At 63.3% G+C, this 56,984-nt stretch carries 54 protein-coding genes and 2 pseudogenes (1 of these 56 running past the window's edge); 17 read left to right on the plus strand and 39 right to left on the minus strand.

What is annotated here, in order from left to right; all coding sequences use genetic code 11:
* Positions 1–196 precede the first annotated feature (196 nt).
* The 11 genes and pseudogenes from ACNEOT_RS16250 to ACNEOT_RS16300 all read right to left on the minus strand — a co-directional run bounded on the left by ACNEOT_RS16250 (position 197) and on the right by ACNEOT_RS16300 (position 9,665).
* A complete protein-coding gene (locus tag ACNEOT_RS16250; protein WP_415975229.1) occupies positions 197–928 on the minus strand; it encodes an MspA family porin in 732 nt (243 codons plus the stop codon).
* A gap of 62 nt (positions 929–990) precedes the next feature.
* On the minus strand, positions 991–1,659 hold the full coding sequence (locus ACNEOT_RS16255; protein ID WP_415975231.1) for an MspA family porin: 669 nt from the start codon (positions 1,657–1,659) through the stop codon (positions 991–993).
* Between the two features lie 445 nt (positions 1,660–2,104).
* The gene (locus tag ACNEOT_RS16260) at positions 2,105–2,533 is read right to left on the minus strand and encodes a hypothetical protein (RefSeq protein ID WP_415975232.1); all 429 of its coding nucleotides are present in this window, start codon (positions 2,531–2,533) and stop codon (positions 2,105–2,107) included.
* A gap of 171 nt (positions 2,534–2,704) precedes the next feature.
* Positions 2,705–3,379: an MspA family porin gene (locus ACNEOT_RS16265; RefSeq protein WP_415975233.1), complete on the minus strand. Its 675-nt coding sequence runs from the start codon at positions 3,377–3,379 to the stop codon at positions 2,705–2,707.
* A 560-nt stretch (positions 3,380–3,939) separates the two neighbouring features.
* Positions 3,940–4,143: a hypothetical protein gene (locus ACNEOT_RS16270; protein WP_415975235.1), complete on the minus strand. Its 204-nt coding sequence runs from the start codon at positions 4,141–4,143 to the stop codon at positions 3,940–3,942.
* 8 nt (positions 4,144–4,151) lie between these two features.
* A complete protein-coding gene (locus ACNEOT_RS16275) occupies positions 4,152–4,649 on the minus strand; it encodes a molybdenum cofactor biosynthesis protein B (protein ID WP_042940087.1) in 498 nt (165 codons plus the stop codon).
* Between the two features lie 89 nt (positions 4,650–4,738).
* Positions 4,739–6,238: a trypsin-like peptidase domain-containing protein gene (locus ACNEOT_RS16280; protein WP_415975237.1), complete on the minus strand. Its 1,500-nt coding sequence runs from the start codon at positions 6,236–6,238 to the stop codon at positions 4,739–4,741.
* A 97-nt stretch (positions 6,239–6,335) separates the two neighbouring features.
* Complete coding sequence (locus tag ACNEOT_RS16285; RefSeq protein ID WP_415975239.1) at positions 6,336–7,787, minus strand: ATP-binding protein; 1,452 nt, start codon at positions 7,785–7,787, stop codon at positions 6,336–6,338.
* Positions 7,787–8,473: a response regulator transcription factor gene (locus tag ACNEOT_RS16290; protein WP_415976319.1), complete on the minus strand. Its 687-nt coding sequence runs from the start codon at positions 8,471–8,473 to the stop codon at positions 7,787–7,789. The genes ACNEOT_RS16285 and ACNEOT_RS16290 overlap by 1 nt, the downstream gene beginning before the upstream one ends.
* Positions 8,474–8,674: 201 nt before the next feature.
* Positions 8,675–9,151 (minus strand): annotated as a pseudogene (locus ACNEOT_RS16295) (trimeric intracellular cation channel family protein); the annotation flags it as partial.
* 85 nt (positions 9,152–9,236) lie between these two features.
* A complete protein-coding gene (locus ACNEOT_RS16300; RefSeq protein ID WP_415975241.1) occupies positions 9,237–9,665 on the minus strand; it encodes a VOC family protein in 429 nt (142 codons plus the stop codon).
* Between the two features lie 78 nt (positions 9,666–9,743).
* On the opposite strand from ACNEOT_RS16300, the gene corA reads away from it, so the two are divergent.
* Positions 9,744–10,760 carry a magnesium/cobalt transporter CorA gene (corA, locus tag ACNEOT_RS16305; RefSeq protein ID WP_415975243.1) on the plus strand — a complete coding sequence of 339 codons (1,017 nt, stop codon included), beginning with the start codon at positions 9,744–9,746 and terminating at the stop codon, positions 10,758–10,760.
* Positions 10,761–10,825: 65 nt separating this feature from the next.
* Here corA and ACNEOT_RS16310 read toward each other — a convergent pair whose 3' ends face one another.
* The 6 genes from ACNEOT_RS16310 to mrf all read right to left on the minus strand — a co-directional run bounded on the left by ACNEOT_RS16310 (position 10,826) and on the right by mrf (position 17,023).
* Positions 10,826–12,544 carry a metallophosphoesterase gene (locus ACNEOT_RS16310; protein WP_415975245.1) on the minus strand — a complete coding sequence of 573 codons (1,719 nt, stop codon included), beginning with the start codon at positions 12,542–12,544 and terminating at the stop codon, positions 10,826–10,828.
* Between the two features lie 162 nt (positions 12,545–12,706).
* A complete protein-coding gene (locus ACNEOT_RS16315; protein WP_415975246.1) occupies positions 12,707–13,888 on the minus strand; it encodes an RtcB family protein in 1,182 nt (393 codons plus the stop codon).
* A gap of 332 nt (positions 13,889–14,220) precedes the next feature.
* A complete protein-coding gene (locus tag ACNEOT_RS16320; RefSeq protein WP_415975248.1) occupies positions 14,221–15,285 on the minus strand; it encodes a VIT1/CCC1 transporter family protein in 1,065 nt (354 codons plus the stop codon).
* Between the two features lie 77 nt (positions 15,286–15,362).
* Positions 15,363–15,530 carry a 50S ribosomal protein L32 gene (gene rpmF / locus ACNEOT_RS16325; RefSeq protein ID WP_415975250.1) on the minus strand — a complete coding sequence of 56 codons (168 nt, stop codon included), beginning with the start codon at positions 15,528–15,530 and terminating at the stop codon, positions 15,363–15,365.
* Positions 15,531–15,533: 3 nt separating this feature from the next.
* Positions 15,534–15,794, minus strand: a complete 261-nt coding sequence (locus tag ACNEOT_RS16330) for a type B 50S ribosomal protein L31 (RefSeq protein ID WP_094680037.1) — start codon at positions 15,792–15,794, stop codon at positions 15,534–15,536.
* A complete protein-coding gene (gene mrf, locus ACNEOT_RS16335) occupies positions 15,791–17,023 on the minus strand; it encodes a ribosome hibernation factor-recruiting GTPase MRF (RefSeq protein ID WP_415976321.1) in 1,233 nt (410 codons plus the stop codon). Before mrf ends, ACNEOT_RS16330 begins: the two co-directional genes overlap by 4 nt.
* A 137-nt stretch (positions 17,024–17,160) precedes the next feature.
* On the opposite strand from mrf, the gene rpmB reads away from it, so the two are divergent.
* From rpmB to ACNEOT_RS16370, 7 genes are all read left to right on the plus strand, one after another.
* On the plus strand, positions 17,161–17,397 hold the full coding sequence (rpmB, locus tag ACNEOT_RS16340) for a 50S ribosomal protein L28 (protein ID WP_032365915.1): 237 nt from the start codon (positions 17,161–17,163) through the stop codon (positions 17,395–17,397).
* Positions 17,394–17,564: a 50S ribosomal protein L33 gene (rpmG, locus tag ACNEOT_RS16345; RefSeq protein WP_170944568.1), complete on the plus strand. Its 171-nt coding sequence runs from the start codon at positions 17,394–17,396 to the stop codon at positions 17,562–17,564. Before rpmB ends, rpmG begins: the two co-directional genes overlap by 4 nt.
* Positions 17,565–17,567: 3 nt before the next feature.
* Positions 17,568–17,873, plus strand: coding sequence for a 30S ribosomal protein S14 (rpsN, locus tag ACNEOT_RS16350; protein WP_415975252.1), 306 nt, complete (start codon positions 17,568–17,570; stop codon positions 17,871–17,873).
* Positions 17,874–17,887: 14 nt separating this feature from the next.
* Complete coding sequence (gene rpsR, locus ACNEOT_RS16355; protein WP_008719028.1) at positions 17,888–18,142, plus strand: 30S ribosomal protein S18; 255 nt, start codon at positions 17,888–17,890, stop codon at positions 18,140–18,142.
* A gap of 86 nt (positions 18,143–18,228) precedes the next feature.
* Positions 18,229–19,155, plus strand: a complete 927-nt coding sequence (locus ACNEOT_RS16360; RefSeq protein ID WP_415975253.1) for an AEC family transporter — start codon at positions 18,229–18,231, stop codon at positions 19,153–19,155.
* Between the two features lie 46 nt (positions 19,156–19,201).
* Positions 19,202–19,666, plus strand: coding sequence for a hypothetical protein (locus ACNEOT_RS16365; RefSeq protein ID WP_415975254.1), 465 nt, complete (start codon positions 19,202–19,204; stop codon positions 19,664–19,666).
* Positions 19,667–19,691: 25 nt separating this feature from the next.
* The gene (locus ACNEOT_RS16370) at positions 19,692–20,264 is read left to right on the plus strand and encodes a DUF1707 SHOCT-like domain-containing protein (RefSeq protein ID WP_415975255.1); all 573 of its coding nucleotides are present in this window, start codon (positions 19,692–19,694) and stop codon (positions 20,262–20,264) included.
* Between the two features lies 1 nt (position 20,265).
* Here the strand turns inward: ACNEOT_RS16370 and ACNEOT_RS16375 are convergent, their stop codons facing one another.
* From ACNEOT_RS16375 to ACNEOT_RS16415, 9 genes are all read right to left on the minus strand, one after another.
* Entirely contained in the window at positions 20,266–22,212 is a 1,947-nt protein-coding gene (locus ACNEOT_RS16375; RefSeq protein WP_415975257.1) for a hypothetical protein, read from the minus strand.
* The gene (locus tag ACNEOT_RS16380) at positions 22,212–23,597 is read right to left on the minus strand and encodes an ATP-binding protein (RefSeq protein WP_415975258.1); all 1,386 of its coding nucleotides are present in this window, start codon (positions 23,595–23,597) and stop codon (positions 22,212–22,214) included. The genes ACNEOT_RS16375 and ACNEOT_RS16380 overlap by 1 nt, the downstream gene beginning before the upstream one ends.
* A 115-nt stretch (positions 23,598–23,712) precedes the next feature.
* Positions 23,713–24,582 (minus strand): hypothetical protein, encoded by an 870-nt coding sequence (locus ACNEOT_RS16385; protein WP_415975260.1) that lies wholly within the window; start codon positions 24,580–24,582, stop codon positions 23,713–23,715.
* Between the two features lie 149 nt (positions 24,583–24,731).
* The gene (gene purH / locus ACNEOT_RS16390; protein ID WP_415975261.1) at positions 24,732–26,288 is read right to left on the minus strand and encodes a bifunctional phosphoribosylaminoimidazolecarboxamide formyltransferase/IMP cyclohydrolase; all 1,557 of its coding nucleotides are present in this window, start codon (positions 26,286–26,288) and stop codon (positions 24,732–24,734) included.
* Positions 26,285–26,899, minus strand: coding sequence for a phosphoribosylglycinamide formyltransferase (purN, locus tag ACNEOT_RS16395; RefSeq protein ID WP_415975263.1), 615 nt, complete (start codon positions 26,897–26,899; stop codon positions 26,285–26,287). Before purN ends, purH begins: the two co-directional genes overlap by 4 nt.
* A 79-nt stretch (positions 26,900–26,978) precedes the next feature.
* Positions 26,979–28,406 carry a DUF6350 family protein gene (locus ACNEOT_RS16400; protein WP_415975264.1) on the minus strand — a complete coding sequence of 476 codons (1,428 nt, stop codon included), beginning with the start codon at positions 28,404–28,406 and terminating at the stop codon, positions 26,979–26,981.
* A gap of 73 nt (positions 28,407–28,479) precedes the next feature.
* Complete coding sequence (locus ACNEOT_RS16405; RefSeq protein ID WP_415975266.1) at positions 28,480–29,700, minus strand: DUF5336 domain-containing protein; 1,221 nt, start codon at positions 29,698–29,700, stop codon at positions 28,480–28,482.
* A gap of 95 nt (positions 29,701–29,795) precedes the next feature.
* Entirely contained in the window at positions 29,796–30,920 is a 1,125-nt protein-coding gene (sfnG, locus tag ACNEOT_RS16410; protein WP_415975268.1) for a dimethylsulfone monooxygenase SfnG, read from the minus strand.
* Positions 30,921–30,943: 23 nt separating this feature from the next.
* Complete coding sequence (locus ACNEOT_RS16415) at positions 30,944–32,167, minus strand: acyl-CoA dehydrogenase family protein (protein ID WP_415975270.1); 1,224 nt, start codon at positions 32,165–32,167, stop codon at positions 30,944–30,946.
* A gap of 205 nt (positions 32,168–32,372) precedes the next feature.
* Between ACNEOT_RS16415 and ACNEOT_RS16420 the strand changes: the two genes are divergently transcribed.
* Positions 32,373–32,891 carry a hypothetical protein gene (locus ACNEOT_RS16420; protein ID WP_415975272.1) on the plus strand — a complete coding sequence of 173 codons (519 nt, stop codon included), beginning with the start codon at positions 32,373–32,375 and terminating at the stop codon, positions 32,889–32,891.
* Positions 32,892–32,898: 7 nt separating this feature from the next.
* A complete protein-coding gene (locus ACNEOT_RS16425) occupies positions 32,899–33,909 on the plus strand; it encodes a hypothetical protein (protein WP_415975274.1) in 1,011 nt (336 codons plus the stop codon).
* A 72-nt stretch (positions 33,910–33,981) separates the two neighbouring features.
* Here the strand turns inward: ACNEOT_RS16425 and ACNEOT_RS16430 are convergent, their stop codons facing one another.
* A complete protein-coding gene (locus ACNEOT_RS16430) occupies positions 33,982–34,335 on the minus strand; it encodes a hypothetical protein (RefSeq protein WP_415975275.1) in 354 nt (117 codons plus the stop codon).
* Positions 34,336–34,399: 64 nt separating this feature from the next.
* Between ACNEOT_RS16430 and ACNEOT_RS16435 the strand changes: the two genes are divergently transcribed.
* On the plus strand, positions 34,400–34,798 hold the full coding sequence (locus tag ACNEOT_RS16435) for a hypothetical protein (RefSeq protein ID WP_415975277.1): 399 nt from the start codon (positions 34,400–34,402) through the stop codon (positions 34,796–34,798).
* 7 nt (positions 34,799–34,805) lie between these two features.
* On the opposite strand, the gene ACNEOT_RS16440 is transcribed toward ACNEOT_RS16435, so the two are convergent.
* From ACNEOT_RS16440 to ACNEOT_RS16475, 8 genes and pseudogenes are all read right to left on the minus strand, one after another.
* Entirely contained in the window at positions 34,806–35,150 is a 345-nt protein-coding gene (locus ACNEOT_RS16440) for a DUF2200 domain-containing protein (protein WP_415976323.1), read from the minus strand.
* 81 nt (positions 35,151–35,231) lie between these two features.
* Positions 35,232–35,510, minus strand: a pseudogene (locus tag ACNEOT_RS16445) (succinate--CoA ligase subunit alpha); the annotation flags it as partial.
* 51 nt (positions 35,511–35,561) lie between these two features.
* On the minus strand, positions 35,562–36,542 hold the full coding sequence (locus tag ACNEOT_RS16450; protein ID WP_415975278.1) for an MAE_28990/MAE_18760 family HEPN-like nuclease: 981 nt from the start codon (positions 36,540–36,542) through the stop codon (positions 35,562–35,564).
* 1 nt (position 36,543) lies between these two features.
* Positions 36,544–37,743, minus strand: coding sequence for a DUF262 domain-containing protein (locus ACNEOT_RS16455; RefSeq protein ID WP_415975280.1), 1,200 nt, complete (start codon positions 37,741–37,743; stop codon positions 36,544–36,546).
* A 58-nt stretch (positions 37,744–37,801) separates the two neighbouring features.
* Positions 37,802–40,012: an SAM-dependent methyltransferase gene (locus ACNEOT_RS16460; protein ID WP_415975282.1), complete on the minus strand. Its 2,211-nt coding sequence runs from the start codon at positions 40,010–40,012 to the stop codon at positions 37,802–37,804.
* Positions 40,013–40,217: 205 nt separating this feature from the next.
* Positions 40,218–41,129 carry a succinate--CoA ligase subunit alpha gene (gene sucD, locus ACNEOT_RS16465; RefSeq protein ID WP_415975283.1) on the minus strand — a complete coding sequence of 304 codons (912 nt, stop codon included), beginning with the start codon at positions 41,127–41,129 and terminating at the stop codon, positions 40,218–40,220.
* Between the two features lie 8 nt (positions 41,130–41,137).
* Positions 41,138–42,301: an ADP-forming succinate--CoA ligase subunit beta gene (gene sucC, locus ACNEOT_RS16470; protein ID WP_415975284.1), complete on the minus strand. Its 1,164-nt coding sequence runs from the start codon at positions 42,299–42,301 to the stop codon at positions 41,138–41,140.
* 146 nt (positions 42,302–42,447) lie between these two features.
* The gene (locus tag ACNEOT_RS16475; RefSeq protein ID WP_415976383.1) at positions 42,448–44,325 is read right to left on the minus strand and encodes a hypothetical protein; all 1,878 of its coding nucleotides are present in this window, start codon (positions 44,323–44,325) and stop codon (positions 42,448–42,450) included.
* Between the two features lie 232 nt (positions 44,326–44,557).
* Here ACNEOT_RS16475 and ACNEOT_RS16480 point away from each other — a divergent pair, with 232 nt between their 5' ends.
* The gene (locus ACNEOT_RS16480; protein WP_415975285.1) at positions 44,558–45,565 is read left to right on the plus strand and encodes a M23 family metallopeptidase; all 1,008 of its coding nucleotides are present in this window, start codon (positions 44,558–44,560) and stop codon (positions 45,563–45,565) included.
* 69 nt (positions 45,566–45,634) lie between these two features.
* Here ACNEOT_RS16480 and ACNEOT_RS16485 read toward each other — a convergent pair whose 3' ends face one another.
* Entirely contained in the window at positions 45,635–48,130 is a 2,496-nt protein-coding gene (locus tag ACNEOT_RS16485; RefSeq protein ID WP_415975287.1) for a UvrD-helicase domain-containing protein, read from the minus strand.
* Positions 48,131–48,461: 331 nt separating this feature from the next.
* Between ACNEOT_RS16485 and ACNEOT_RS16490 the strand changes: the two genes are divergently transcribed.
* On the plus strand, positions 48,462–48,752 hold the full coding sequence (locus tag ACNEOT_RS16490; protein ID WP_032396247.1) for a chorismate mutase: 291 nt from the start codon (positions 48,462–48,464) through the stop codon (positions 48,750–48,752).
* Between the two features lie 42 nt (positions 48,753–48,794).
* Here the strand turns inward: ACNEOT_RS16490 and ACNEOT_RS16495 are convergent, their stop codons facing one another.
* Entirely contained in the window at positions 48,795–50,246 is a 1,452-nt protein-coding gene (locus ACNEOT_RS16495) for an NAD-dependent succinate-semialdehyde dehydrogenase (RefSeq protein ID WP_415976325.1), read from the minus strand.
* A gap of 82 nt (positions 50,247–50,328) precedes the next feature.
* Between ACNEOT_RS16495 and pgi the strand changes: the two genes are divergently transcribed.
* Together pgi and ACNEOT_RS16505 are read left to right on the plus strand one after the other, a co-directional pair.
* Positions 50,329–51,978, plus strand: a complete 1,650-nt coding sequence (gene pgi / locus ACNEOT_RS16500; RefSeq protein ID WP_415975288.1) for a glucose-6-phosphate isomerase — start codon at positions 50,329–50,331, stop codon at positions 51,976–51,978.
* A gap of 122 nt (positions 51,979–52,100) precedes the next feature.
* Positions 52,101–53,117: a hypothetical protein gene (locus tag ACNEOT_RS16505; protein ID WP_415975289.1), complete on the plus strand. Its 1,017-nt coding sequence runs from the start codon at positions 52,101–52,103 to the stop codon at positions 53,115–53,117.
* A 10-nt stretch (positions 53,118–53,127) separates the two neighbouring features.
* On the opposite strand, the gene ACNEOT_RS16510 is transcribed toward ACNEOT_RS16505, so the two are convergent.
* Together ACNEOT_RS16510 and ACNEOT_RS16515 are read right to left on the minus strand one after the other, a co-directional pair.
* Positions 53,128–54,744, minus strand: coding sequence for an acyl-CoA dehydrogenase family protein (locus ACNEOT_RS16510; protein ID WP_415975291.1), 1,617 nt, complete (start codon positions 54,742–54,744; stop codon positions 53,128–53,130).
* Positions 54,731–55,333 carry a TetR/AcrR family transcriptional regulator gene (locus ACNEOT_RS16515; protein WP_415975292.1) on the minus strand — a complete coding sequence of 201 codons (603 nt, stop codon included), beginning with the start codon at positions 55,331–55,333 and terminating at the stop codon, positions 54,731–54,733. Before ACNEOT_RS16515 ends, ACNEOT_RS16510 begins: the two co-directional genes overlap by 14 nt.
* Before the next feature lie 61 nt (positions 55,334–55,394).
* Here ACNEOT_RS16515 and ACNEOT_RS16520 point away from each other — a divergent pair, with 61 nt between their 5' ends.
* Together ACNEOT_RS16520 and ACNEOT_RS16525 are read left to right on the plus strand one after the other, a co-directional pair.
* A complete protein-coding gene (locus ACNEOT_RS16520; RefSeq protein ID WP_415975293.1) occupies positions 55,395–56,159 on the plus strand; it encodes a crotonase/enoyl-CoA hydratase family protein in 765 nt (254 codons plus the stop codon).
* Positions 56,156–56,984, plus strand: partial view of a hypothetical protein gene (locus tag ACNEOT_RS16525; protein WP_415975295.1) — the 5' portion only. It continues 416 nt past the right edge of the window; only the first 829 of its 1,245 coding nucleotides appear in the window; its start codon is at positions 56,156–56,158; its stop codon lies beyond the right edge, outside the window. Before ACNEOT_RS16520 ends, ACNEOT_RS16525 begins: the two co-directional genes overlap by 4 nt.

Raw genomic sequence — 56,984 nt, forward strand, 5'->3', positions numbered from 1 at the left:
GCGCCCGAATCTCGCATGGCATGGAACCTAGCGACTACCTCTGCTCGGTTCGGGATGACACGTCGAGACATCTGCTCCACATCTCCTCAGGTCAGGAGCTGTGTTGCAACCATCACTTGAAACTGCCCTGACAGTGTGAATGGCGCATTCATTCGATGTGGAGTGCCGAATCCTCATTGAGAACTCGGCTTGGGCATCAGCCGATGCTGAAGGGCTGTCCCCACAGTGTGGTGGAAGCCGTGACTGCATCGTTCTCGATGGTGACCTTCACGTAGGCGCGGGCCTCGGCGTACCCGGCACATCCGTCGACGCTCAGGGTTTCGTCGGCATATGTGTAGCCGCCGCCGCTGCCTTCGAATGCGAACTTGTTCGACACCTCGGTGGCTACGGTGACGCCGTCGATCTCGGCGGACTTCTCGTCGGCCACGAGCTTGACGTCGTTGAACTGACCGGGGGCCAGCTTCAGATCCACACCCGCACCGATGTCGTACGTGTTCGGCTGAGTGCGATTGATCGTCAACGAGCTCGGGTCGCCCGGATCCATCGCGATGGTGTTGCCCTGGCCGAAGGACGCATTTCCGTCGGCACCGATGGCAGCACTGAAATCGACCTGGCAGCCGACCAGGAAGCCCGGCTCGATGGATCCGCCACTGGCGTTGGAGGTCTCGACGGTGTAGCTGCCGGTGACCCACACGTTGCGCTGGGTTGGCGTGGCACCCATCGACGGCGAGATCAGTGCGCTCTGGCCGAATCCCTTGACGGTGACGGTGGTTCCGTCGATCAGGGTCTTGCTGATCTCGTTGTCCTGGAGCGGAACGAAGGTGTCGGCGTTGGCCGCTCCGGCCGAGAGGAATCCGAGTGCGACTGCGCCGACGGCTCCGGCTGCGGCCAGCTGGAATCCACGCCGCATGGTGGTGATGTTCTGCATAGCTACCCCTTTTGGGAAAGTGAAACGCGCTCTAGGCGAGGGTGAATGAAGTAATGGAATGCTCAGCCGAGGCTGAACGGCTGGCCGTAGAGCGTGCCCTTGTAGCGGTAGTTGCCGGTGAGTTCGAGCGTGGTGTACGAGCGGGCCTGGGCGTAGCCGCCGCAGTTCTCGACCGAGATACCGACATCCTGGTACTGGATTGCGGTGAGCGGGCCCTTGACGTCCTTGCTGCCCAGCTCGACCTGCGCCACTTCCTTGTCCTTGATGGGGACGTTGACTCCGACGCCACCCTCGAACTTGTTGGTGGTCTCGCCTTCGCCGCCGATGAGGAATGGGATGGGGAACAGCGTGATGATGTTGGTGTTGCCGCCTTCGATACCGAAGCCCGCATTCATGTCCAGGCTGAGTTCTTCCATGTCGAGCTGGCAGCCGACGAGGTAACCCGTCTTCAGGGTTCCGGTCACTCCCTCGGGAACGTTGGAGGTGGCGGTTCCGGTGACCCAGCCGTTTCGGTTAAGGGGATTGTTCGCGATCGCGGGCGAGATGACGGCCGATTCGTCGACGTGCGAAATCTTGTACGGCCCCGCGACCTTCTCTCCGTTGGGCAACGGAACGAAGGTATCGGCGTTGGCTGCACCGACGGAGAGCATTCCGATGGCAACGGCCGATGCCGCGCTCACTGCAGCGACTCGACTTACCTTGCGCAGCACGGAGTGACGAATATTGTTCATGATTCCCCTCATACGACCGGCCGACGCCCCATCCGATGGCGGACCATTCGGGAGACATCTTTTCTCGCAGAAGAATACTGCACAAATCGGCACGAAGCATCCACAACAGACACAATAGGGATGCGTGTTTCAGCAGCTCACAGATACTTTCCCTGCTTGCGCTACCTAAACAGCGCCCTCGCTCGCAACCCGGCATCCGGATTCGGATCGCTCGCCGAAAATTGTGTTGCCACAAAGCAAGAGGAGGCACTGCGAATTGCACAATGCGTGCAACAACACGCAATCCACTACGGGAATTCGCGGCGGCTGTAGGCGCTGACCGCGTCGAATTCACTGAGGACGACGGCAGGACCGGACCATTTGTCTTCGGAAAACCATTCGTTCGACTGACGCAGCGGTGCCCTGCAATGGTGGATTGCAGGGCACCGCAGACTATTTTCGCGAGCTAGAACTTCAGCAGCGGGAACTCGTCGAGCGAGATGGCAGTGCCATCTGCTTCACAGGCCGACGCAACGGCCTTCGAGTTGTCGACGAATTTCTGGCCGGATTCACTGTCCGGCTCGGAGAGCGCGAGCGAATCGGCAGGCAGGTCGGACACCAGGGTCGTCAGAGAATTCTTGACGTCGCCCGTTGCCTGCTCCGATTGGTTGGTGAATTCACTGAGCGAAGCGGCTTTGTCCGCGGTCCACTTGTCGACACCGGCCTGATCTGTTGGAACAGCTTTCACGGTGGCGACGAAATTGTTGTGTGACGTCGCGAAGGCCGCGCACGTATCGGCATTCTCCCCCGACGCTGCATCCGAGGAATCGCTACTGCAGCCGGCGAGAAAGAGAAATGTCGCGCACGTGGCGGCGACGAGAGCTGTCGTTTTCATTGTCGGTCCCCAGACCCTTTCCGTGCAGATCCGGCACCGAAGCGTCGACCTGCGGGTATCGATGTTCGTTCCTCGGGTACACAGCAATCAGGCCCGCCCGGGAAACCCGGGCGGGCCCAATCACTTTCGGCCGTTCAGCCGAGGGTATTGCTATGGATCAACCGATCGAGATCAGTTGAAGGTCCATGGGACACCGTAGGTGACAGCAACGTCACCGGTGGAGCTGGTGACCGAGACGTACGGACGAACGCGGACGTTACCGAGGATGCCGGTAGCGGTGCCGTGAGCGTTGGCGATCTGGATGGTGCCCGAAGCGCCTTCGGCGTCGCCGCTGGTGCCCTGGATCTCGCCCGAGGCAGCGGTGGCGTCGACGATGCCGGGTCCGGGAGCGATCTCGGTCTCGAAGCCAGCCTGCGGGAGGATGTTGTCGAGGGTTCCATCGAGCGTGCCGTCGGACGCGATGCCGACCTCGAGGCCCGGGGTGGTGTACGAGAACGTGATCTTGCCACCGAGGCTGGCCGGGTAGCCGACCTGGTAGCCGATGGCTACGGTGCCCTCGAAGTCTTCGGCGTCGGGACCGGTGACGGTCCAGCCTGCGGTGCCGTTGGCGAACCACTCACGGGTGAGCGGGTTGCCGTCGAGCGGCGAGACGCTGTTGATGAAGGTGTCGGACAGCGACACGGTGATGACGTTGCCGTTGGCATCGACGACCGTGTTGGTGCTGTCCACTGCAGCGGAAGCGGTTCCGGTACCGAGTACCAGGCCGACGACCGAAGCGCTGGCAGCAACTGCGACGCTCATGGACTTGAGTCCCCGGCTACGCCGCGACTTCTGGATCTCCGTCATTTATTCCTCATCATGTTCAGTCCCAGCGCGGTGTCGCACGGGGAAGCTTGTGGCTTTCACCCTCGAACTGAATCGCTTGCGACAATGCAGGCGAGCCCGAGCCGAATGCGACCGTCACGGTCACATCCTGTTGTTCAGTTCCGAGTTCTGAGCGCGGCACCGGTTGGTCCGCACCCTCGCTGTCGGAAGCTGAGGGGAACATTAGAGGAGATGCCTGATCGTGACAATCCCTATGATCGGCGTCGGAAAGTTGCTCTCCCGTGATGTGTTTCGGCGGCGTGAACAACTTTCACAGCCGTGTTAGCGATAACGCGCGTCACAGCATCTCCCGAGATGGCCGAATCGTTACACGCGGCCTGAGCAAGTAAAGGTGCCCTGATGTGGGAAGACGTGAAGTCCGGCACGTCCGGATGCGGGTGATAGTCCGTTTCCGCCGGCGTCCGAATCGCCCGGATCCGCGTTCACCGGCCGTCCTTACCGCCGAGTAGGTCGCTAACGGCAGGTAAACGAGCGACTAACAGACCTGTCATTCAGGGCTAAAAAATGTGTTGTGGATCACATCAGAAGTAATGGGGTGGTCGCTGCTGCTTCAACCATTCGTCTGCGGAAGACCCTCCGGATTCGGTACTCGAACCCTCGCCTCGCTCGTCTCCGGTCGTCTCCGGCAGTACCTCGCCGAAAATGCGAGCGAGCCGGGCCCGTTCTGCTCGGGCCCGGCTCGCGTCGTCTTCGGCCGATCGATCGTCGTTCGGCTTCTCGGTCATCGGTATCGCTACGCGTCCAACCCCGAGAGCTCGGCGATGACCTGACTGGCCAGCGGCGTCAGCGTCGCCATTCCGTCGCGAATAGCAGCCCGAGACGAAGCGAGATTGACCACCAGCGTGCTGCCGGACACCCCTACCAGCCCGCGGGAGAGTCCCGCGTCCAGCGAACCGGCTGCCAGTCCAGAGGATCGCAGCGCCTCGCTGATGCCCGGAATCTCTCGATCGAGTACTTCTGCGGTTACATCGGGGGTCACGTCACGTGGCGAGACGCCGGTGCCACCGATCGAGACCACCAGGTCGACACCACCGATCACCGCGGTGTTGAGAGCGTTTCGCACGTCCACCTCGTCTGCCGTCACGGCGACCACACCGTCGACGAGGAAACCGGCCTCGGTCAACAGTTCGGTGACGAGCGGGCCCGTCGAGTCCTTCTCGTTGCTGTGCGCTGTTCGGTCGTCCACGATGACGACCAACGCGCGCCCTGCCAGTGGTGCGTCGAGTTCCATACCGCTCACCGTAGTAGTAAGGCCTCTACCCGGCTCACGCTGTGCGTAAATCGTTGCAACCGTGCCGCGCCTGCCTGCTTCTCGCAACATCAGCGACCGCCCGGGAACGACGGGACCTGGAATGGGGATTGCTGTTCCTGCTGTGTTCGAGTCTGCGGCTGGGCGGCGGCGGGCTCGGCAGTACCGAGCGTCACCTTCGCTGTCTTCTCGCTGCCGCCCTCGGTATAGGTGACAGTGACCGAATCTCCAGGCGCATGTGAACGGACCGCCGCGATCAACGCGTCACCGCTCGAGACGATGCGATCGTCGATCTTGGTGATCACCGCGCCCTTCGGAATGCCCGCCGACGCTGCCGGGCCACCCTCGGTGACCTCGACGACGGTTGCGCCGTTGGCGTCGTCCTGCGACGGCACCTGCACCCCGATCATCGCCTGCGTGGCCTTACCCGTGGTGGTCAGCTCGTCGGCGATGCGCTTGGCCTGATCGACCGGGATCGCGAACCCGAGCCCGATGGAACCGCTCTGCGCGCCGGATCCCTCACTGCCGCCGATCGTGGCGATCGCCGTGTTGATACCGATCAGTTGACCGTCGGTGTTGACCAGCGCGCCACCGGAATTGCCCGGATTGATCGCAGCGTCGGTCTGGATGGCGTCGATCACCGAGTTCTGATTCCCGGACTCGCCCGATGTAGAGACCGGACGGTTGAGCGAGGACACGATGCCCGTGGTGACAGTGCCGGCCAGGCCCAACGGTGAGCCGATCGCGACAACCTGCTGTCCCACCTCGAGATTCGACGACGATCCGAGTTCGATGGGCGTCAGATTCGACTTACCCTCTGCTTTGATGACGGCCATGTCCGATACCGAGTCGGCCCCGACGATGGTGGCGTCGGCCACCGATCCGTCGGCGAAGGCGACCGTGAGTTTGCCGTTGGCGCCTGCCCCGGTGGCGACGTGGTTATTGGTCAGGATCAGGCCGTCACTGCTGAGGATGACGCCGGAGCCCTCACCTTCCTGCTGCGAGCCCTTCACCTGAATCTGCACGACGCTCGGCAACACCTTGTTCGCGACAGCCTGCACGGAGCCGTCGGGGAAATTGGCGGCGGGCTGCGCGGCGGTGATGCTGGAGTTCAGGGAGTTGGTGACGCCGGCGTTGTTTCCGTTGGCGTTGTTCGTCGCGATGGCACCGACAGCGCCGCCGATTCCGCCACCGACCAGAACGAGCGCGATGGCTCCGGCCACCAGTGCAGATCGGGCCGGGCGAGCCTTCACTGTGCCCGGAGCCGAATTCGACTGCGGTGCAACATGCTGCGGCTGTGCGTGCTGGTCGCCCTGCTGACCGTAGGGCCCGTAGCCGGGCTGATACGCACCCTGCCCGTAGCCGGCGTACTGCTGCGGGTAACCCTGCTGCGAACCGACCTGCTGGGGGTGGGTCTGCTGAGTCGGAAACTGCTGGGTCGGATGCGGCTGACCGGGATGCTGCTGGGTCGAGTAGTTCTGCTCGTCGCCGCGCGAAGCCCGGTCCGCCGGGTGCTGCTCGCCTCCGGCACCCCGTCCGGTCTGTTCGGATTCGTTACGGTCGTCGCTCATCTCGTTGCTGCTTCCTTCAGTAGGGACCCAGAGGTCCGCCCGCCTTCTTGCTACTCACTGTGCAGGGCGGTACTGAGAGCGCGCTGAGATCCGCCTATCAGTTTGCCGAGAGTGCTGTCAGATCAGGAGCGCCCTCGCCGGGGAGCACGATTCGGATGAGTGCACCGCCACGCTCGGACACTTCGACCCCGATGGTGCCGCCGTGCTTGACGACCACCTGTCGCACGATCGCAAGTCCCAGACCGGATCCGGGCATCGAACGCGACGCCGTCGAGCGGTAGAAGCGCTCGAACACCAGCTCACGATCTTCCTCGGGGATACCGGGGCCCGCGTCGTCCACCGTCAACTCGAGCAGGCCATCACCGATCTGCCGCATCATGATTCGCACTTCGCCGCCGCTCGGGCTCCATTTGGCTGCGTTGTCGAGTACGTTCAGCACGGCCCGCGACAGACCTGCCTGATCCCCGTAGACGAACCACGGCATCAACGTCGCGTCGAAGTCGATTTCGTTGCGGCGACGGCGTGCTCGCTCGAGGCTGCGTTCGACGGCATCGGCCAAGTCGACCCGCTCGAACACCGTCTCCGGCGCATCCTCGCGTGCCAGGTCGACCAAATCTCCCACCAGCGTGGACAGTTCCTGAATCTGCGCCACCACGTCGGTCCGCAACTCGGCCATGTCCTCGTCCGGAATGGACGGCGCTCCAGGGCGTCCGGCCGCGATCAGCAGCTCCATGTTGGTGCGCAGCGAGGTCAACGGGGTACGAAGCTCGTGACCTGCGTCGGCGACCAATCTGCTCTGCCTGCCCCGAGATTCGGCGAGCGCACGGAGCATCGTGTTGAAACTCTCCGTCAGACGCGCCAATTCGTCGTCGCCCGTCACCGGGATGGGCGTCAGGTCATCGGTGCGCGCCACCCGCTCGGCCGCGGCCGTCAACCGGGCGATCGGCCGTAAACCGGTTCTTCCCACCGCCATTCCGGCTCCGGCTGCCAACACCACGCCGCAGGCACCGACGATCAACAGGACCCACGCCAGACGATCGAGCACTTCTCCGGTGGGCAGCAATCTCTGCGCCACGATCAGGGTGCTGCCGTCCTTGGTGCGCAACGCGAGCACTCGTTGATCGTCGAGCGTGCGCAGCGACGAATCCTGATCTCCGCGCACCACAGCCAGTTCGGCGTCGCCGACCGGCACCTTCGGCCCGGGCGGGTTGTAGCTGGTCATGTCCGGATAGATGAGCGCCACACTCACATCGGTGCTGTACAACGTGGCTCCGGCAACGAAGCGCGGGTCGTACGACACCAAACTGGACTCCGCCAGAGCCGATGCGCGGGAACGCAATTGAGTGTCCACATCGCCGTACAGCGCTCGCGAGACCACCGTGTACGCGGCAATGGCCATGACCGCCACCGCAATTGCCACCACGGACGCCGCCAGCAGCGTCACTCGCCACCGCAACGACACCGATCGCGTCAGCGGCATCGGTGGCCGCATCGCCGTCGGCGAGGAGCCGACACCGTCGGCCGTCTTGCGTCCGAACGAAGCAACCATCACGGGGGCGTCTCGCGCAGGACGTACCCGACACCGCGAACGGTGTGAATCAGCCGCGACTCCCCCTCCGCCTCGGTCTTGCGCCGCAGATAACCGACGTACACCTCGAGCGCATTGCCCGACGTCGGAAAGTCGTAGCCCCACACTTCCTCGAGGATGCGACTGCGGGTCAGCACGCGGCGCGGATTGGTCATCAGCATTTCGAGCAACGAGAATTCGGTTCTGGTGAGGCTGATGGACCGATCTGCGCGCGAGACCTCACGGGTGACCGGGTCCAGAGACAGGTCCGCGAACGTCATGGTCTCGGAGTCGATGCCCGCTTCCATCGCAGTGCGCCGAAGCAGCGCTCGAAGACGGGCCAGCAGTTCCTCCAGCGCGAACGGCTTGGGTAGGTAATCGTCGGCACCGGCATCGAGGCCGGCGACGCGCTCGGACACCGAGTCCCGAGCCGTCAGCACCAGGATCGGCAGGTCGTCGCCGACACCGCGCAATCGACGACACACCTCGAGGCCGTCGAGCCGAGGCATCATCACGTCGAGTACCAGCGCATCGGGACGCGCCGCCGCAACCTGTTCGAGTGCGTCGAGACCGTCGACCGCCAGGTCGACGGTGTACCCGTTGAACGTCAGCGACCTGCGCAGCGACTCACGCACTGCCCGATCGTCGTCGACCACCAAAATCCGCATTCGTACAGTTTGTCCTGGTCGACTGAGATGGAGCTGAGAGGGGTGGTCGACCGAGACCGGGAGCTCACAGGTGGGTAGGTTCCGAGCCTGCGGCAGGTTCCATTTCCGCCACAGGGCCAGCAATCGCAGGCCGGTCGCCAGCACCGTCCCCACGACCAATCCGACGTTCTCCGGGAGTGCGAGGGCGTCGGCCACCACCACGGTCGTCGCACCGAGCAGCGCGGGTAGGGCATACAGGTCGCGGTGCAGCAGCATCGGAACCTCGTTGACGAGGACGTCTCGAATCACGCCGCCCGCCACTGCGGTCGTCGTACCGATCAGGGCTCCCGCCACGGCACTACCGCCCGTGGCCAGGGCGATGGTTGCGCCGGTCGCCGCGAAGAGTCCCATCCCGAATGCGTCGAGCACGAGGACGCCGCGCCGTACCTTGCCCATCTGGCGATGCGCAACGAAAACCACCAGCGAGGCAAAGAAACCGACAGTGACGTTCGGCCAGGTGTCGAGAGATGTCGGCGGATGGATGCCGAGCAGCAGATCGCGGACGATGCCGCCGCCGATCCCCGTCGTGATCCCGACGACGCACACCCCGAACAGATCGAGCCTGCGATGTACCCCCACCAGCGCGCCGGACGCGGCGAAGACCGCGATACCGAGGAAGCCGAGGAGGTCGAGAAGCACCGAGCGAGCATGTCACGTCGCTGACAGCGGTCTCACAGCAACATCCGAGGCCGACCACCTGTTCTCGCTCGGAACCACAGCCCGGTCAGCTCAACCGCACTGTTCCGTCGTCGTCGACACTCCATCCCGGGTTGTGGCAGATTTCCCAGATCACTCCGTTGGGGTCGGCCACATGACCGTGATAACCGCCGAACGACGTGGGCCGCGGCGTCTTGATCGGCGTCGCACCCGCAGCGATCGCGTCGGCGAACATCGTGTCGACGGCGGCTGGGCTGTCGACGTTGTGCGCCAACGTGACCGAGCCGAGGTCGTGTGCGCGCGGCGGACGCCCCAGATCCCCGTCGAATGCGGTGGCGTCGTAGAGACCGAGAACCGAACCGTGACCGATCTGGAAGAAAAGTATCTCGCCGGGCACGTCCAGTAGTGGGGTCCACCCCAGACCGTCACAGTAGAACGTTCGGGCGGCGTCGAGGTCCACGGTGGCCAGAGTGGTGAAGTGAACTTGCTGCTGCATCGCACCATTGTTTCAGGCGATAGTCTCGATCGGGTGCCGTCCGGCACGTTCATCGTTCTCGAACCGAGGTGACCCGAAGTGCCGATCGTCGACAATGCCGTCTATGTCGAAGGAAAGCGGACCGCGAATCCCGAAAGCCTCGACATCACGTTCGAGTGCATGCGCGACCGGCACGGCATGGCGTGGATCGGCCTCTATCGCCCCGAGATCAGCGAAATCAATGCGGTCGCTACGGAGTTCGGCCTCCACCGACTGGCCGTCGAGGACGCCATCGCGGCGCATCAGAGGCCGAAACTCGAACGCTACGCCGAGCAATTGTTCGTCGTTCTGCGGCCCGCCAGATATGTGGACGAGACCGAAAAGGTCGAATTCGGTGAATTGCACATTTTCCTCGGAGCAGATTTCGTCGTCACCATTCGTCACGCGGAATCCCCCGAACTCGGCCTCGTCCGACAGCGCCTCGAGGAATCCCCCGAGCTGCTCGCGCTCGGACCCGAAGCCATCCTGTACGGCATTCTCGACCAGGTGGTCGACGAGTACGTCCCGGTGGTGAAGGGGCTGCAGAACGACATCGACGAAATCGAGGATCAACTGTTCACCGGTGATCCGAGCGTGTCCCGGCGAATCTACTCGCTGCTGCGCGAGGTGTCCGAATTCGACCGTGCCGCAAAGCCTCTGGTGGAGATGATCGAATCGCTCAAGCGCGGATCCGACAAGTACCACGTCGACGTCGAATTGCAGCGCAATCTTCGGGACGTGCTCGATCACGCGATCCGAATTTCCGACCGCATCGAGGCGTTCCGGTCCAACCTGCAGAACGCGATGACAGTGCACTCCACCATGGTTGCGCAGCAACAGAACGAAGAGATGCGCAACATGACGCAGGTCAGCCTGGAGCAGAACGAACAGGTCAAACGAATTTCGTCCTGGGGCGCAATCTTGTTCGCGCCCTCACTCATCGCCGCGATCTACGGAATGAATTTCGAGGACATGCCGGAATTGAAGTGGCACTTGGGTTATCCACTTGCGCTGATTGCCATGGTGATCTGCTCGAGCGCACTGTACGTGGTGTTCAAGCGCCAGAAGTGGCTGTAGTGCCTACGGCAGTGGTGCGAATAAGTGCCCTGGAAGGCACTCAACCACACCACTGCCGCAGGCACTCAGGAGGAACCGAATAGCGGACCCACCGGAATGTCACGCTCGAACGTCAGGCGATCGAACTCGTTGCCGTATTCGTCGATTGCTCCGATCGTCATCCTGCTGGCGGTGATGCCCGGAATCCCCGGCGCCACATCGACTCTGACGAACGAGTAGTTCAGGAAACGCACCCGCGACCAGGTGATGGACTCGGCCGACTTGCTACCGTCCGGTGCCCACACGTAGCTGTTCGGAACCGCGGTGTCGGGCAATTCGTTGCCGCGGTAACTCACACCCTCGCCGTCCTGGAACGTGTACCGAGGGCGGCCACCCCCACCGACGGTGTAATAGACAGTGCCATCGGTCTTTCCGCGGACCGTCGCGTTGTCGCCTGCGACCCGCGTCGCACGGTTGCCACGAATGGGATCGGTGCGCTCGAAGACATGGTTGTGGGCTTGGAGCACCACATCGACCTCGTACTTGTCGAACAGCGCAACCCAAGCGTCGCGCACACCGCCGTCGCTCGCATGTGTCGATGTCGTCGAATACGCGCAGTGATGGAAGAAGCAGACGATGAAGTCGATGTTCGGGTCGGCACGGTACTTCGCCAATGCTTGCTCCACCCAGGTGTTCTGGGCTCCATCGCTGTACCCGGTGTTGGCCTTGATCTCGTAGCTGACGTCGTTCGCGTCGAGCGAGAGGACCGCCGTGTTGCCGTAGACGGACGAGTACGCCGACGGGCAGCCTTTGGGTCCGTTGGTGGGCTGATCCAGACGCGCCGCGTGGCCACCGTATCCGTTGGGGCTGTAGAGCGCCTCCATGTCGTGGTTGCCGGTGGCGAACAACCACGGCGCAGTCGACGCACTGGCTTCGATCGCTTGGAAGTAGCCGTCCCAGACGAAGGGGTTGAACTTGTCGAAACCCTTCGGAGGCGTCTGACCGTGCTTGGCGAACTGTGGAGGAAGACCGGCACCAGACGGGTCCGCGTAGGCGATATCGCCAGCGAGGATGTGGAAGTCCGGGCGTGAGGACTCGATCTGCCGATTGATGTTGCGCGCGTGCTTGACCGACGGTTCGTTGTCCGCCTTGTAGTACTGATCGTCGTAGTCGCCGGCAACCAGACCTGCTGGCTGCGAGGGAGTTTCGTCGACGCCCTGATCGCCCATCATCGTGAACCGGAACGGTGCGATGCGGCCCGACGGCAGAGCGGGAGACGCGCTGCGGACGTCGCTGACAAATCCGTCGGCGGTGCGCCAGCGGTAGTAGTGCGGCAGCTTCGGCGTCAGATTGTCGACAGGCACGTGCACGTAATACTGCTCGGCGGAGAGAATGCCGCCGTCGGTCTGCGGAACCTGGCTGATCAGGTTGCGCACCTCGGCGGACGTCGTCGCACCGAGTGCGGGCGTGGGGCCGTGATCGAGAAAGACGCCGGTGATACCGGGATTGCGCGAGAGTTGCGCGGAGAACCGCAACTGCGTCGCCGGGTCGTTTCCGAATCCCATGTGCCGTCCGGCCACGGCAAGCGGGGCGTCCTGCGCATATGCGGTGCGCGCGAACACCGAATTCCCGACGCCTACTGCAGCAGCGGTTGCGGCAGCTCCCACCAGGAAGTTGCGTCGACTGACCGGGTGTCGCCGCAGAAAGGACCGATGCCAGTCGTGCTGCTCGGCCATCGTCATGTTCTCGGCGAGCGTGCCCGGGATGCCGGTCGCGACGGTCTCGCCTGCGGGATTGAGCGTCATGACTCGATGGTGGCGGTGATGCTGGCTGCGGCGCTGAACCAGACGGAGTAATCAGATGAACAGCCGGGGAACACCGATGCACAACGGGACGAACGAGGACAATCCCGTCGTGCACGGTAATTCGTAACCCACTACGAAGTTCCGTGCACGACGGAGGTGAATTCAGGTCCCCTTGACGTTGAGGATCTGACGCAGCTCGTGCTCGATGCTCACCAGGTCGCGGGCGTCCTCCATCACGACATCGATCGACTTGTAGGCGTCAGGAATCTCGTCGATGAAGTCGGCACTGTCGCGAAATTCGATACCTACCATCCGCTCCCGCAGATCCTCGTGAGTGAAGCGCTTTCTGGCCTCGGTCCTCGAGAACTGCCGACCGGCACCGTGAGGAGCCGAACACAGCCCAGCCCGTGAGCCCTTGCCGACGACTACATACGAACGAGTTCCCATCGATCCGGGAATGATCGCCTTCACGCCCTCATGCGCGTCGACCGCGCCCTTACGGGTGAGCCACACATTCTTGTGCGCATGCGTTTCCTTCACGGTGTAGTTGTGGTGGCAATTGATCCGCTCGACCTCGCGATGGTTCTCGGTTCCCATCCACTCGGCGAACACCGCACCGAACCTGTCCATCATCTCGGCGCGGTTGAGGTACGCGAACCGCTGCGCCCACTTCAGGTCTCGGATGTACCGTCCGAATTCCGGCGCACCCTCGGGTAGATACGCCAAGTCCTTGTTCGGCAACGGAATCCACCACTGCGCACACAATCGCTGCGCAACGGCGATGTGCTTCTTGGCGATCTTGTTCCCGACGCCCCTCGACCCACTGTGCAGAAACAGCCACACACGATCGGTTTCGTCCAGGCACAACTCGATGAAGTGGTTGCCGCCTCCCAACGAACCGAGCTGTTCACGCCACTGCGGGGAGTGGTTCAGCTCGACACCGCCCTTGGCTGCCAACTCCTCCAGCTCGAGCAGCTTCGGTGCGGTGAAATCCCACCGATCGACGCCGACGTTGTAGTTGCCCGGCGACAGAGGGATGCTCGCTTCGATCGCGAGACGCAGGTCCGTCAGGTTACGCCCGTCCACGTCGTCCAGGGTGAATTCTGTTCGGACGCCGATCATTCCGCAACCGATATCGACTCCAACTGCAGCCGGTATCACCGCACCCAACGTCGGGATCACCGTTCCCACCGCACTTCCCATACCGCTGTGGGCGTCGGGCATCAGGGCGACGTGGGGATGCACGAACGGCATCGATGCTGTTTCGCGGGCTTGCTCGAGTGTCTTGTCCTCGAGGTGTGAAGCCCAATTGAGCAAACGCAAGCCCACCTTGTTCGGGGGCATGATGTTCCTTTCTGCCCCCTTCTCGAGAGGGCGCTATTCGACGGGTCGATTCACGAACGGAGCTCGTTTGCCACGCAATGCGGCACGACGCTCCGGTGAATATGCGCACAGCACAGGGCTCGAGGCCGCTCTCATGTCGGGAGCGGCGCAAGGCAGAACGGTTGCACGCATGAGAAGAACCCTATCGAGCGAAACCTCCCGGGCGCGAGCGAATTACTCAGCGGCTGGGGATACGCGCACCAACCGGGACTGAGTGCACGGAAGTGCCATGCTCCGACGGGATCCCGTCGGAGGGGCCCAGTATTGTGCAAACCTGCCCACGATGCCTGGACCTACACTCCCCCACCGAATGCCAAGCCCAACAGATAGGTCGCTCCGGCCGCACCGTATCCGATGGCCAGTTGTCGCAGAGCACGTTTGACGGGCGGCCCACCGCTGAGCAGTCCCACCACCAGGCCGGTGCAGATCAGCGCTATTCCGACGAGGACGGCGGACACTGCAAGGGCCACATAGCCTTCGAGGCCGAAGAGATACGGCAGCACCGGGATGACGGCACCGGAGGCGAAGAAGCAGAAGCTGGCTCCGGCCGCGCCCAGTCCGGTGCCGATCGACTCGTGCTCATCGACATCGGGGGCCATGTCGTCGTCGGTGGGCAACAGCCGCAACACTTCCGACGCTTTGGCGTCGGCCTCTTCGTGTGTCATTCCCCGGGCTCGGTAGACCAAAGCCAGTTCGTTGGCGTCGACGTCGAGGTGTTGAACGGCGTCGCGCGCGGCGCTGTCCGGGGACGACGCTTCGAGCAACTCGCGTTGCGAGCGGACCGAGACGTATTCGCCCGCACCCATCGACAGTGCGCCGGCGAGGAGTCCCGCGAGGCCGGTGATCAGGACGATGTGGTTGGACACCCCGGATCCGCTGATGCCGAGTACCAGAGCCAGGTTGCTGACCAGGCCGTCGTTGGCACCGAAGACCGCGGCCCGGAACGTGCCGGACAGTCGATTGCGACCGCGCGCGGCCAGTGCCCTGATGACCTCGGCGTGGATCTGTTCGTCGGCCGTCATGGCCTCCGTCGCGTCGGCGTCGGTGGCGTACGGCGAGCGGGTTTCGGCGCGTTGTGCAAGCGCGAGTACGAACACCGACCCGAAGCGCCGCGCCAGCACCCCGAGGATTCGAGTTCGGATGTCACCTTTGAGCGGCATCCCGACGCGGTCGCCCAGCAGGTTTCGCCAATGCTGCTCGTGGCGGCCTTCCGCGTCGGCCAGCGCCAGCAGGATCCCGCGCTCCTCGCCGGTGCGTCGGCCCGCGAGGTCGCGATAGACAGCGGCCTCGGCTCGCTCGTCGGCGAGGTACTGTCGCCATCGCTTGACGTCTTTCGCCGACGGTGCCATCTGACTCATCGATCAAACGTACTGGGCTCCGCCCTCGTGCGCGTTTTGCGTACCTGGAAGGACGCAAAACGCGCACGACAGGGGGGTCAGCGAGGGTCGTACACCCCGGCCTGCACTGCCTTGACCAATCTCCGCGGCACCCTGAACTCTCGACCTCCGAAACGCACCGTCACCAGATCAGGGGAGACGGCTTTCCATTGCGCGCGGCGGCTTCGGGTGTTCGAGCGCGACATCTTTCTCTTCGGAACAGCCATGGTTCAGGCGTCCTTTCGGCTGCGGCGGCCGTAGCGCTTCTCGAATTTCTCGACGCGGCCCTGGGTGTCCATGACGCGGGCGGCCCCGGTCCAGAAGGGGTGCGATTCGGACGAGACGTCGACGACCACCAGCGGGTAGGTGTTGCCGTCCTCCCATTCGGTCTCGCGAGCGGACGTGACGGTGGATCGAGTGAGGAACTTGTTGCCGGTACTCGAGTCCTGGAACACGACCGGGTGGTAGTCGGGGTGGATGCCTGGTTTCATTCTGTGGCCTCTCGTGATTGTTCTGCGTACGGGGATTCGCTGCTCTCGCAGGGGTCTTCGTGCCACTGGCCGAACGGGTCGGTCCAGGACGCCCAGGCCGAGGGATCTGTCATTTCGTCGTCGGATACCAACGCCCACTGCAGAGTTCGGTCGATCTCGGTGGGGTCGGCCTCGTGAACGAGGATCACCAGCGAGGTGTCTCGATCACCGAACTCCTCGTCCCATCGCAGCGCCGCCATTGCTCGACGGGTGGCATCGACCTTGTCCTGTTGCTCCGATGTCATTGCGGCAAGCCACTTTCCGGCACTCGCGACGCGCAGGCCGCCGCCGGCCGATTCGATCCACAACGCTTCGTCCGGCTGAGTGGCGACCCACGCCCGTCCCCGCGCGGTGACGACACCGTCGAGCAATACGTCGATCGCCTCGTGCAACCGCTCGGGATGAAAGGGCCGAGTGGCCGAGAACTCGACGAGGGTGACACCGCAGTCGACGCTCAGGGGCGGCTGGCCCCTCAACAATGGCGAGTGCGCGTCGGTGATCGCACCGCGCCTGGCATCGGCGGGAACAGACGCGAGAAGTGCTGGACCGTCGACCATCGCATCCCGAGAAACCCAGACGACGGGCGCGTTCGGCGCCAACCGCGCCAGGACTGCGGCGAGCCGGGCACGTTCCCACGCGTCGACGTCGGGGCCCGCAGTGACGACGAGGGCATCGGCGTAGTCGACCTGCCCGACCACCAACTGCGCGACGGTTCGATCGTCGTCACCGCTGGCGACGATGCCGCGGTCGGCCATGGCGTCGTCACCGGTGGCGTCGGCCAACCAGGTTGCGGCGTCGAGGCAGTCGATCACAGCGTCGATGCGCACGTCACGCGAGGCCGGGCCGTCGATCTGCCCCACAATCCCCGCTACAACGACATTCTGGACTGCCCAGCACAGCGCCTCGGGCTCGAGCGCGGGGTCCGTCGCGAGCACGATGCGATCGACGTTGCTGCGGGTCGACAACGCACGCAGCAGCGGCAGCAGATCCTCGCGCAGCGTGCACGAGACGCATCCGTGCGCCAGTTCGAGGATGGTCTCGCGCGGGTTCTCCCCCGATACGGAGACCGTCCGACGCACAACGCCCTCGGTGACGCGGCTCAGATCGTGGCGGACCGCGACGGTCCCCGGCGCGAGCAGCGATGACACGACGGCGTCCATGGCTCCGGTCCAGCCGGAGACGAGGACCATCGGGGTTCGATCGTCCGGTGAGTTGTTCACGAGCACCCTTCTTCTCGACAACGATTGTCATTACCTGTGGATGCACGCTACATTCGTGAACACGCTTTGTCGAAAACGATTGTCATAACGGCAAGAAAGGAGTGCTCATGTCAGCGCACTGTCAAGTCACCGGCCGCACCCCCAGCTTCGGAAAGTCGGTCTCGCACTCCCACGTGCGGACCAGCCGCCGGTGGGATCCCAACATCCAGCGCAAGACCTACTACGCACCCAGCCTCGGCCGACGCGTCACCCTCACCCTCTCGGCCAAGGGCATCAAAACCATCGATCGCGACGGCATCGACGCCGTGGTGGCCAAGATCCGCGCGCGAGGGGAAAAGATCTGATGGGCAAGAGCACCGACGTCCGGCCGATCGTGAAACTCAAATCGACCGCGGGTACCGGCTACACCTACGTCACTCGCAAGAACCGCCGGAACGACCCCGACCGACTGGTGATGAAGAAGTACGACCCGGTCGTGCGCAAGCACGTCGATTTCAGAGAGGAGCGATAGGTCATGGCCAAGAAGTCGAAGATCGCCAAGAACGAACAACGCAAGCTGGTCGTCGCTCGCTGGGCAACCCGTCGCGCGGAGCTCAAGGAGATCATCCGCAAGCCCTCGAGCAGCGATTCCGAGCGCGCGCAGGCCCAGGCGGCACTGCAGCGTCTGCCGCGCGATTCGAGTCCGGTACGATTGCGCAATCGTGACGCTGCGGATGGACGTCCGCGCGGTTACCTACGGAAATTCGGGCTGTCCCGCGTGAAGATGCGCGAGATGGCTCACCGCGGGGAGCTGCCAGGCGTCCACAAGTCGAGCTGGTAAGGGAAAAGGTAGAGATGGCAGTCAAGAGAGCACCGTCGAAGAAGGTCCGCGCAGAGGCAGGCCGTCGACCGAAGAAGAACCCGTTGAACGCCGCCAAGGTCACCACGGTGGACTACAAGGACATCAATCTTCTTCGTCAGTTCATTTCCGACCGCGGCAAGATCCGTAGCCGCCGGGTCACCGGGCTCACCCCGCAGCAGCAGCGCCAGGTCGCTGTCGCAGTGAAGAACGCTCGTGAAATGGCCTTGCTGCCGTTCACCAGCCGCTGACCCACACTTTTCACCAGAGAGGCCACGTAGCCATCGGCTACGTGGCCTTTCTGTCGTTCCACGAACCAGAGATGAGCACTGCGTAGATGTCCGGCGTTCTCGAGGGCTTCACCGTCATTTTCGTCGTCATCGCACTGGGTTACCTGCTCGCCCATCTGAAGGTGCTCGGCGAGCACGGCCAGTTCGTTCTCGGTCGTCTCGTCTTCTTCGTGGCGACACCTGCGTTGTTGTTCGTCACGTTGGCCAATTCCGATCTGTCGGTCATCCTCTCGCCCACGCTGGCCGTGGCCGGTGCCACGGCACTGCTGATCGGGACCATCTACTTCGTCATAGCGAAGCTCGTGCTGCGCAGAGATGTACCCGACGCGACCATCGGTGCCCTGGCCAGCTCGTACGTCAACTCCGCGAACCTCGGCATCCCGATCGCCGTGTTCGTACTGGGCGACGCGAACTTCGTCGCTCCCCTGCTGCTGTTCCAGATCATGATCTACACCCCGATCGCGGTGACCATCCTCGACATCTCGACCAAGATCGACGAGGTCTCGCTGATCAAGACCGTCACGACTCCGTTCCGAAACCCCATCGTGCTGGCCGGAGCTGCCGGCCTCGTCCTGTCGATCACCGGTTTCGAGCTGCCCGAGGCACTGATGCAGCCGTTCCAACTCGTCGGCAACCTGTCCGTTCCGGGTGCACTGCTGGCGTTCGGACTGTCTCTGTACGGGGCCCGAGTGCTGCAGAAGGGCGTCAGCCCGCGGCGGGACGTCGCCCTGGCCACCGTGTTCAAAATGGCACTGCAGCCACTGCTCGGCTACTTGATGGCCCGGTTCGTCTTCGGTCTCGACGGTCACGATCTGTTCGCCATCGTCGTCGTCTCGGCGTTGCCGACCGCCCAGAACGTCTTCGTGTTCGCCAGCCGCTACCAGCGCGGGGTGGTGCTCGCCCGCGACACCGCGTTCGTCACCACACTCGTCTCGATCCCCGTCATCGCGCTCGTGACCGTCTTCCTGGCATGACGAGAACACAAAGGTTCTCCTCAGCTCCCAGCGCTACTTTGGACTCATGAGGTTTCTCGCTGCAGGTGTCATGTTGTGCCTGCTGCTGGTCGGCTGCAGCACCGCCTCCGGTGGCGACGACGAGACGATTCCGACGAACGATTCCACCACCCCGGTCGGCCTCGTTCAGCAACCGAGCGCACCTCCGGTCCCCCACGAGGTTCCCGTCGGCGACGTCGGGACCATGTTCGAGCCGACTCCCAACCTCATCCGCGCCACCACCACCCCGTTCGAATCGTGGAGCCAGGTCTCTCCCAACACCATCGCGGTGCACTTCGTGACGGGCACCCCGGAGTGCTACGGGGCCGACGCCTCGGTCACCGAAACCGACACCACCGTCACCATCGAACTGCGGACCGGCACCAGGCCCGACGCGGCAGACAAGTCCTGCATCATGGTCGCCGTCTACGCCACCATGCAGATGACTCTGGCATCGCCTCTCGGTAACCGCACAATCCTGAATGCGGCCTGACCGCTACGCAGGTAGGGTCCGAGCGGTGAGCGATCAACTCCCAGACCGGGATCGAAGCCAGGTTCGCGCCGCCGACGCCGACAGAAACCTCGTCGCGCAGTTGCTCAGTGACGCCTTCGCGAACGGCCAACTCACCGTAAGCGAGTACGACGAACGCACCGCCGCGGTCTATCGGGCGAAAACCTACGGCGAACTCGACCTGTTGACCGGCGACCTGGTGCTGTCTCCCCCTCCCGCGACCGCGCCATCGGGTGGCTCCTCGAACGACCGCGTGATCGCGATCATGAGCGGTGCCGTGCGCAAGGGCGAGTGGACTCCCGCCGCACGCATCGACGCGTTCGCATTCTGGGGCGGGATCGAACTCGACCTACGCCGCGCATCGTTCACCACCGAGGAAACCACCATCAATTGCGTGGCCATCATGGGCGGCATTGAGGTCACCGTGCCGCCCGGAGTGAGCGTCGAAGTCCGCGGCATGGGCATCATGGGTGGCTTCGAACACGTCAGCGCGACGCATCCCGGCGCACCGCGCGTGATTATCACCGGCTTCGCCTTCTGGGGTGGCGTCTCGGTGGAGATCAAGGCCCCCGAGAAGTGATTCAGGAACGCCGACGCTTGAGGTAGTCGGTCACCACCGCGGCACCGAGTCCGTCCAGATCCGGCGCGATGACGCGTCCGCCGACTCGCTCGGCCATCTTGTCGACCACGCGCGCGAGGCCCGGATCGTCGCCGAGCCGGAAGATCGTCACCTGCGCACCGAGTTTCGCGACGGTATCGAGCTCGCGAACGGTCAGTCCCAGGGTCTTCGACGACGGCGGATAGTCGAAGTACGCGTGCCCGTCGGGTTCCAGATGGGCCGTCGGCTCGCCGTCGGTGACGATCAAGACCACGGGCTGCGCGTTGGGATGACGCCGCAGATGCCGCACCGCGAGCATCAGCGCGTGGTGCAGATTGGTGCCCTGATCATAGGCACCGTCCAGCCCGGCCAGCTCGGATGCAGTCAATGTCTGTGCGTGCCTACCGAATCCGATCAGTTGCAGATCGTCTCCGCGGAACCGGGTACTCACCAGGTGGTTGAGCGCCAGCGCTGTGCGTTTCATCGGCACCCAGCGGCCGTCCATCACCATCGAGAACGACGTGTCGACGAGCAACGCCACCGCTGCTTGGGTTCGCGTTTCTGTTTCGCTGATCTCGACGTCGGTCACCTGCAGCTGGACCGGAAAGCCCGATCCCTGTGCAGCTGAACGCAATACCGCATTGTTCACCGTGCGGGTCACGTCCCACGGTTCGGTGTCGCCGAACTCCCAGGCCCGCGATGCCCCCGTCGGTTCACCCATCGCACCGGCTTTGCGGGTGTCTCGCTCGCCGCCGCGTCGGGACAGTTTGCCTGCCACATCTTTCAGCGCCGACTGCCCCAGCTGACGCATGGCCTTGGGTGAGAGCCGCCATTGCCCGTCGGCACCCTTGTCCATGAAACCCTGCTGCTGCAGCGCCTTTTCGAGTTCCGAGAGCATCCTCGCATCGGCCGCCGCCTCGGGCCCGAGCTGTTTCAACAATGCGTCGGCGTCGATGTCGTCCAGTGCGGCACCGTTGTACTGCTGGGAGAGTTGATTTCCCAGGTTCTCGAGGTCCGCGATGTCCTGGAGTGCGCCGGTACCGTCGCCGAGACCCATGCCGTTCTCGCCGCGGAAGTTCTGCGAGCCGTCCCAGTCCTCACCGGGTCTGGCCTGCTGCAAATTCTGATCGAGCTGATCGAGCTGGCTCAGTAGATTCGAGTCGCCGAATGCCTGCTGTGCCAACGCATCGAGCTCGGCACGTTGCTCGGGGCTCAGCGAATTTCTCAGGCGTTGCGCCGCAGCCGCACGTTCTGCGAGGGAGTCGAGGAGTTCGTCGACGCTCTTCGGATTCTCCGGAAAGTGCTGACCGTGCTTGTCCATGAACTGCTCGAACTGCTCGTCGGTGTCCTCGCCCTTGTTGTGGGCGTCGAGCAACTCGTTGAGGTCTTTGAGCATCTCGCTGATGGCCTGACGGTCCTGATCGGTCGCACCTTCGAGGGCCTGCTTCATGCCCGCGAAACGCTGGTCGAGCATCTCGCGTCCGAGCAGGTCCTTGATCTTCTCGTAGTTCTCGCGCCCCTGCGGCGACCGCCAGTCGTAGTCCGAAAGCTCCTGCACCGCTTGGGCAGTGGACGGCGAGAGATCACCGATCTGCATCTCCTGGAACCGTGCGTCGTCGTCGAGGGCACGTGCCAGCGCCTTGCGTTCTTCCAGCACGGCCTGGTCGAGGAGCTCTCGCACTTCCTGCAAAGTGCCGTCGAGGTTGTTCTTCTTCAACAGATCTCGTCGACGCTTGGCGGCTTGGGCTGCCAGGTCGTCGAGCCCGCGCATGTTCTTCGTGCCGCGCCGCAGCATCTCCTGCAGCGCCCGCCGCGGGGACGCGCCCTCGAGCACGTCCTCACCGATGGCGTCGAGCGCCTCACGCAGATCCACCGGTGGCGCAAGGGGATCCGGACCGTCGTGGTATCGCCCGTATCTGGATTTCACCATCAGCTGTACACCGTCTGGCCGTCGTCGTCGGGGTCTTTGGAGATACGACGGGCGAGGTACAGGCCTTCGAGGGCGAGTTCGACGGCGGCTGCTTTCTCGCCATCCGACACTGCGTTCAGCCGCTCGTGGATGTCGCCGATGACCTCGACGTCGGGCAGCTCGTCGAGCAGAGCCTTGGCGGTGATGCGGTCGCCGGTGACGATCGGCTCACCCGTCTCGATTGCTGTCACCAGAGCGGCGAGGTTGATGCCGCCGAGATGTGCCCGGACGGTATCGGCGGTCGCGCGGCGCAGCATGTGCTCGAGCACCTCCATTTCTCGCCCTTCCTCACCCGACTCGAACTCGACCTTGCCGCGCAACACCTCGATGATGGTTCCCAGGTCCACCGGCCGGGCAACGGCATCCGCTTCGCCGAGAATTGCGGCCCGGTGAACGGCTGCGGCAGCGATGGTTTCGGCCGCTGCGATTGCGAACCGAGCGGAAACGCCCGAGCGCTGATCCACCGACGGCGACTCGCGCAGCAGTCGGGTGAATCGGGCCAACACCTCGAGCAGATACGCCGGAACCGTTGCCTGCAGATCTGCTTCCTGGTCGATGACGGCCACCTCGGCGTCGAGCTCGAGGGGGTAGTGCGTCCTGATCTCGGCCCCGAAACGGTCCTTGAGCGGGGTGATGATACGTCCGCGATTGGTGTAGTCCTCGGGGTTCGCGCTCGCCACGAGCATGACGTCGAGCGGCAGGCGCAGGGTGTAGCCGCGCACCTGTATGTCGCGCTCCTCCATGACGTTCAGCAGCGAGACCTGGATGCGCTCGGCGAGGTCAGGGAGCTCGTTGATCGCCACGATGCCGCGGTGGCTACGCGGGACGAGTCCGAAGTGAATGGTCTCCGGGTCGCCGAGACTGCGGCCCTCGGCGACCTTGACGGGATCGACGTCGCCGACGAGGTCTGCCACCGACGTATCCGGTGTCGCAAGCTTCTCGGCGTACCGCTCGCTGCGATGACGCCACTCGACGGGCAGGTCGTCGCCCAGTTCTTCGGCTTTGCGAATGCTGGCAGGGGTGATGGGCTCGTACGGATGTTCTCCCAGTTCGGCACCGGCGATCACCGGCACCCACTCGTCGAGCAGCAGATTCAGGGTCCGCAGCAGACGCGTCTTGCCCTGCCCGCGCTCGCCGAGCAACACCACGTCGTGACCGGCCAGAATCGCCCGCTCGAACTGCGGCAACACCGTCGAGCCGAATCCGACGATCCCCGGCCACGGATCTGTGCCGTCGCGCAACGCTTTCAGAAGATTTTCGCGCAACTCTTCCTTGATCGACCGCTGCCGATGTCCGGATGCCTTGAGTTCGCCGAGAGTGGAGATGCCAGGTTTGGTAGAGGTCACCGCTCCACGCTACGAGCGTTTGGCCGATGCTGCCACGGAGATCTGGGATCCGGTGTCCCGAGTTCTCAGTTGTGCCGCCCGAACAGGGAGGATTGCCTGCATAAGTGCGAACTCGCTAGACCGGAGCGCCTGCCTCACGCAGCTTGGCCCGAACTCGCCGGACAACTTCTTCGGGGCGAAGCCGCAGCTGCTCCGAGTTGACCCGCACGATCTGCCACGTGCACTGATGCAGGTCCTCGTACCGCTCGATGTCGCGGGTCCGCTGACGCTCGTCGAGCCAGTGCTGGACACCCTCGTACTCGACCCCCACCCGCCAACGCCTCCACCCGATGTCGATTCGCGCGACGAATCTGCCGTCACTGCTCCGCACCTCGATCTGCGTCTCGGGTGTGGGCAGCCCCGCCTCGATCAACAGCAGCCTGGTCCGAGTCTCCTGCGGCGATTCGGCACCACCGTCTGCGAGGTCCAGCGCCCTGAACAGTCGTCGGATCCCCCGCGTGCCCGGTCGATGCAGCGCATAGTCGCGCACGTTCTGCGCGCTCAGACGGGTTGCAGCCATCAACGAGTCGAGCCCGACCACATTCCCTGGCGGCGGAACCCAACGCCCGAGGTCGAAGGCGGTTCGCACTGGCGTCGTCACAGCCAGACCGCCGAGGGTGAGCACATCACCGTCGTCGAACGAGTCGTGGTGAATTCTCAGTCCGGGCAGTTGATGTGACCTGCCGGCCGCGAGCACACTCGGGGGTGCAGTCGAGTCGATCCATTTCGCACCATGGACCGCCGCTGCTGAAATACCTGCGATCACTGCGCCGTCGCCGACGCAGATCGATGCGGCGATGGCCATCGTTCGGGCATCGCGAGCCGTGCCCTTGCAGACGTAGGTGTCTCGAAAGACCCTCGTGTAGTCGCGGCTCAGCTGGTGTCTGCTGAGAGCACCCGAGCGCATCGCCTGCGAACCCCGGAACGGCCCGACCTGAATCCCCATCGGTCAACACTGGCAGGGCAGACACCCCTGAAACGGCCTGCTCAGCGATCTGTGGATAACTTTCTACCTATCCACAGATCGCCGAACTCGCAGTTGTGCAGCCGAAAGTGGGGTAAGGGGCTACACAACTGCGAGTTCGGCGTCAGGCACTAGTGCGCGAAGTGTCGCGAACCCGTCAGATACAGCGTCACGCCCGCATCCTGTGCAGCGGCGATCACTTCGTTGTCGCGTACCGAACCACCAGGCTGCACAACGGCTTTGACGCCTGCACTCATCAGCACCTGCAGGCCGTCGGGGAACGGGAAGAACGCATCCGAGGACGCCACCGAACCGACGACGCGGTCACCGGCCCGCTTGACGGCGAGGTGGGCAGCGTCGACGCGGTTGACCTGGCCCATTCCGACGCCGACCGACGCGCCGTCGTGGGCGAGCAGGATCGCGTTGGACTTGACGGCTCTGCCTGCGCGCCAGGCGAATTCGAGATCCTTCAAAGTCTGCTCTTCGGCAGGCTCTCCCGCGGCGAGTGTCCAGTTGGCCGGATTGTCGCCGTCTGCGTCGAGCACGTCCCGCTGCTGCAGCAGTGCGCCACCGGAAACAGGCTTGAGTTCGACACCGGAGGTGGGCGGCGCAACAGCAAGCAGGACGCGAATGTTCTTCTTGCGCTGCAGTACTCCGAGTGCTCCGTCGGCGTAGGACGGCGCGATGATGACCTCGGTGAAGATCTCGGCCACCTGCTCGGCCATCTCGACGGTGACTTCACGGTTGGCTGCGATGACGCCGCCGTATGCGCTCACCGGATCGCAGGCGTGCGCCTTGCGGTGCGCCTCGGCGATGTCCGCTCCGACGGCGATGCCGCACGGGTTGGCGTGCTTGATGATGGCGACGGCGGGCTCGGCGTGATCGAACGCGGCACGCCACGCCGCATCGGAATCGGTGAAGTTGTTGTACGACATCTCTTTACCGTGCAACTGCTCAGCCTGCGCGATGCCTGGCGCAGCGGACGAGTCCACGTACAGTGCCGCCTTCTGGTGCGGGTTCTCGCCGTAGCGGAGCACGGCCGAGCGGTCCCAGGTTCCGCCGATCCACTGCGGGAACACCGTCTCGGTGTCAGGGGTGAGCACGCTGCTCATCCACGACGCCACCGCGACGTCGTAGGCAGCCGTGTGCTGAAATGCCTGTGCGGCAAGTGATGTGCGCTCGGCAAGGGTGAATCCACCACCGGAGACGGCCGTCAGCACGTCCGCGTAGCGAGCCGGATCGACGACGACGGCAACCGACGGATGGTTCTTGGCCGCGGCACGCACCATGGACGGTCCGCCGATGTCGATCTGCTCGACGCACTCGTCCGGAGTAGCGCCGCTGGCGACGGTCTCGGTGAACGGGTAGAGGTTCACCACGACGAGCTCGAAGGCCTCGATGCCCAGTTCCTCGAGCTGCGAAAGATGTTCGGGCTTACGGGTATCGGCGAGCACGCCGGCATGCACGCGCGGATGCAGAGTCTTGACGCGTCCCTCGAGGGTCTCGGGGAATCCGGTGAGGTCCTCGACCTTGGTGACCGGGATTCCGGCGTCGGCGATCTTGCTCGCCGTCGATCCGGTGGACACCAGAGCGACGCCTGCGCTGTGCAAGCCGGTCGCCAGTTCGATCAGTCCGGTCTTGTCGTAGACGCTGACCAGCGCGCGGCGCACTGCTTTACGTTCACTCATCGGATTATCTGAGCCTTTCGTCCATCGGAGGTGACACCTTTGGCGGCCACGGCTGCGACCACGTCGACCAGCAACCGTCGCTCCACAGTCTTGATGCGTTCGTGCAACGCGGATTCGTCGTCGCCGTCGAGAACCGGAACGGCTTCCTGCGCCAGGATCGGCCCGGTGTCGACACCGGAGTCGACCAGGTGAACCGTCGAACCGGTCAGTTTGACGCCGTGGCGCAGTGCGTCCCGGACGGCGTGCGCGCCGGGAAACGACGGCAGGAGTGCGGGGTGAGTGTTGACGATGCGTCCGGCAAAGGCGTCGAGAAAGGCCGGACCGAGTATTTTCATGAACCCGGCGGTGACGATCAGATCCGGCTCGAAGCGCAGTACGGAATCGGTGAGCGCGCGGTCCCAGGCCGATCGATCGGCGAAGTCTCGCAGGGCGATACGAAAGTGCGGGATCGCGGCATCGGCTGCATGATGCGCGGCATCGCAGTCGCGGTCGACGCCCACCGCAACGATGCGCGCAGGATAGTTGTCGGCGGCAGTCGCGGCGATGAGCGACTGCAGGAGCGAGCCGGTCCCCGATGCGAGGACGACGACCCGCGCGGGTGTCTCACGCAAGGCAGTCAGCGCACTACTCCTGAAATATCGAGGGGGATGGTTCAGCCAGCGGAAAGCCTAGTCGCTGCTCCCCCGACCCCTACCGGGCAGGTCCGTCCTGATCCCCGGGCGGGGCGACGATCTCGGCGTCCAGCGGTTCGTCGGTGTCGGTTTCGACGGTAGCGTCGGGTTCCTCGGTAGGGGGCTCGTCGGCAGGAGGTTCGTCCACGACCTCCGCCTCGACGACGTCCTCGACCTCTTCGGCCCTCTCCGGCTCGGCGGGGGCCGCTTCGATGGCCAACTCGGCCGCCGGTATCGGTGCGGGTTGGGGCTCCTCGCGTGCCGGCTCGGGAGCTGCTCGACGCCACATGACGACGGCGGCCGAGGCCGACCCGACGACGCCCAACCATGCGAACGTCAGCAGCCCGAAGCTCCACACGGTCACTTCGACGGTTCCGAAGGTGCCGAGGTTGCCACCCGCGGCGTATCCGAGCAGCGCTGCCAGCCCTCCGGTGACAGCTGCGACGGCCCACACGGAAGACAGCGCAACCTGGATGTCGACGCTGCGAATCGCGCAATCGCGGCCGAGCAGCAGACCCGCACCGATCGGTACGACGAGCATCACCACCCAGATCGTCTGGGCCGCCCCTTCGGGAAGAACGGCCAGGATCGGCAACGGCGGGAGTGGTCCGCCCGTCGTAGAGAACAGGCTGACCGACGCGTCGCCGAACCCGGCCGACGAGCCGGTGGCCACCGCGAGGGCGCCGACGATGACATTGGGGAGGTAGAGCACCGACAGCACGGTCAGCCCGAGCATTCCGAGAACGTCGCGTCCGCTCTCGACCAGTGCGCCTGCGGTCTCCCACGAGGCGAGCAGGGAAAGCAGCACGACGGCCGCGCCGCCTGCCGCGAGGATCGAGATCGCGCGCACGAACGGCGCGACGAGTGCGCGCACCCACTCCGGAAGCCCGCGGCGGATCACCAGTGAGTCCCACCGAGCGAGGATCAGGCCGGTTCCCGATGCGGCCGCGTGCACGCCTGCCACCCAGGAGAAGGCAACGAGTGCGTTGGGGCTCGACAGTCCGATGACGGTTGATGCATCCTTGGCGACGGCCAGGGCGATGGCGGTGACGGCGAGTGGGCCCGCCATCGAGGCAGCGAACACCCACCGAACGACGCGACGATCGGTCTCGGCATCGACGGCACGGTGGACGGTACGGGCAACGGACCAGCCGATGATCAGTGTCGGCAGGAGCGGTGCGACGCCGAGCGACGTACCACCGATGGTCAGGGGGACCAGGTGCACGGCGAACCAGGACCCGGCGATCGCTCCCAGGGTTCCGGTGAGATCGCTGTTGACCGACACGAGGGTGACCAACGCCAGAGTCGTCGCAATCACGACAATCAGCCCAGAGGTCTTGAACGCCACTGCGGCGAGCATGCGCGACTGATCGGGCGTCGGCCCGGTACCGACGCGGGCAGTCCGCGCGGCCGCGCGTCGAGTGTCTCGGTTCAATAGATCGCTCATCGCAACGAGAGTCGCATCAACTCCGCGGCGCGCCGGTCAGGCGCGCCGCGAAGTGACATGTGACCTGAGAGATTCAGTCGCGCTTCTTGTCGTCCTCTGCCGGAGTGGCACCGAACGCCTGAGTCGGTGCGCCGTACGGCGTCGACTGCTCACCGGATTCCGGCTCGCCGGACGTCGCCGGCGGCTGGCCGTATCCCGACGATTGTCCGTACTGGTACTGATTCGGCGGGTAGGCCTGCCCGGACGCAGGACCGCTCGGACCGGAGTACGGGGGCGGCGAGTAACCACCCTGCGGCGCGGTGTTCGGGTTGGACTGTCCGTACGATGGCTGACCCGGGTTGTAGGAATGTTGGCCCGATGACTGACCGCTCGGCGCTTGCCCGCTGAGCCCCTGACCGCTGAGTCCTTGACCGCTGGGACCTTGACCGAAGTTCGACGACGTCCCCTGGGGCTGTCCGTACGACGGCGGGTTCCCGTATGCCTGGGGCTGCGACGGTCCCCCGAACGAGGTCGTCGGCGCGTTGTACGGGTTCTGCTGGCCGTATCCGGACTGCTGGTTCTGGTTGCCGTACCCGGCCGGCTTGGGTGCCGGAGCCTTGACGATGCCTGCATCGAGCAGCAGTGCCACCACGGCCGCGGCTGCCTGGACGAAACCGAGGACGAGTACCAGAATTGCGCCGATACCCAGCGAGCTGGTGGTGCTGGCGAACTCGTTGCCGTCTTCGCTCGGAAGACTGAACGACTGGAACACCAGCACGAGCAAACCGGTGATCGCCAGGGCGGCCACGACGGCGTGATTCCTGGCATCCTTCTGCAGCAACGAGGCACCCGCGATCAAGCCTGCTGCGAGCAGCAGAGCAACCGACACGGCGCTTCCGCCGGCCGCGAAGAACGAGGTGCTGAACGTCGTCTGGATACTGCTCGGCAGTTCCTGCGAGGAGCTGACCTCCGCGGTGACGAGGTCGAGCAGGCCGAGCAGGAAGTTGACGATGCCGAGACCGAGGATCACGAACGTGAGGATCTTCGGCAGGTTCGCCAGCCCCGATCCACCCGACTTCGACTGCGATGCAGCAGAACCCGGAGCGGACGTGCCCGGCACCGGAGGGCCGAACGGATTGGACACGGACGGCTGGTGGAACGGCTGATTCTGGGCTGATTGACCGCGAGGATCGGGCGGCGGCTGATTCGACTGTGGTTGATTCGGGGAGGACGACGGCCCGTAGGACGGCCCACCTCCGCCGTAGCCACCAGAGTTGGAGCCCCCTGATTCAGGGCCGCCGGGCGAGTAGGTCATCGCGTCTCCTCATCGGTGATGGTCCGCAACCCAGGTCGGTCGGATCCTTGCAACTCACGCTACTGCACGGACCCGACCGATCGGAGGGCCGAAGGTCAGCGAGCTGCGACGAGCTCCTGCTCGTTCGACTCGGCCGCCTCGAGCTCGCGAACGAGCGGCAACACCTTTGCGCCGAAGTACTCGATCTCCTCCTGGAAGTGCAGGAAGCCACCGAGAATCAGGTCGACGCCATGCCGCCGGTAGGCGACGATTCGCTCCGCCACCTGCTCCGGGGTGCCGATCAACTGGGTCTTGAACCCGTCGTTGTACTGAACGAGGTCCTCGAACGTCGAGTCTGCCCACATGCCCTTGCCGTCCTTGGTGGAGGACCCGGCCTGCTGTACTGCTCCCCTGAATCCTTCGACGGCAGGCTTGTTGGCCTTCTCGATGATCTCGCGCAGTGTGTCTCGCGCTTCCTTCTCACTGTCTCGCGCGATGATGAACCCGTTGAGTCCGAACTTGACCTCCCGCTGGTGATCACGAGCGACGCGTCGCAGATTGTCGAGCTGCTCGGTGACGCCGTCGAAATCCTTGCCGTTGCTGAAGTACCAGTCCGAGTACCGTCCGGCATTCTCCTGCGCCGCAGACGAATTGCCGCCTTGGAACAGCTCGGGGTTCGGTCGCTCGGGGGTGTTGAGCGGCTTCGGCTTGAGGGTGAAATCGTGGATCCGGTAGAAATCACCTCGGAAGTCCACGTCGTCCTCGGTCCAGATCTTGCGCAGCACCTGCAGGAATTCCGCACTGCGACGGTATCGTTCGTCGTGCTCGAGCCACGGTTCACCGAGGTGAGTGAACTCGTCCTTGAACCAACCACTGACGACGTTGACGGCGAACCGGCCGTTGGAGAGGTGATCGGCAGTGGCGCCGAGCTTGGCGAGCACCGCCGGCTGCCACAGCCCGGGGTGCACTGCCGCAATCACTTTGAGCCGTTCGGTGGCCAGTAGCAGTGCGAGCGAGAAGCTCGTCGACTCGTGCTGGAACTCGGCCCCGTAACTCGCCTCGTAGCGAACCTGACTCAAGGCATACTCGAAGCCGTTGTTCTCTGCCGTCTGCGCGAGCTTCTTGTTGTACTCGTAATCCCAGCTGGTCCGCTGCTCGATGGTGCTGGTCACCAACCCACCCGAGACGTTGGGTACCCAGTACGCGAACTTGATTGCGTCGGCGATCTTTTCGGTGCTCATGGTTCTCCCTTTTCGAGCTTGTTCTACGAGTACCAGGTCGGCTCGGGCAGCTCACCTGTGAGTACCCAGCGTCCGACCTCGCGTCGCTTGTAGGCAACCGGATCGTGCAGCGTGTGCGTACGGACGTTGCGCCAGAAGCGGTCGAAGCCGTACTTGCTGGCCGTCGCTCGCGCGCCGAGCGCCTCGAACACCGTCGAAGTGATCTCGAGCGAAACCTCTGTGGCGCGTGCCTTGACTGCGGCGACGCGCACCTCGTGGTCGCCGCGCTCTTGGGCGGTGACGTTCCAGGCGTTGTCGTGAATCTTCTGTCCTTCCAACGCAACTGCGTCGGCGAGAGCTTCGACGGCCCAGAGCTTGGAGGTCAGGTCACCGTAGATGTCGATGATGTAGGGCTCGTCGACGGCCTTGTCCACGGTGCTGTGCAGCCAGGCGCGGGTCTTGTCCTTGGTGTACGACGCAGCTTCCTCGAGGGCACCCCTCGCGATCCCGAGGTAGAAGTTGACGAACACCAGCTGGATGGTCGGGACGTTGAGGGTGTTGTAGACGCGCGGCTGGAAGGCCTTGTCCACGAACCCTGCTGCGCTCGCCCAGTCGACGCGCACCTTGTCGACGGTGACGCTGCCGCTCTCGGTCTGACGCTGGCCGATGTTGTCCCAGTCGTCGTGAAAGGACAGACCCTCGATGTTCGACGGCACGATCGCGAAGACGTGGTCGGTGCTGCCTTCGAGTGCACCTTCGAGCACGGTCACATCGGAGACGCGGCTGCCGGTGGAGAAGGTCTTGGAACCGTCGAAGACGATGGTCTCGCCCTCATCGGTGACAGCGACGTCGTTGTCCCGCGGGTTGACGGCTCCGCCGAAGAACCACTTGTTCTTCGTCGCGTCGGCCTCGACGGCCTCGATCTGCTCGGGGGTGCCGACGAGGCGGGCAGCCCAGAACCAGAGCAGGTGGTATCCCAGCAGCTGGCCGATCGAACCGTCGGCCTTGGACACGGTGCGAATCACCTGGTAGGCCGTCGGCCAATCCTGGCCGCCGCCACCGTGTTCGACGGGGCCGAGCAGCGTGACGAGTCCGGCGTCCTTGAGGAGCTGCACCTCGGCGGTGGGGACCTCGCGGCCCTTGTCGCGAGCAACTGCATCGACCGCGAGGAGTTGAGCTACCTCACCTGCGCGAGAGATCCACCCGGCGGCGGTGGTGGGGGCGTCGGGCCAGGACTTGGCGAGGGCACGGTTTTCTGTGGTTGTCATGATGCTCAGTGAAGTCGTGCGCCGAAGCAATGACCACACTTCGATTCAGCGTGATTTCAAGAGCTGCGTTCGGTCCGTAACACACCCCGGAAAACTACTTCGTGACAGCTATGCAGAATTTGTAACGCTTTGCCGGCACACCAGTTAGTGTGGCGTACATCACACATTGGCTGCCGGTTCGCCCGCCTTCCCCTAGGACGTCACCATGCGCAAGACCCTTCTCGCCACCGTCGCCGTTGCCGGCGCTCTGGCCGCCGCCGTCATCTCACCTGCGGTATCCAACGCTGTCCCCACCAACGTGACCTTCACCGTCGCGGGCGGGGCACTCACCATCACGGCTCCGACAGACCAAGCGCTGACCGTGACCGGAAATACGGCGAGCGGAGGAATCACCCCCGTAGTCGTGTCCGACCAGCGACTGGGGATCAACGGCTGGACCGCATCGGCGATCAGCTCTGCATTCGACAAGCCCGCACCGGACGCGGCATCCATTCCCGCTACGGCAGTGACCTATTCGGCACCGCTGCTGCCTGCACGCACGGGTGTTTCCACGGTTGCCGGAGTACTGGTGCCTCAGACCATCGATACCACCAAGCCCGTCGTGACCGCGACAGCGGTCGTCGGCGCAAACACCGCCACGTGGACCGGCACCGTCTCTGTCGCGCTGCCGAGCAACGTCGTGGCCGGCAACTACACGGGCATCGTCACGCATTCGGTGGCTTGATCTGTACATGTCACTTCATCGGGGATTGACTGCCGGAGTCCTGACACTTCTGACGTTCGCTTCGGTGTTCGTCACGCAGGCTCCGGCTGCAGCTCAACAGCCGACCGAACCGGCACCGGTGGGCAGCGTCGGTATACGACTGCTCGAAGCGCCGGTGTCCCTCCAGGACGACCCACGAGCGTTGGCGTACATCATCGACAACCTGGCTCCTGGTACGACCATCACCAGGCGTATCGAGGTCAGCAACAGCACCGATCGAGAACAGCCGGTCACCCTGTATCCCGCTGCCGCATCGATCGGAGCAGACGACGCCGGTTTCGAGGTGGGCGACGACCGTGCCGTCAACGAGCTGACGACGTGGATGTCGGTGGTGCCGACGGACTTGACGCTTGCTCCTAGTTCCGCGGCAGAAGCGGTTGTGACCGTTGCGGTTCCACCCGACGCCCCCGAAGGTGAGCAGTACGCCGTCGTGTGGGCGCAAACTGCGGGCGCTCCAACAGGAACCGGTATCCAGAACGTCAGCCGCGTCGGTATCCGCACCTACCTCTCGGTCGGTCCGGGAAACGGACCGGCCGCCGATCTGGAGATCGGCGATGTCAGCGCGGCGCGCACCGACACGGGTGCACCGGAAGTACGAGTCGGAGTCACCAATACCGGCGGCCGCGCCCTCGATCCGCGGGGCACGGTGGAGTTGTCCGGTGGCCCCGGCGGAATCTCGGCTGCGCCTGCGCAGGGTTCGGGCGGATCCATCGCGCCCGGTCAGTCGGGGAACGTCACCTTCACGCTCGATGCGGCTCTTCCGGCAGGGCCTTGGCAGGCAGAAGTGACGATCACGAGTGGCCTGGTGAACAAGACGTCCAACCTCGAGGTGACTTTCCCCGAGCAAGGCTCGGTCACTGCAGAAAGTTCGGCACCGGAGGCGGGTACGCCGGTGTGGATCTGGGCGGTCGTCGCGCTGCTGATCGTCGCCGTCGCGGCAGTCCTTCTCATGGCGATTCGGCGACGAAAGACCACCTGACATGCGACGTCTAGCAACGGCGGTCGGATTGGCAATGGTTCTTGCGGTCACTGCCAACCCGGTTGCATCGGCTCAGCCCTCCCCCGAAACACCCACTATTGGGTGCGCGGCGGACGCGACGCCGACGACTACCCCCGTTCCGGCCGACCCGACCACCACACCGATGCCGACGGTCGAATGCACACCCCCTGCCCCGATCGTCACCAGCACAACCACACCCGCAACCACAACGGCGGAGACAATCGAGGCGCCGACCGTACCGACGACCACCACCGCCACAACAGTTCCGACGACCACAACAGTTCCGACGACCACGGTGACCTCCGAGCCGACAACCTCGTCAGCGACGATCACGGATTCGACGACCACGGATTCGTCGCCCACCACCTCGGCAACCGCGACGCCGACGTCTCCGATAGCGACCACCCCGATCAGCTCTGCCGCATCACCTCAGCCGGCCGCACGCGCCGCTGCAGCACCTGCTGCGAGCTTGCTGAACATTCAGGCGAACAGCGGGCTGATCGGACAAGCAGGTCAGGGTGCGTTGACTCCGGGGGTGCCGTGGACCGGGAACATGAGCCTCAGCGTGGTCGACGTACTCAGCAATTGGACGTCGACGGTGAGCCTGACACCGTTCCGAGGGAGCAACACTGGCAGGACGGTGACACCGGTCGCGTCCTACTCCGCTCCCGAGTCCAACTGCCTGCTTCTGTTCGCGAAATCCCCGGGCGTCAGCAACGTGCCGCTGTCGGCTACAGCCGTCAACGCGAAAACCGGTGGGGGCGTAGCCTGCCTGACCAGCTGGACAGCCACGGTAAACATCTTGGTGCCGAACAGCGGACTGCTCGCCGACACCTACACCGCCACCCTCACTCATTCGATCTACTGAGCAACGGTCAACCGCGCAGGATCGTCTCCATTTTCTTACCTTTGGCGAGTTCGTCGATCAGCTTGTCCAGGTAGCGGATTTTCTGCATGAGGGGGTCTTCGACGTTCTCGACGCGTATTCCGCAGACCACTCCGGTGATCAATGTTGCGTTCGGATTCAGGTCCGCGACGGCGAAGAAGTCGTCGAACGTCGTTTCGGACTGGAGATGACGGTCGAGGGCCGGCTGGTCGAATCCGGTGAGCCAGCAGATGATCTCGTCGACCTCGGCTTTCGTCCGGCCTTTTCGCTCGGCCTTGGTGACGTAGTGCGGATAGACCGAGCTGAAGGCGGTGGTGAATATCCTGTGCACGATGGTCAATCTAGACCCCTTCGCGTAGATGTGACATTGCACCGCCCACACGCAAGCAGTGGTCCATCGACGCGAACCGGGGCATAACGATTCCAAGATTTCGCGCGCGAGGGCAGCAGTCTCGGACGGCGTCTTGCCGACCTTGACACCTGCAGCCTCGAGTGCGTCCTTCTTGGCCTGCGCCGTTCCCAGCGAACCGGAGACGATGGCACCTGCGTGGCCCATGGTCTTGCCCTCGGGAGCGGTGAAGCCTGCGACGTAGCCGACGACCGGCTTGGTCACGTTGGCCTCGATGTAATCGGCTGCACACTCTTCAGCGTCGCCACCAATCTCACCGATCATTACGATGACCTTTGGTGTCGGGATCCGCCTCGAACTCGAAAGAGCAATTAACCCCGATGCCTGTCAGTCACGCTAGAAAATGGCTTCAAACGCCTTTTCGTCGACCCGAAAAACATTCCCACGGAATGACGAACCAGGATCGGTTTTGACGCCTATACAAATCGAGCCTTTGGCAATAACCGAGTGGAGATTCGTGCCGTCGTACTGAAGCGATAGAACACGTGATGAACCCATGCCACCATCACGCAATTCACCGACAACCACATCGCCACGTGATATTTTAGCCCGGTTTTCCAGCTTGAAAGCATGCACGTCGATTTTGTGGTAATAATTCTCAACTTGAGCGATTTCTACAAAGCAAGGAGAACTTACGACAAGCTGGCGAGCATAATATTCAAATATTTTGAAGCACAGCTGTTCCACGACGCCAACATAGGTGCGGAGCACCGCTCGGTCTAAGATCTCCGACTCATAGGAGTGGGCTACCGTGTTTCGGCGGCTGATAAAATCATCCAAGAAATTCTCAAGATCGTTATGCACCCCCAAAAGCTCGCCCCAAGATTCTGTCGAATACAGCTTCGATTCAATTTGATCCAACTGAACGCCGAGACGCGCCAAACCTTCACGAAGAATATCAATCCTTAGGTTCGAGGCACGTTCACGCATGACCACTGGACTTAAACGGTAGTCCACAGCCGCGTCCAGACAACTAACGAGAGCACGAGCAATCTCATCCGCATCATCTTTGGTCACCCTTCCGGAAATCGAACCTCGACTTAGCAGGTTCCGCGCTGCGGTGTCGTGGTGCTTTTTTACAGAATCAGGCAATGATTCATACACGGGAAAGAACGACCGAGCCTCATCAGCGTAATGTGTGAATAAGGAGTCAATAAACTCTTCCAAAGCAGCTGAAGTGCTAATTAAGACACCGGCATAAATTGACTGACGCCAGCCTATCAATCGCGTCGCGCTATTTAGCAGCTTCGACTCGGCGTCCATGAACTGGGAAATGTCACGAAGACGCTGGCTTGTGCGGTCTAATATGTACCTCATTCTACCGTGTACCTGATTTTGTCAAATGGGTATCGACATAACGAAGAAGCAACTTATTCCGGGCATCGACGTCCGAAGCATTCACACGCCGCCCATCCATGACACGTTCGTTCGACGAGTACAGCGATTCACGACCCTCTGCTAAAGCAGAGGCATTCTGCAGCAATTCGCTGGAATAATCGATACGTTGCGAAATCGCAAACATCAACGGCTCGTAAACCACAACGGTAGGCTCCGTAATCCATACCCAACCTGAATGCCGCTTCCGGTAGAGCCAAAACGCCGATTCGCCGAAAATCTCAAATATCAACCTTGCGGTCTCCAAAAAAAGCTCGCGCAGTTGCGAAATCAAAACTGGACTAAAGTTGTTTGCGGAGCGAAGATACGAATCTAAGTACTGCCGTTGATTCTTCGTAAGTCGACCAACTCGTCCGCTTCGGCGCTGTCGGTAGGCAAAAAAGCGCAAAACTAGTTCCACATCATACATTGACCGAACTCGTGAAACCTGCGACCGCCCTGATGGTTCTGATACGGCCATAGAATCATCGCCAAAACCCCACATCTGCACGAAAGCATTAGTGCCGGCCAGTTCCGTACAAAGATCGTTCATTGGCCCTGCGAACAATGCGTTCCGCGACTCCTGCGGTGTCAAATCTACGCCGCCACTATTGATACGCTCGAATACGAGTTGTTTCAATTGGCTAGCCTCTTCCGGCGACTTGCCAGTTTCATGGAGCAATATTACCGCACTAAGATAACGGCGATCGATCGTTCTCTGATCGCGCTCGGGAAGCTCGGAGTATTTTTTCTCATTCAGATCTGAAAGCACCTCAAGGCCCTCAAGGCTATACACGCCCCCGTAAAATTCTCGGATCGCTGTTAGACGCTGCAAGCCATCCATAACCTCGAACTGGCCGAGGTCTGACTCGTATAAAAAGATTGGGGGGATTGGCACATTTAGCATGAATGACTCGATCAGTCTGGACCGTCGCTTATCGTCCCACCGATGGCGTCGTTGGAAGTCAGGTGTTAGATTCCAGGTGCTCCCCGCAACCAGATCTGGAATCTGAACTACTTGATAGCGAGCTTGCTCTGTCACGATACGGAAGTCACGCCCAATCTTCTGTTCCCAAGATTGATCGAGATCGACGAGTTCTCCCTCCAGCAATGACGTGTCATCTACGGGAACGTCTTTGGCCATCGTGTACCTCTCCTCGGTTATAACACCTTCTGAGCCGGGGTAATGCCGCGAGAAAGAACTATTCGTCCAGTAGTTCCGCAATTGCGCGGTTAGTGAGTCTCTCGACGTTCGACAAATCTGCACTGCTGCCAAGATCGACACCTTGCAGCAGGGTTCCCCTGACTACCGAGCGTACGTCCCCCCGACCCACCTTTATATCGGAGTCAAGAAGTGTCTTCAGACGAGCCAATGCTCTTTCGTAAAGAAGTTCGACACTGTCCCACTGAGCGGTCACGAACGTTCGCTTACGGCAAACGACGATACTATCCAGATTAAACGGCTCCAACGCGCCCAACTTAACAACACTGCTACTCATCTCGCCTTTTATTGGCTGAATTGAGGTCACTACGATCCCTGCTTGATGGAGAGACTTGGTCAATTCGACCCAACCTAGCAACTTCGAATGGTGAAAGGTGAACGCTATCAAACCGTCGTCGCGAAGAACTCGTTCACATTCCATCCAGATTGGATAGACTGCTTCCCCGAATGCGTGTGCGCTATTCTGCTGCACCTCTTTTGGGTTTCGCGTACTGTTCGCTTTAGTCGGGTACTCTTCGTGTGGCCCGATCTGCCGCAACCAAGCGTGGAAAAAGTCAGCTAATTCGGCGTAGTTGACACTGTCCACGTATGGAGGATCCGTCAACACGAGATTTACGGACTTGTCTGGAATATCTGTTGAGGCTGAGTCACCAGTCGAGATATATACGGCTGATTCTTTGCGATCCTCAAACGACTCCCAATCGGTCACAATAGTCTTATCAATAGGGTGACTGCGGTCGGATACTTTTGCAATCTTATCGTCGTCTATAACGATGTCGACTGGCCTGATTTTGTAGTCGTACGCCCTACCCAGACGACTCTTCATCAAGGATGAGAATCCCCCCGAAGAACCCAAGACGCCCCAGGGGTTCGCTTCGATTGGAGTTCTCTCTGGCCGTAACACATGATTGGCGAACATGCCTCGTACAGCACCCGTTCCTTCGCCTTTATAAGTTGTGAAGCGGTTGTTGAACTCCAGTGACCCCGAAAATAAAGTCGCCATTGCTTCGCGCTCGGGACTGTGCGGCGTGATATCCCTTATGGAGGTTGCTATTTTGGAAAGGCTGACCAACTGCCGTGCATTAAAAAACTGATCCCAAAATCTAAAGTTCCATTTGAGGGGCTGTCGAGTATTTACCCCGTGCCGTAGCTCGCCTACTGGGAGAACAGCGGATTCTTCAAGTGTCTCCAGATGGCTCTGGGAACGCTCATACAGCTTGCGGTCCCACTCGGTTATTGGCTCATAGACCCGTTTCCCATCCGGATTCCCAACCAGTTTCGCATACATTTTATAGTTTGGTATGTTTCCATTTAACGCATCGATTACCGATGTTTGGTGGTGATTTCGGCAAGTCATTGTCGCGCCAGATACGGGCCCATTGCGAATAAAAGAATGCCCGTTTGGGCACTGAGCCTTCACGAAATCAAAGTTCTCCTGTGATATGGCTAGACATTCAGGGCAGACTACCTGCACAGCCGGGCGTCTAGCAGTGTAAGCGTGCCTGGCGTATGTAGTCCTACTCAGAAGGTTGACGTCGTCTTCGCACACGGGACACTTAGTGGTTGCGACCCAGAAAAAGTATAAGATCGGACGGCCATCTTCGGCACTGTAAAGTTCTGATATGAACGGTCTACACGCGTCTTCCACAATTTTAAAAGACGTTTCTAAATCTTGCTGATCCCAACTTTGTAGCGCTTGCCGCTGCACGAGCGACGCAACTGGGTTTATATCGAAAGATATGGCCTTAGCGCCGCACTTAACTGATTCAACCGCTGTAGTGCCCGATCCTGCGAATGGGTCGAAGACGGTAATATGCGAAAAGTTTCCTTTTTTAGAAAAGACTGACATTGCATCGGATGAAGTCTCAACAAGCGACGACACAAGCATGGCCCTAAAGACACCACCTAGGCGCTTTGCCCACCATTTATGCGTGCTAGTTGCCGGCCGGTACAGCTCTTTTCTCCACGACTCTACTTGGGCTAGCCGGCTGAATTCTAATGCGGGAAAATCGAACTCCAGCGCAGTTCGACTCGGCACCGAGTTCGGCTGACCGACGGCTGCTGTGGTCATTTTGTCAGCCAAGATGGATGGTTGGGCTAAGCCAGTGTTCACCACCACGGCTGAGTTCCTCGTATCTGGGATAGTGAGGCTGTGCGGAAAGTAGTCCTGCGGACGTTTCGGGGTGGTCATCGAAATTCCTCCAAACCGTGGCCCATCCCCGCCGCCTTCTTCTATCTAATCCGGCCCGCACCACACGTCGGTCAAGCACCGTCTGATGGTAGTCCAAGCTGAAGCGCAACGGGCGAACGACTCACAATTCTGCCCGAAGGTGACAACAGAGTCGGGCCCCATCGCAGTCTGCGATGGGGCCCGACTCTTGAGAAGGCGCTGAAACTTACTTCACGGACATCGATTCCAGGATTTCGCGCGCGAGGGCAGCAGTCTCGGACGGCGTCTTGCCGACCTTGACGCCCGCGGCCTCGAGTGCGTCCTTCTTGGCCTGCGCCGTTCCCAGCGAACCGGAGACGATGGCACCTGCGTGGCCCATGGTCTTGCCCTCGGGAGCGGTGAAGCCTGCGACGTAGCCGACGACCGGCTTGGTCACGTTGGCCTCGATGTAATCGGCTGCACGCTCTTCTGCGTCGCCACCGATTTCACCGATCATGACGATCAACTTGGTCTCGGGATCGGCCTCGAACGCCTCGATGGCGTCGATGTGCGTCGTACCGATGACGGGGTCGCCGCCGATGCCGATGGCCGTCGAGAAGCCGAAGTCACGAAGCTCGAACATCATCTGGTAGGTCAACGTGCCGCTCTTGGAGACCAGGCCGATGGGGCCGGTTCCCGAGATGTTCGCGGGCGTGATGCCGACGAGAGCCTCACCGGGAGTGATGATTCCGGGGCAGTTGGGACCGATGATGCGGGTCTTCTTGCCCTTCTCCACGTTGTAGGCCCACGCGTATGCGGAGTCCTGCACCGGGATGCCCTCGGTGATGACGACGAGCAGCGGGATCTCGGCGTCGATTGCCTCGACGATGGCGTCCTTGGAGAAGGCAGGCGGCACGAACGCGATCGAGACGTCGGCTCCGGTCTTCTCCATGGCCTCGGCGACGGACGCGAAGACCGGGAGTTCGATGTCGTTGCCGTCGGCGTCGACATGCTTGACCGTGGTGCCGGCCTTGCGTGCGTTGACGCCACCGACGACCTGGGTTCCGGCCTTGAGCATCAGGGCGGTGTGCTTGGTGCCTTCGCCGCCGGTGATGCCCTGGACGATGACCTTGTTGTCCTTGTTCAGAAAGATTGACATGGTTTCCTCTACTTCGCTGCCAGCTCGGCGGCCTTGTCGGCGCCCTCGTCCATGGTTCCGGCGAGCGTCACCAGCGGGTGCGCGGCGTCGGCGAGAATCTTGCGGCCCTCTTCGACCTTGTTTCCATCGAGACGGACGACCAACGGCTTGTTGGCGTCGTCGCCCAGCTTCTTCAGTGCGCCGACGATGCCGTTGGCCACTGCGTCGCATGCGGTGATACCGCCGAAGACGTTGACGAACACGCTCTTGACCTGCTCGTCACCGAGGATGACGTCGAGGCCTGCGGCCATGACCTCGGCCGAGGCACCGCCACCGATGTCGAGGAAGTTGGCAGGCTTCACGCCGCCGTGTGCCTCGCCTGCGTATGCGACGACGTCGAGGGTCGACATGACCAGTCCGGCACCGTTTCCGATGATGCCGACCTGTCCGTCGAGCTTGACGTAGTTGAGGTCGTTCTCCTTGGCCTTGGCCTCGAGGGGATCGGCTGCATCCTTGTCCTCGAAGTCGGCGTGGCCGGCCTGACGGAAGTCTGCGTTGGCGTCGAGCGTCACCTTGCCGTCGAGGGCGAGGATCTGATCGTCCGGGGTGCGAACCAGCGGGTTGACCTCGACCAGGAGAGCGTCTTCGTTGATGAAGACCTCCCACAGCTTCTGGATGGTCACCGCAGCGGCGTCGAGCACCTCGGCGGGAAGCTTGCCCTTTTCGGCGATTTCACGAGCAAAAGCAAGGTCGACGCCCTTGACGGCGTCGACCGGGATACGTGCGAGTGCGTCGGGGTTCTCCTCCGCCGTCACCTCGATTTCGACGCCACCCTCGACCGAACACATCGCGAGGTAGGTGCGGTTGGTGCGATCGAGCAGGAAGGAGATGTAGTACTCCTCGGCGATGTCGGACGCTTCTGCAACGAGAAGCTTCTTGACGACATGGCCCTTGATGTCGAGTCCGAGAATCGCTTCTGCGTTCTCGGTGGCTGCTGCGACGTCCTTGGAGTACTTGACGCCACCGGCCTTTCCGCGGCCGCCGACCTTGACCTGTGCTTTGACCATCACTGGCTTGCCGATTTCTTCGGCAATCTCTGTTGCTCCGGCGACCGTGTCTGTGACACGACCTGCGGAGGTGGGTACGCCATGCTTGGCGAACAATTCCTTCGCCTGGTATTCGAAGAGATCCATCAGCTCACCGTCTCGTCTACGTTGACGCCCGCTCCAGGGGTGTGAGCGGGTCTGAGCATGGACTTTATCCAGGTGCCCCGACAGCGCATCGGGCGCATGGATGCTATGTGGCCTATCTCACCGCCGACACGGCGATGCAATGGCCGTCACCGATCGGTTCGACGGGCCGAAAGTGCCGCCGCGACACCGAGAACGAGAATTCCGAGCACCGCAGGCACGACGCCGGGGCCCATTTCCGGGTCGGTGGCGCGCGCAGACGTCAGCGGCCACGACGCGAGATGGAGGGTTCCTGCGACGGCTGCTGCGCCGAGCAGAACGCTGCCGCGAGCGGGCCGTGCTCGGGCCGCGACGACGGCGGCGACGACGACTCCGACGGCGAGCAACATTTGGCCCCAGGTGTCCCAGCCCCACGGGAACTCGGTGACGGTCGCAGCGGTGACATCGCTACCGCGGTACAGGGGGAGGGCCAGTGCGACGGCGAGGAGAACGGCACCGAGTAGCGCGGTGAACAGCACCGGAACGTCGGTGCGTGCGTCCGCCGAGGTATCGACGTCGTCGCGTTCGGCCGAGCCGGCGAACAACGCCAGCAGTCCGGTCGCTGCCGCTGCGACGACGCCCGCGATGATCGCGAGCGCGCCGACGCCGGTGCTCACGCCTTGTACGTCCTCGGCGAGCACCACCGACTGCAACACCCCTGCCGCCGCCGACACTGCACCGAGCCAGAACACCGACACGAACGGCCGCGCAGCCGAGGCGAACTCGGAGAACAGCAGCGGCACCGACCCCAGAATCATCACGAACCCGGCGACCAACACCACGCGGGTGGCCAAGATCTGCGGCACGGCGTTCCCCGAGTCGGTCTCGAGAATCGGCAACAGCGATCCGACGACCAGCAGCACGCCGGCGAGAACGCCTGCACTTCCGGTGCACGCGTGCCACCTCGTCGCTCCTGGGCCGGTTACGACACGGGCACCTCGACGCGCGGTCCGTTCTTCTGCTCGTTGCATGGCCCGGCGGTCACGAACCGCAGCGACGGGCGCGAGCAGCGCGCCACAGACCAGCAGACCGAGACCCGCTGCCGTGCCCAGGTAGGCACCGAGGCCGGCATCCACTCGGTCGCCGGTGCCGAGACCCGCGAGCAGACCGACCCCGGCGAATCCGAGCACGCCGATCCCCGCCCCGACCGATGCACCCGACGCCACCAGCGGCGACAGCGAGGCCAGCGCAGATGCGGCCACCACGAGCGCCGCGATACCGACGACTCCGGAACCGATCGCAACGAATACAGGCGACTCCACCACCGCAGTCACGATCACCACCGGATCGGCGGAGCGATACAGCGAGGCGAATGCCGCAACCGCCGCCAGGACACCGAACGCGCCGAGCACTGTCGAGACCAACGGTCCGACGCGACCCGCCGCCGCGCGCCCCACGTGCTCGGAGTAGACCGAGTGGCCGTACCCGTCACCGAGCCCGGCGCGATGCACCGCCGACCACCCCGCAACGCCCGCCAGAACCGACGCAGCGTGACCGCCCAGCAGAACATAGGAACCTGCGGTGGCGTCGAGCATCGCGGCACTCAGGGGGCGGAACAGCTCGAGCCGGTTCGCGTCGATGGGATCGGACAGCAACGCAACATCGAGCAGTGCAATTCCCAGAGACACCGCGCCGTAGCCGGCCAGCAGTGCGGCGGCGAGTTCGACGCGCTTGACGGCCACTCCCACAGCAGCGCAGACGGCAACCACTATCGGTAGAGCACCGGCCGCAATCGCGGCCGCCGCGACCCCGTCACCCACCGGCGAACCGTCGACGCTCCGGACGACACCGATCGACTGGGCAGCGACGGAAGCAACGGCGGCCACCAGAGCGAGTACGACTGCAACTGCGACGCGTGAGGTGGGAGACGGATCGCCGGATCGACCGAAGTCTTCGTCCTGAGCTCGGATGCGTTGCGGTTCCGCTCGCTCGGATCCGCGGGCGGACGAGTCGTCGGCGGAGGAGTCGTCGAGAATGGGAGTCGGCACTCGGATCACGGTATCGGCTCGATCGACGCGATCATCGTTACTCTCGCCGTGTGCCGGTCTTGTGTCCGATTACGAATGTGGCTCGTCACGACATATCCGCTGGTCGACTTGTGAGCCATCTCACATATGTGGCCGGTTTGGGCTGTTAACTTGCGCGCCCCGCAATCATTTCGTTACCGTCTGCCGAGTCTTTCAGTAACGGCCAGGTCACGGATAACGGAGGTTGTAGGTCTTGCAGCAACACCGTGCGTCCTTCACCTCCAGCCGGTTCTCTCGACCTTCGGCTGAAGACGCGACCACGGTCTACAGCTACGAGCCTGCTTCCGACGCGGCCGCAGAGACCAACGCGTACGACGCCTACTCGTACCCCGCTTACGAGTACGTGGAAACCCCGTACTTCGAGGCCGACGAGACACCGACCGTCGTGACCACGTTCGCAACGACCGCAGACACCACCCCCGTGGCCCGTCGCGGCGGCGCACACCGAATTCCCCTTCCCCCCACCGCCCTCAAAGGCCGAGCAGCAGTTCTCGCCGTTGCCGCCGGTGCCGTGGTTGCTGCAGGCCAGGCCGTCGTCAACGACGACTCTCCTACCGCGGTTGCCACCTCCGAGTACGCACTCGCCGCCGGTGAAGCACCCGCAGCGGCCGCAGTCGCAGCCACCACGACTCCGCAGACCACCGAGCTCCAAGACGACTCGTCCAGCGTGACGCCGTCCGAGGCACCGCAGATCCTCAGCATTGCCGCGCCGGTCGACCTGAGCCAGTTCAACGACCTGCTCGCCAAGGGTCAGCGTTTCAGCGACGAGCGCGCTGCACGCGAGGCCGCTGCACGTCGGCCACTGTTCGCGCTGCCGGCTCAGGGCACGTACACCTCCAACTTCGGCACTCGATGGGGCGTACTCCACGCCGGCGTCGACGTTGCCAATGCCATCGGAACTCCGATCTACGCCGTCGCCGACGGCAAGGTGATCGACTCCGGTCCGGCCGCAGGCTTCGGCATGTGGGTCCGCCTGCAGCACGCCGACGGCACGATCACCGTCTACGGCCACATCGACACCTCGACCGTCACTGTCGGTCAGACCGTCATGGCAGGCGATCAGATCGCAACCATGGGTAACCGTGGCTTCTCCACCGGGCCACACCTGCACTTCGAGGTCCACCTCCCGGGCGAGGTCAAGATCGACCCGCTCCCCTGGCTCGCTTCCCGAGGAATCTCCCTCGGACCCGAGATGGACTGAGCTTCCACTTCACCGCACAACAAGCCGGACCCCGCATCTGCAGGGCCCGGCTTTCTCGTTCTCGGTCTCTTACAGCTTGGTCATCGGGACGCCGCCGATGAGCATCATCTTCACGCGGCCGGCCGAACCGAAGTCGATCAGCACCATCGCCTTGACTCCGGCTCCGGTCGATTCCAGCACCGTGCCCAGGCCGTACTTGTCGTGACTGACTCGATCGCCCACAGCGAGAACGAGATTGGAGTTGCGTCCCTTCGCGGCACCGAAACTCGGTGACGAGCTCTGACCGCGGTTGGAGGACCCGCCGTAGCTGCCAGAGCCGTAGTTGCCCGAGCCGTAGCTGTTGGAGCCGTAACCGCCTCCGCCCGATCCGTAGCTGCCGGATCTGCCGCCGCCGATTGCGCGGCCTCCCCCGGTGCCCGGATCCTCACGACGCCAGTCGATCAGGTGCTGCGGAACCTCTTGCAGGAAGCGCGATTCCGGGTTGGCGATGGGTTGGCCCCACGCCGAGCGCATGATGGCGCGCGTGAGATAGAGGCGCTGCCGCGCGCGGGTGATGCCGACATACGCCAGCCGCCGTTCCTCGGACAGTTCGTTCGGATCGCCGAGCGCCCTCATGTGCGGGAATTGACCGTCCTCCCAACCCGTCACGAAGACAACCGGAAACTCCAGACCCTTCGCGGTGTGCAGCGTCATCAAGGTGACGACGCCGGTACCCGAATCGGGGATCTGATCGGTGTCCGCCACCAGAGAGACTCGTTCGAGGAACGCTGCGAGCGAACCGGGCTCGGCCAACCCGTCGACGCCACCGTCGTCCTCCGCACCGGCATCGTCGCCGGTTTCCAACGCTTCTTCTGCCACCGCAGCCAGATTGCGAGCCTCGGACGTGAATTCTCTTGCCACGCTGACGAGTTCGTTCAGATTGTCGAGTCGAGCGCCGTCCTGCGGATCGCTGCTGGCTTCGAGTTCGCCGCGGTAGCCGGTGCGATCGAGCACGGCTTCGACGACATCGCCGATGTCTGCGATGTCGTTTCCGTCCCCGTCGGTCGCGGTGAGTACGGCGCGCAATTCGTCGAGCAATTCCATGAACTGGGCGATCAACTTCTGCTGCCGCGAGTTGAGCAACGCCACCTTGCCCGCAGCCGCATCGTGCAGGGCGCGGGAGAAACTGATGTCGCGCTGCTCTGCGTGCACCGCGACGCAGGCCTCGGCACGGTCGCCGATCCCGCGGCGTGGAGTGTTGAGGATGCGTCGCATGCTGACGGTGTCGTCCTCGTTGGACAGCACGCGCAGGTATGCGACGAGGTCGCGTACTTCTTTGCGCTCGTAGAATCGGACGCCGCCGACCACCTTGTAGGGCAGCCCGAGTCGAATGAAGATCTCTTCGAGCGCGCGCGAGGAGTTGTTGGTCCGGTAGAAGACGGCAACCTCGTCGAAGCGCACGTCTCCGCCGTCGACGAGTCGGTCGATCTCCGACGCCACGAACGACGCCTCGTCGTGCTCGTTGTCGGCCACGTATCCGACGATCAGCTCGCCCTCGCCGGTGTCGGTCCACAGCTTCTTCTCGCGTCGGCCGGTGTTGCGTGAGATCACGGCATTGGCGGCGGAGAGGATGTTCTGCGTCGATCGGTAGTTCTGCTCGAGCAGAATGGTGCGCGCGTCGGGGTAGTCGCGCTCGAACTCTTCGATGTTGCGAATCGTCGCGCCGCGGAAGGCGTAGATGGACTGATCGGCGTCGCCCACCACGCACAGCTCACCGGGTGCGACGGTGCCCTCGAGTGCGCCGTCCGCGTCGGGGGTGCCGACCAGCTCGCGTACCAGCATGTACTGGGCGTGGTTGGTGTCCTGATACTCGTCGACCAGAACATGCCGGAACCGGCGGCGGTAGTACTGCGCCACCTGCGGGAATGCCTGCAGGATGCCTACCGTTTCGCCGATGAGGTCGTCGAAATCCATGGCATTGGCCGCGCGCAACCGCTGCTGGTAGATGCCGTAGACCTTGGCCACGAGCCGAGGAAGTTCGGCGGGATCGCCGTCCGCATCCTCCGCAGCCTTGTCCGGGCCGATCAACTCGTTCTTGAGGTTGGAGATCGCCGTCGAGAGCAATCGGGCCGAGAACTTCTTGGTGTCGATCTGCAGATCTTTGGAGATCATCGTCAGCAATCGCCGCGAGTCGTCCGCGTCGTAGATGGAGAAGTTCGAGTTCAGACCGGGCAACAGCGCAGCCTGTGCGCGCAGGATGCGGACGCAACTCGAGTGGAACGTCGAAACCCACATCGCGTTGGCCCGCGGTCCCACGAGTCCGGCAACTCGCTCGCGCATCTCGGCAGCGGCCTTGTTGGTGAATGTGATGGCCAGAACCTGACCGGGTGAGACTCCTCTTTCGGCCAGCAGATAGGCGATGCGACGCGTCAGCACAGCTGTCTTGCCCGAACCGGCTCCGGCCACGATGAGCAGCGGAGATCCGGTGTGCACCACGGCCTCACGCTGCTGGGGGTTGAGACCCTCCAGCAGGGCGTCGGACGAAGTGTTCTTTCGGGACTCGAGGCCTTGGAGGAATGTGTTCATCGTCCGGTCAGATTACCGGCGCGTACCGACAAACCCACATCGCGTGGTCGTCGACCGAACCGACGACTTTTCAGGACGGTTGACCCGTGGCACACTGGATCGGTGATCGAAAAAACCGTACGTCATTGCCCGCGTCGGGTCGGCCACCGTCCGTTCACGCGCACGGCAGCCTGTCGACAGTCGTAACGCCCCTGGTTCCAGGCGGGGGTCTCGGAGATCCCCAGCGGAGGTACGAGGCGGGAACCGAACCGATTGGGATGCAGTTCCGAATACGAGAGGCGTAACGGTGCCGGACGACGCAACGATCCAAGATGTGACCCGAGGAGAGACGATGGCCATGACGACGAAGATCGACTCAGAGACTGCATTGCCCACCAGCGAAGCCGAGATCAACGACCTGCGCCAGGAAATCGACCGCCTCGACGCCGAGATCCTCGCCGCTGTGCGACGTCGATCCGAGGTCTCGCAGATCATCGGACGTACCCGCATGGCCTCCGGCGGACCGCGCCTGGTGCACAGCCGTGAGATGAAGGTTCTCGAGCGTTTCAGCAGCCTGGGCCAGGAAGGCCACACGTTGGCCATGCTCCTGCTCCGCCTCGGCCGCGGTCGTCTCGGCCACTGACCGACCCCGGTTGGGCGCGCAGATGCACGCCCAACCGACGTTCTACTTCAGTGCGATGTACTTGGTCTCGAGGTATTCCTCGATTCCCTCGGATCCGCCTTCACGGCCGAATCCGGATTCCTTCACTCCGCCGAACGGCGCTGCCGCGTCCGAGATGACTCCGCGGTTGACGCCGACCATGCCACTGTCGAGTGCGTCGGCCACCCGCAGAGCACGGTCCAAGTTCTCGGTGTAGATGTACGACGCCAGGCCGTACTCGGTGTCGTTGGCCGCGTCGATTCCTTCCTGCTCGGTGTCGAAGCCGACGATCGGTGCCACCGGCCCGAACACCTCTTCCTTCAGAATCCTGGCCTCGGCCGGCACCTCGGTGAGCACCGTCGCCGGGTAGAAGTAGCCGTCTCCACCCGGTGCGGTGCCGCCGAGAGCAACCGTCGCGCCCTTGGCCACCGCGTCGTCGACGAGTTCTTGCACGGTCTCGAGCTGATCGGCGTTGATCAGGGGCCCGAGCTTGGTATCGGGGTCGGTGCCAGGCCCGAGGGTCAGCGCCGACATCTTCGCCACGAGCTTGGTGGTGAACTCCTCTCGCACGCTGTTGTGCACGTGCAGTCGGTTCGCCGCGGTGCACGCCTCGCCGCCGTTGCGCATCTTGGCGAGCATCGCGCCGTCCACCGCCTCGTCGATATTCGCGTCGTCGAACACCACGAACGGGGCGTTGCCACCCAGTTCCATCGACGTTCGCAGCAATCGCGTCGCCGACTTCTGTACGAGGGATTTACCGACACCCGTCGAGCCGGTGAACGTCAGCTTCCGCAAGCGTGAATCTTCCAGCAGAGGTCCGGTGACGTCACCGGACTTCGACGTCGTCAGCACCGACAGCACACCCTCGGGTAGACCGACCTCCCCGAAGATCTGCGCCAACAGCAGCATGGTCAGCGGAGTCTCGCGCGCCGGCTTGACGACGATGGTGCAGCCTGCCGCAAGAGCGGGCCCGATCTTCCTGGTGCCCATTGCCAACGGAAAGTTCCAGGGAGTGATGGCCAGAACCGGTCCGACGGGAGCCTTGGTGACGAGAATTCGACCGTTGCCTGCGGGAGCCGGTGTGTATCGACCCCCGATTCGCACGGCTTCCTCGGCGAACCAGCGGAAGAACTCGGCTCCGTACTTCACCTCGGCCTTGGATTCGGCGAGGGCTTTACCCATCTCCAGTGTCATCAGCAGCGCGATGTCGTCGGCGCGTTCGGTGACCTTCTCGAACGCCGCTCGAAGGATCTCACTACGTTCGCGGGCAGGTGTTGCCGCCCAGCCCTTCTGCGCCGCGGCGGCCGCGTCGAGCGCTTTCATCGCGTCGGCGGGCGATGCGTCGGCCACCTCGGTCAACGGCTTACCTGTCGCGGGATCGTTCACCGCGAACGTCTTACCGCCCTCGGCGTCGACGGCCTTTCCGCCGATCCACAGTTTTGCCGGAATCGATTCGATCAATGCACGTTGGTCCATACCGTCCATGATGCCTCCGCAGTGCCTGATGCAAACGAGAACGACGCGCGCGTGGCGTCGGCCCGCATTAGTGTTGGCACGTATGAGCGTCGATATCACCGGCACGGATGCCTGGCAGAAGCTGACCGATCACCACTCCGCGATTGCCGATACTCCTCTCCGAACTCTGTTCGCCGATGATGCCGACCGAGGTCGCACATTCACCCTCGACGCCGCAGACCTGCACATCGACTACAGCAAGCACCGCATCACCGCCGAGACCCTCGAGCTGCTGATCGAACTGGCCCGCACCGCCGATGTCGAGGGCAAGCGCGACGCCATGTTCGCGGGCGAGCACATCAACACCTCCGAGGACCGCGCCGTTCTGCACACCGCGCTGCGTCTACCGGCCGACGCGTCGTTGACCGTCGACGGCCAGAACGTCGTCGCCGACGTACACGAAGTCCTCACGGCCATGGGCGAATTCACCGATCGAGTGCGGTCGGGCGAGTGGCTCGGTGCTACCGGCGAGAAGATCAGCACGGTCGTCAACATCGGGATCGGTGGGTCCGATCTCGGACCGGTCATGGTCTACAACGCGCTGCGCCATTACGCCGACGCAGGTATCGACGCTCGCTTCGTCTCCAACGTCGACCCCGCCGATCTGGTCGGCGCGCTCGACGGACTCGACCCTGCCTCGACGCTGTTCATCATCGCGTCCAAGACGTTCTCCACCCTCGAGACGCTGACCAACGCCACCGCCGCCCGGCGCTGGCTCGTCGACGCTCTCGGCGAGGATGCCGTCGCCAAGCACTTCGTCGCCGTGTCCACCAACGCCGAGCGGGTTGCGGAATTCGGTATCGACACCACCAACATGTTCGGTTTCTGGGATTGGGTCGGCGGACGCTACTCCGTCGATTCCGCAATCGGGTTGTCGGTCATGGCGGTTGTCGGGAAGGAAGCGTTCGGCGAATTCCTCGATGGCTTCCATCGCATCGACGAGCACTTCCGGACCACCCAGCTGGCCCAGAACGCGCCGGTGCTGCTCGGCCTCATCGGCCTGTGGTACAGCTCCTTCTTCGGCGCGGAAACCCGTGCGGTGCTGCCGTATTCGAATGATCTCTCCCGCTTCGCGGCGTACCTGCAGCAGCTGACGATGGAATCCAACGGCAAGTCCGTCAAGGCCGACGGCTCCCCCGTCACCACGCCGACCGGCGAGATCTTCTGGGGCGAGCCGGGCACCAACGGCCAGCATGCCTTCTACCAATTGCTTCACCAGGGAACACGTTTGGTGCCCGCGGACTTCATCGGATTCGCCGAGCCCACCGACGATCTACCCACCCGTGACGGCACCGGCTCGATGCACGACCTGCTGATGAGCAACTACTTCGCGCAGACCCAGGTACTCGCCTTCGGCAAGACCGCCGAGGAGATCGCCGCCGAAGACACTCCGGCAAATGTGTTGCCGCACAAGGTGATGCCCGGCAATCGCCCGTCAACCTCCATCCTCGCCCCCAAGCTCACGCCGTCGGTGGTCGGTCAGTTGATCGCCCTGTACGAGCACCAGGTCTTCGTCGAGGGCATCATCTGGGGAGTCGACCCCTACGACCAGTGGGGCGTAGAACTCGGCAAGACCCAGGCACTCGAACTGACACCGGTACTCACCGACGCCGAAGCTCCTGCCGCGCAATCGGATTCATCCACCGATGCAATGGTGCGCTGGTACCGCGGGCAGCGGGGTCGTTCGGTCTGAGGTCGGTCGGTCGGTGGATCTACGGCCCCAGTAGGAATCTACGCACCTTGCAGGCGGTGTGGATTCCTGGACGGGCCGTAGATTGCGCTCAGCGGATCCAGACAGGTCAGCCGTGCGTCCAATTGAGTATGGACTTCGACCAACGTGGGCTCTTCACCCGTGCCGATGCACTCGCGTCGGGCTTCACCGATGACGACCTTCGACGGGCACGCGCACACAAGTCCATCGTTGCAATCCGCAGAGGCTGGTTCGTTCGAGGGGATGTCTTCGCAACACTGGACTCTGCGCAGCAGCATGCACTCCTGGCTCAGGCGACCCATGCCGATTCCGGCGACGACGTCGTACTGAGTCATGTATCCGCAGCGGTGGTTCTCGGACTCGACGTGTGGAACTTACCGCTGGACACGGTGACGATGACCACACGTCGCGGCCACTCGGGCAAGCGCAGTCGACGCCGGTTCCTTCACGGCACCGATCTACTCGACAACGAGTGGCTTCATCTCGACGGTATGCGTGTCACACGCCCAGCACGCACAGTCGTCGACGTCGCCAGGACTCATCCACTCGAGGTTGCGGTGTGTCTCGGTGATCGGGCATTGCGCCACGGCCTCACCACAATCGACGAACTCGAGAACTCGTGCGATGCGGCGCAACACCGAAGCGGTGCTGGACGCGCACGACGTGCAATCGGCGCGATGAGTGCACGCAGCGACAGTGTCGGCGAAAGTCGATCGCGACTGATCCTGCAGACAGTGTCGACTGCGCTGTCCAATCAGACGATCTTCGACGAAGGCGGTCGACGCATCGCCCGTACCGACTTCCTGTTTCCCGACCTGGCCGAGGTGATCGCCGAGTTCGACGGGGAAAACAAGTACGGTCCGCAGCCACGGCAAGCGATCATCGCAGAGAAGAATCGCCACAACCGGCTCGCCGAGCAGGGCAGGACCGTCTTCAGATTCGACTGGCGGGACTTGTCGACTCCGCATGTCATCATCGACAGGCTTGATGCTGCCTATCGGCGTGCGTTGCTCCTCGGCCCGCCGAGTGGACGGTACGCCGAGCTACCCCTTCCCGCCGCTACGGCGCTCGTAGGAATATGCGCACCCTACAGGCGGTGCGGATTCCCACGAGGGGCGTAGATCCGCCCCGCTACACCCGACCCAACACCGTCGCCGTATCAACTCCTGTGGGCAGGGTGCCGAAGGCGATGCCCCAGTCGCGGTCGAGGCGACTGGCGCAGAAGGCATCGGCCACAGCGGAATTGCCGTGCATCACCAGTTGCGCGCCCTGGAAGGTCAGGGCCATCAATTCGACGACTCGTCGGGCCCGGTATTCCATGTCGGAGGTATCGGAGAGTTCCTTGCCGACGCGGGCGATGGCGTCGTCCAAGCGAGAATCCACGCCCGACGCCTTACCGATCTCACCGAAGAACGCCTCGACGCTGTCGGGTTGGCGGGCCAGTGCGCGGAGGGAATCGAGTGCGGCGACGTTGCCGGAGCCTTCCCAGATCGACATCAACGGCGATTCACGAAACAGTCTCGGCATTCCCGATTCCTCGACATAGCCGTTGCCACCGAGACATTCGAGTGCTTCGGCGGCGTGTGCGGGTGCTCGTTTGCACACCCAGTACTTGGTGACGGCCAACGCGATTCGACGCAGTGCGCTCTCCTGCTCGTCGCCGCGGGCCGAGCCGTCGGTTGCCTGCGCCAGGCGAATCATGGCGGCGGTGGCGGCCTCGGATTCGATGGTCAAGTCCGCCAGCACGTTTCGCATCAGCGGCTGATCCACGAGAGAAGCACCGAACGCCGCCCGATGCCGTGCGTGATGAACCGCGCGCACGGTGGCGTTGCGTATTCCGGCCGCGGACCCGATGACACAGTCCAACCTGGTCATGTTGACCATCTCGATGATGGTGCGCACGCCGCGACCTTCTTCGCCGACGAGCCAGCCGGTGGCCCCGTGATATTCGAGCTCGCCGGATGCATTCGACTTGTTGCCCAGCTTGTCCTTCAAGCGCTGCAGCATCATTCGGTTGCGGGTGCCGTCGGGCAGTACGCGCGGGAGCATGAAGCACGAGAGTCCGCCCGGTGCCTGCGCCAGGGTGAGGAACATGTCCGACATCGGCGCAGAAGTGAACCACTTGTGGCCGACGATCGAATACGTTCCGTCCGACGACGGTGTGGCGGTGGTGGTGTTGGCGCGTACGTCGGATCCGCCCTGCTTCTCCGTCATCGACATGCCTGCGATCAGTCCGCGCTTCGTCGACGGGGTACGCAGACCGAAATCGTATTCCCTCGATGCCAGCAGCGGCTCGTACTGCGCAGCCAGAGAAGGGTTGTGCCGCAACGCTGGAACGACGGCGTAGGTCATGGAGATCGGGCACATGTGGCCGGCGTCGGTCTGTCCCCAGACGTAGAACTTCGCCGCGCGGGCGACATGAGCACCCACTCGATCGTCGGTCCAGGGGCTGGCATGCAGGCCGTGCTCGACGGCGACGGTCATGAGATCGTGCCAGTGCGGGTGGAATTCGACCTCGTCGATGCGATTGCCGTATCGATCATGGGTCTTCAACACGGGCGGGTTCTCGTTGGCGAGCCTGCCCCACTCCTGGGCCTGCACCCCGCCTGCGAGAGCACCCAGGACTCGCACCTCGTCGACCGCCCACCCGCCGCCGGCCCTGTCGAGACCGTCCAGCAGCGATGCGTCGGCCGACGTGTCGTACGGCGCCAGGTCGGGTGCCTGGTTGAATACTTCATGCGTGTCCATCTCGAACTCCTAACGCGCGCAGTGACAATGCGACGAGACTGGGTATGGGATCGACGCAGTCGTGCGAGGACAATGGTCCTACCATCACTTCGCCGACGGCACCGACCAGGGCCGCCGCCGACACAGCGGCGTCCTGCTCGGGGATTTCTCCGGCCGCGATGCCTGCGACGATCGCGTCGGCGAAGGCATCGGTGAATTTCTGCCGGAAGACCAGACGTTCGGCGTCGACGGCTGGATCGACCGGCTCGGCGAGCAGCGCGAAGGCCATCGTTCGGTTCTTCAGCGCGCGCCCGGCGAATGTCTGCACCACCGCGGTGACCCGCTCGGACGTACTGCCACGAGCGGCGACGGCGACGACCGCCGCCACTTCTCGGTTGCACACTCGGCGAAATACCTCGACGACCAGTTCGGATTTGCCGTCGAAGTGGGTGTAGACGCTGCCTGCGGATACTCCCGCGGCCGCTGCGACCGAGGCGACCGACAGGCCGGCGTATCCCTTGGTGGACAGGACCTCGACGGCGGCAGCGAGCAGCTTGATGCGGCCGGCATCGAGCCTGGCTTGGACCGCGGGTGTTCGCCTGTAGGGCACCGAAGGATTGAAGCACTGATTCATTGCTTCACGCAAGAGAACTCGAGTAACGTTCACTGACATGCCGGTACGGATCGAGCGATCAGGCCCCGTCACCACCATCGTCTTGTCGCGCCCGGAGGCACGCAATGCCGTCGACGGCCCCACCGCCCAGGAACTGATCCAGGCGTTCGAGGAGTTCGACGCCGACGAATCAGCGTCGGTGGCGGTGCTCTGGGGCGAGGGCGGCACGTTCTGCTCGGGAGCCGATCTCAAGGCACTCGGCACCTCGCGCTCGAACCACGCGACCGAACACGGCGACGGTCCGATGGGCCCGACGCGCATGCGGTTGTCCAAGCCCGTCATCGCGGCCGTCTCGGGATACGCCGTCGCGGGCGGACTCGAACTCGCCCTGTGGTGCGATCTCCGTATCGCCGAGGACGACTCCACGTTCGGCGTCTTCTGTCGGCGCTGGGGAGTGCCCCTGATCGACGGCGGCACAGTGCGGTTGCCGCGCATCGTCGGTACCGGCCGGGCGATGGACATGATTCTCACCGGTCGCGCCGTCGATGCCGAGGAGGCACTGAACATCGGACTGATCACCCGAGTGGTTCCGGTGGGCCGAGCCCGCTCGGAAGCCGAGGCCTTGGCCGCCGAGCTCGCCCTGCTGCCGCAGACCTGCATGCGCGAGGATCGACTGTCCCTCCTCGAACAAGACGGCCTCGACGAGGAGTCGGCCCTGAAGAACGAATTTCGACACGGTGCCATCTCGATCAATGCCGACGCGCTCAGCGGTGCCGGCAGGTTCGCATCGGGCGCGGGACGCCACGGCACCGCGAGTCCGTGATATCGACACGCCTGTCGGTGATCGACGAGATCTTTCTCCGCACTCACCGCGGTTACGGCATTCCCATTGCCCTGCAAGGTATCTGGCGCACCACCGAAACGGTCGGCCGAGAAGAACTCGGCAGGGTGCACGACGAGCTGGCCATCGGACAGCTCGGCCGCCGAGTCGGCAAGTCCCACATTCCCGGCGCTCGGCTGCGATGGGACATCTCCTCCGAGTCGCTTCCCCTCGACTACAGCCCCGATGCGATCGACGACATCATCGGATGGGCCGATGCTCAGGCAGACGTTCGACTCGACCCGCAGTACGGGCCGGGCTGGCGATTGACGGCCGCTCCCCTCACCCACGGCGGCACCGTCGTGTCACTGGTGTGTTCGCATGCGCTGGCCGACGCTCGTGGACTCATAGACGCAGCTGCACAGGCCTTCTCCGGTACGTCGACGCCCGTCCGCCCGGCCGGCTCGGATGCGAGAGACGCGTTCGCCACGGTCCTCACCGTCCTCGTACGCTGCATCGCAGCGACGGCGAGGTTGTGGGTCAGCAAGAAGGCTCGAGCCGAACTACGCGCGTTCACCACCGCCGACACCGGCGGAATCGCCCCGCATCGCGCGCGACAGATGCACTCGGTGATTATGGATATCGATGCGGCCGAGTGGGATTCGGCTGCCCGACGCATGGGCGGATCGGCCAATTCACTGTTCGTCGCCGTTGTCGCCGCCACGATGAGCGAACTCGGATCGCCCGCGGTGACCGTCGACATTCCCTTCCGCACCGGGTCCGGTGACGCCAACGCGATCGCCATGGCCACCGTCGCCGTCCGCGGAG

It is taken from the genome of Rhodococcus sp. 077-4 (genome assembly GCF_047782425.1).
Classification (GTDB): domain Bacteria; phylum Actinomycetota; class Actinomycetes; order Mycobacteriales; family Mycobacteriaceae; genus Rhodococcoides.

What these genes read in the sequence shown, in the direction of transcription:
- ACNEOT_RS16490 (WP_032396247.1), top strand. Translation starts at nt 48,462, where the DNA reads ATGGCCATGACGACGAAGATCGACTCAGAGACTGCATTGCCCACCAGC.
- pgi (WP_415975288.1), top strand. Translation starts at nt 50,329, where the DNA reads ATGAGCGTCGATATCACCGGCACGGATGCCTGGCAGAAGCTGACCGAT.
- ACNEOT_RS16360 (WP_415975253.1), top strand. Translation starts at nt 18,229, where the DNA reads ATGTCCGGCGTTCTCGAGGGCTTCACCGTCATTTTCGTCGTCATCGCA.
- ACNEOT_RS16400 (WP_415975264.1), bottom strand. Translation starts at nt 28,406, where the DNA reads ATGAGCGATCTATTGAACCGAGACACTCGACGCGCGGCCGCGCGGACT.
- ACNEOT_RS16265 (WP_415975233.1), bottom strand. Translation starts at nt 3,379, where the DNA reads ATGACGGAGATCCAGAAGTCGCGGCGTAGCCGGGGACTCAAGTCCATG.
- ACNEOT_RS16485 (WP_415975287.1), bottom strand. Translation starts at nt 48,130, where the DNA reads ATGAACACATTCCTCCAAGGCCTCGAGTCCCGAAAGAACACTTCGTCC.
- ACNEOT_RS16495 (WP_415976325.1), bottom strand. Translation starts at nt 50,246, where the DNA reads ATGGACCAACGTGCATTGATCGAATCGATTCCGGCAAAACTGTGGATC.
- ACNEOT_RS16450 (WP_415975278.1), bottom strand. Translation starts at nt 36,542, where the DNA reads ATGAGGTACATATTAGACCGCACAAGCCAGCGTCTTCGTGACATTTCC.
- rpmB (WP_032365915.1), top strand. Translation starts at nt 17,161, where the DNA reads ATGTCAGCGCACTGTCAAGTCACCGGCCGCACCCCCAGCTTCGGAAAG.
- ACNEOT_RS16425 (WP_415975274.1), top strand. Translation starts at nt 32,899, where the DNA reads ATGTCACTTCATCGGGGATTGACTGCCGGAGTCCTGACACTTCTGACG.
- rpsN (WP_415975252.1), top strand. Translation starts at nt 17,568, where the DNA reads ATGGCCAAGAAGTCGAAGATCGCCAAGAACGAACAACGCAAGCTGGTC.
- ACNEOT_RS16415 (WP_415975270.1), bottom strand. Translation starts at nt 32,167, where the DNA reads ATGACAACCACAGAAAACCGTGCCCTCGCCAAGTCCTGGCCCGACGCC.
- ACNEOT_RS16510 (WP_415975291.1), bottom strand. Translation starts at nt 54,744, where the DNA reads ATGGACACGCATGAAGTATTCAACCAGGCACCCGACCTGGCGCCGTAC.
- ACNEOT_RS16270 (WP_415975235.1), bottom strand. Translation starts at nt 4,143, where the DNA reads ATGACCGAGAAGCCGAACGACGATCGATCGGCCGAAGACGACGCGAGC.
- ACNEOT_RS16520 (WP_415975293.1), top strand. Translation starts at nt 55,395, where the DNA reads ATGCCGGTACGGATCGAGCGATCAGGCCCCGTCACCACCATCGTCTTG.
- ACNEOT_RS16455 (WP_415975280.1), bottom strand. Translation starts at nt 37,743, where the DNA reads ATGGCCAAAGACGTTCCCGTAGATGACACGTCATTGCTGGAGGGAGAA.
- mrf (WP_415976321.1), bottom strand. Translation starts at nt 17,023, where the DNA reads ATGGTCCTCGTCTCCGGCTGGACCGGAGCCATGGACGCCGTCGTGTCA.
- ACNEOT_RS16275 (WP_042940087.1), bottom strand. Translation starts at nt 4,649, where the DNA reads ATGGAACTCGACGCACCACTGGCAGGGCGCGCGTTGGTCGTCATCGTG.
- ACNEOT_RS16310 (WP_415975245.1), bottom strand. Translation starts at nt 12,544, where the DNA reads ATGACGCTCAATCCCGCAGGCGAGACCGTCGCGACCGGCATCCCGGGC.
- ACNEOT_RS16300 (WP_415975241.1), bottom strand. Translation starts at nt 9,665, where the DNA reads ATGCAGCAGCAAGTTCACTTCACCACTCTGGCCACCGTGGACCTCGAC.
- ACNEOT_RS16285 (WP_415975239.1), bottom strand. Translation starts at nt 7,787, where the DNA reads ATGGTTGCTTCGTTCGGACGCAAGACGGCCGACGGTGTCGGCTCCTCG.
- ACNEOT_RS16420 (WP_415975272.1), top strand. Translation starts at nt 32,373, where the DNA reads ATGCGCAAGACCCTTCTCGCCACCGTCGCCGTTGCCGGCGCTCTGGCC.
- ACNEOT_RS16255 (WP_415975231.1), bottom strand. Translation starts at nt 1,659, where the DNA reads ATGAACAATATTCGTCACTCCGTGCTGCGCAAGGTAAGTCGAGTCGCT.
- ACNEOT_RS16405 (WP_415975266.1), bottom strand. Translation starts at nt 29,700, where the DNA reads ATGACCTACTCGCCCGGCGGCCCTGAATCAGGGGGCTCCAACTCTGGT.
- sucD (WP_415975283.1), bottom strand. Translation starts at nt 41,129, where the DNA reads ATGTCAATCTTTCTGAACAAGGACAACAAGGTCATCGTCCAGGGCATC.
- purH (WP_415975261.1), bottom strand. Translation starts at nt 26,288, where the DNA reads ATGAGTGAACGTAAAGCAGTGCGCCGCGCGCTGGTCAGCGTCTACGAC.
- rpsR (WP_008719028.1), top strand. Translation starts at nt 17,888, where the DNA reads ATGGCAGTCAAGAGAGCACCGTCGAAGAAGGTCCGCGCAGAGGCAGGC.
- ACNEOT_RS16250 (WP_415975229.1), bottom strand. Translation starts at nt 928, where the DNA reads ATGCAGAACATCACCACCATGCGGCGTGGATTCCAGCTGGCCGCAGCC.
- ACNEOT_RS16375 (WP_415975257.1), bottom strand. Translation starts at nt 22,212, where the DNA reads ATGGTGAAATCCAGATACGGGCGATACCACGACGGTCCGGATCCCCTT.
- ACNEOT_RS16260 (WP_415975232.1), bottom strand. Translation starts at nt 2,533, where the DNA reads ATGAAAACGACAGCTCTCGTCGCCGCCACGTGCGCGACATTTCTCTTT.
- ACNEOT_RS16385 (WP_415975260.1), bottom strand. Translation starts at nt 24,582, where the DNA reads ATGGGGATTCAGGTCGGGCCGTTCCGGGGTTCGCAGGCGATGCGCTCG.
- rpmF (WP_415975250.1), bottom strand. Translation starts at nt 15,530, where the DNA reads ATGGCTGTTCCGAAGAGAAAGATGTCGCGCTCGAACACCCGAAGCCGC.
- ACNEOT_RS16315 (WP_415975246.1), bottom strand. Translation starts at nt 13,888, where the DNA reads ATGCCCCCGAACAAGGTGGGCTTGCGTTTGCTCAATTGGGCTTCACAC.
- ACNEOT_RS16320 (WP_415975248.1), bottom strand. Translation starts at nt 15,285, where the DNA reads ATGAGTCAGATGGCACCGTCGGCGAAAGACGTCAAGCGATGGCGACAG.
- ACNEOT_RS16365 (WP_415975254.1), top strand. Translation starts at nt 19,202, where the DNA reads ATGAGGTTTCTCGCTGCAGGTGTCATGTTGTGCCTGCTGCTGGTCGGC.
- ACNEOT_RS16460 (WP_415975282.1), bottom strand. Translation starts at nt 40,012, where the DNA reads ATGACCACCCCGAAACGTCCGCAGGACTACTTTCCGCACAGCCTCACT.
- ACNEOT_RS16290 (WP_415976319.1), bottom strand. Translation starts at nt 8,473, where the DNA reads ATGCGGATTTTGGTGGTCGACGACGATCGGGCAGTGCGTGAGTCGCTG.
- sucC (WP_415975284.1), bottom strand. Translation starts at nt 42,301, where the DNA reads ATGGATCTCTTCGAATACCAGGCGAAGGAATTGTTCGCCAAGCATGGC.
- ACNEOT_RS16280 (WP_415975237.1), bottom strand. Translation starts at nt 6,238, where the DNA reads ATGAGCGACGACCGTAACGAATCCGAACAGACCGGACGGGGTGCCGGA.
- sfnG (WP_415975268.1), bottom strand. Translation starts at nt 30,920, where the DNA reads ATGAGCACCGAAAAGATCGCCGACGCAATCAAGTTCGCGTACTGGGTA.
- ACNEOT_RS16330 (WP_094680037.1), bottom strand. Translation starts at nt 15,794, where the DNA reads ATGAAACCAGGCATCCACCCCGACTACCACCCGGTCGTGTTCCAGGAC.